A 57,671-nucleotide genomic window follows, 5' to 3' on the forward strand; every position below is an offset into this window, starting at 1 on the left:
ATTAAATACGGTAATGCTTGCACTGCGTACCATGCCGGATTAGAAGTGATTTCTAAAGTTAGCTTATGATGTTTTAATGTAGCAGACGAATTGGTCTTTAACTTATCGAGTGTAAAGGTTCGGGTTTCGTTACTTTTAATCCACATAGGAAGCGTTTCTGTAACTAACATACGATTACTTAAAACCGGTAGAGCGTTTTGCTCGCCATCGCTAAAGGTGTCGGATTTTGCGACAATTTTATATTGAACCGCATCGATAGTGTCTGGAATACTAAGTTGCCATGACACTTGCGTGTTGGCTTGAGGGTTAACCACGAAGGTTTCGACTGCGCTCAACCTGACAAGTTCTTTTGTAACATCTTCTCCAGAAATAGCATCCGTAAGGACTAAAAATGCGTTTCCTGATAATTGGTTGTTTGTTAGGTTTGCAATTTTTGTACTAATGGTAATGCTATCGCCATGGCGTAAAAAGCGTGGTGCGTTAGGTGTTACCATAAGTTCCTTTTGTGTAACTGTAGTAAGTGTTTTTGTTGCGCTTTCTAGGTTTTTGGTGTGTGCTAAAAGTTGCAGTTTCCATTGGGTTAAAGCTTCAGGTGTGGTGAAACTAAAACTTATATTTCCAGCTTCGTCGGTTTTTAGCTCAGGAAAAAAGAAAGCGGTTTCTTGTAAATTTTTTCGAATTTGTATGTTATCGAAATTTGGGGTTTCTGTAGCTAATTCTCCGGAAGTTTCTTCTACAATCTCTTTTTTCAAATCTGCATTTTCTGCCATAGGTGCTGCGGAAACTTGAGTAACTGCTCCTGTTAACGATTTTCTTTTTTGAGTACCGTAACCAACTACAACGACTTCATCTAAAAGGGCTTCGTCTTCAACAATCTGAACACCAGCTACACGGCCACCAAGCGCACTCGAAATATTATTCTTACCTCTTATGATTAAATTTTCATTACCAAACCTAAACCCAAACCAATTTAATTTATCATAATGTTGTTGAGGATAGCTTTTTCGTGGGTTATAGTTATAAACTTGAAAATTTGTATTACCAAAACTGTTATAAGCTTTATTGTTACTTCGTGAATAATATGTTGGGTTATTTACAGGATTGAAATACCAATTATGAGGTTTAAACTGGTCGAGTGAAGCGTCATACATGCTTGCTAAAAATTCGGCGCTTACTTTTTCGCCTTTCGGGCCTTTAATGTTAAAACTCCAAGTTTCGTTGGTTCCTGGTTGTAATTTATCGCGAAACGTATTGGTTTCAATGTTTAAATCGGTTTTAGGATAAGGCACAGCAATATAGGTTGTGCCAGATTTATAACTGTTATAGGCGGCAAAACTATAATGCACTACAAAACCGCCAATGTCGTTGGTTTCAACGGGAACTGAAATGCTTTTTTTATTGTTGTTAAGCTGAATTATTTCGGTTTTTATAATTTTTTTATCTTTTTCAATACGAATAGTAACCGATACATCTTCGGAAGCAGAAGCTACAGTAACAACTGCAGTTTCACCAATATTGTATTTTGATTTGTTGGTTGTGATACTAAACAATTGCTTATCGGCTAAAGTTTTATCGGTTTCACTAAATAAGGTGGTTTTAACTTCGTCTTTAACTAATTGTCCGAATTTGTCTTTACTCTCTAAAGTGATGAGGTATTGGCCAGATTCCCATTTTTTAAGTTTTCCTAAATCTATTTGTTTAGCGTTTTTGGTATTAAAATCACTACTAAAAACAAGCGTGCCTTTTTCCCAATTAGCCGAATTGTCTTCGTTTTTATAAGCTTCATTAGGGAATAAGTTTTTGTATGCCTCTTTAGAGAATTCTTGATAATCTGGCGTTTCCCAAGGGCGAGGCCTTACAACGGTTTCAGGAGCTTTAAGTTTGTATATTTTAATATTACCTTGAGCCGGAACAAATTCACCATTTAGATTTTTTGTATCAATATAAATACTATGGTTTTTCTTGTTTTTATCAATTAAAGCATCTACGGTTAATTGAGCGGTTAAGGCATGATAACCTACGTTAACAACGGTTGTTGCACTTCTGGTTTCTCCGTTTAAATCGGTTACATTGGCAGTGATTTCGTAGTTAAAAATGGGTAAACTGTTTTTATCTACACTTTGGTCTGGAAGCGCTTTAAAAGTAATTTCGAAGTTTCCAGAAGCATCTGTTACGGTTTCGCCGTGTGTAATTTCTTGAGCTTCGCTGCTAAAATATGGTCTGTGCCAAAAATACCAACGCGGATATTGTACTTTGCGGTGTACACGGTAAACCACTTTAGCATCGGTAATATTGCTGCCGGCATAAGCTTGCGCATTTCCTGTTATGGTAACCGAATCGTTAATTCTATAAGTGTCTGTAACGGGTATAAATTCGGTTTTAAATTTAGGACGTTTGTACTCTTCTACAGAAAAATAGTGTTTTGTGAGAAAGTCTTTATTGTCGCCGTCAAATTCTATATAATATTCGCCATTTAAACCGTTATTTGGTAAAATGAATTCACCGGAAACCGACCCAAATTCGTTGGTTTTAAACTCTAATTCGCTAACTTCCTCATCGTTTACGTTATAAAGTGTCGCGTAAACAGGTTCGTTATCAACAACTTCAGATTTGTTGTTTTTAGTTTTAATGGCAATGGCCTTAAAAAACACGGTTTGCCCAGGGCGATAAATACTTCTATCGGTAAAAATAAAAGCTTTGTATTGTGTTTTTTCTCGAGGTTCTTGGTATTTAGTATAGACATTATAATTACCAAAATAAGCCGTTTCGTTAGCGTTGCTTACTTTTAAAGTTATGTTTCTGTACCAATCGTTGGTTTTTTCAATACGTATTTCTCCGTAGTTGTTTGTGGTGTATTCTTCACGATTAATGGCGCGTGAATTTCTTTCGTAATAACTCATTTCAACTTTAGCGTTGCTAACAGGAGCGCCGTTAGTTCTGTTAATTACTTGAAATATTTTTTGCGTATTCGTTTCGGTTTCAACCAAAGCCAAATCGGTAACTTGCACTGTTGTGTAAGCAAAATTTTCTGTGTTGTTTTTTATTTCGGCATAAATTAAATAATCGCCGCCAACTAATTTTGGTATTAAAATTTCGGTGCTATGTTGTTGGTAATCGTTTTCGTTTTTTAAAACACTTTCCCAAGATTGACTCTCGTTTAAGGCTTTTATAAAATCTAGTTTTTCTTCTTTACGGTAAATGTTTTCAAACTTCTCAAGCTCTTTTCTTTTTAGCTTAAATAGTTTAAAATTTAAAGCTTCAATATTTTTATAATCAACTAAAATTTTAGCATGTTTTTGTATAGGTAAAAAGCGTTCTGCTGTTAATTTTAATGAGTTAGTTTTAATGGTTTGTTTTAAAAATTGGCATTTATAGGCTGCATGACTTTCTGGGTAATTTGAAATAACACTATTACAAATTTCTAGAGCTTCTTTTGCTTTCCAACGACAGTCTTTCTGGGATTGTGTATTGTATTTTGTGCTTTGTAGTTGGTAAATATTGGCAATTTCAAAATTGTATAAACCAGAAACATCATGGTTTTTAACTTTGTTTTTTCCTGTTTCAAGTGCTTTTAAAAAGAAGGCTTCTTTATTACTAAATGTGGCATACTTGTTTACAAATTTTAAGCGTTCAATATCGTTATACGCCTTAGCGTAAAGAGTATTGTCTTTTAAATGAAATTGAATTAAATCTTGATAAATTTTTAGAGCATTTAATTGTAACGAAGTAGAATCTTTTGATGTTATTTTTAATTCCGAAAAGGTTTTGGAATCGGCTAAAAAATCTGGATTATCAATTTCGAATTTGTAAGAAGGTCTGGTAATATGCGTTTCACTGGTTTTATAAAATTCTAGAGCTTCATGGTTTAAAAAATCGAATAAGGTAGGGCGGTATTTTTTAGAGTCCTTTTGAAGAATTAAAATATCATTAAACTGGCCTAAATCTTCTTGCTGAAGCATTAATCCGCTCGCTAAGGCATTTTGGTAGTGTACATGAATTTCGTTAAAAAGTGTTTGTAAATCCCAAGTTCTAAAATCGGTTTTATCTACCTTTTCACTTGTTTTCGTGCGGTTGTAAAACAGCCAACGGTTTTGCTGAAAATATTGCCAATACATTTTGGCAAGCATACTTTCTAATAGATTTTTAGTAGGGAACTGGCTTGTTTCAATTTGCGTTTTAAAATCGTTTATTATGTTAAGTTGGGCATCTTCTTCTAAAATAAGGGCAAATTTGCCTTTAAAAACCATTGTTTTTATAAGTTGAGGCGTGTTATTGTCTTGTTTAGCTTTTATTACAATGTCTTCTACCACTTTTAAAGCCGATTTAGGTAGGCCATCTAACTCATACTGTTTAACTTTATTCCATAGATTTTGGTAATTTTCGGTTTGTGCAGTAGTAAAATTTGCAAAAAGTATAATCATTAAAAAAGTAAAAGTCTGTTTCATGCTGTTTGTTTTGTACCCAAAATACCTTCAAAAGCTATTCCAAAAAACAATAAATTGGTAAAAGCGACTGTTGGTTGAGTGAAGTTACCTTTTTTTAAAGAGAATAAACACTCGCAATATTTAATTTATAGTTAAATTCGTAAGAAAAGTTTAACTCAAAATAGTTAATTAAGGTTTAAAACCTTGAAAGATTAATAGTAGTTTGTCGACCTAAATGTTATGAAAAAGTTTATACTTCTTTTACTATTTCCGTTAAGTATATTTGCCCAAATAAATAAGGCCGAAATAGACTTATTATTTAAAAATAAGCAATATCAAAAGGCCGAAAATATACTTAAATTCTATGTAAAAAACAACCCTAAAAATCTCGAAGCAATAGAGCTTTTAGGAGATGCTTACGGCTACCAAGAGCAATGGGATAATGCCATAAATACATACAAAACTTTAGTTAATGTAAAGCCCAACATTGCAAATTATCAATACAAATATGGTGGCGCTATGGGCATGAAAGCTCTAGAAAACAAGTTTAAAGCCATTAGTTTTGTTGGTGATATAAAAAGCGCATTTATAAAAGCAGCCGAACTCGATAAAAACCACATAAATGCACGTTGGGCATTGGTAGAATTATATGTTCAATTGCCCGGAATTATTGGCGGAAGTATAACTAAAGCCTTAAAGTATGCCCAAGAGCTGGAAAAGCTATCAAAAGTAGATGGCTACTTAGCAAAAGGTTATATTTATGAATACGACGACGAGCCCGAATTAGCCGAAAAATTTTATAAACAAGCCATAAAGCAAGGCGGTTCTTTAGTGTGTTTCGATAAGTTAACCAAGTTTTACGAAAAAACAAACAAACCAGAACAGGCTATAAAAAACATAGAAAGCGCACACCAAAAACACCAGCGTAACGCTTTACATTATCAAATAGGTAAAGTGGCTGCCGAGTATAATGTTGAGTTACAAAAAGGCGAAAAATGCTTAAAAGTTTATATTAAAAATTATTCTGCCGAAGATGGCGTTCCAAAAGCTTGGGCAAACTACCGTTTGGCGCAAATTTATTACCATAAGCAAAATAAAACCGAAGCTTTAAAACACATCGATTTAGCCCTAAAAGAGTTGCCAAAAATTCAAGTTTTTAAAAATAAAAAACAAAAAATTTTAAATCTTTAAAATTGGGCGTTTCCCTACAGGTCACGCTTTTATTCATGGTTTTTTGTTCTATATTTTTGAATTCATTAACATAGATGTTTCGCTATATCTTTTTTTGGCTTCTCGATACATTTTACTCATACTTCGTAAAACACTCGAAGCGACAAAAAAAAGGATGCCGCTGCAATCCCTAACGCGCTTATCAAATGGCAAATTTTTATAACCTAAGGTAAGTTTTATTCAGTCTCGCTTGTTTTTAGTTGAAAATTAAAACAACATATTTTGTCCGGTTGAGCGGAGTCGAAACCTAATTAATGTAAGATTATTTTGAGACCTTTCTACTCCGCTAAAGGTGACAAGTGCTAGTTTTTATAGGATTTTTGGCTATTCTTTTAGGAGTTTCATATAAGGCTCACATTAAACTAAAACATAGAAAAAAACAGATGCTTTTAAAAAATAAAAGTATAAACTTTGAGATTTAAGCTTATAAACAGATATTTGCTTTATGAATGTACATTTTATAGCCATAGGCGGTGCGGCAATGCACAATTTAGCCATTGCATTACATAACAAAGGTTACCAAGTTACAGGTAGCGACGATGTTATTTTTAATCCATCAAAATCAAGACTACAAGCCAAGGGTTTATTACCCGAGCAATTTGGTTGGTTTCCAGAAAAAATCACTCAAAACTTAGATGCTATTGTTTTAGGAATGCATGCCAAAGCCGATAATCCAGAGCTGTTAAAAGCACAAGAATTAGGGCTTAAAATTTACAGTTATCCAGAATTTTTATACGAGCAATCTAAAAATAAAACACGTGTAGTAATTGGTGGTAGTCATGGTAAAACAACCATAACATCTATGATTTTGCACGTTATGCATTATCACGATCGCGATGTCGATTATATGGTAGGCGCGCAATTAGAAGGTTTCGATGTTATGGTAAAACTTACTGAAGAAAACGACTTTATAGTACTTGAAGGCGACGAATATTTAAGTTCGCCAATAGATCGCCGACCAAAATTTCATTTATACAAACCCAACATTGCCTTATTAAGCGGTATAGCTTGGGATCATATAAACGTGTTTCCAACCTACGAGAATTACGTAGAACAGTTTAAAATATTTGTCGACTCTATTGTGTTAGGAGGCAGTATAAACTACAACGAAGAAGACGAAGAAGTAAAGCGTGTTGTAGAAGCCAGCGAAAACCCAATACGCAAAATAGCTTACCAAACACCAGAATATACCGTTGAAGCCGGTGAAACTTTATTAGAAACTCCCGAAGGTCCAATGCCGATAGAAGTTTTTGGTAAGCACAACCTTAATAATTTAGCTGGTGCCAAATGGATTTGCCAACATATGGGTATTGATGAAGACGATTTTTATGAAGCCATTTCAACTTTTAAAGGTGCAAGCAAACGTTTAGAAAAAATAGCCGAAAGTAGTACTAGTGTGGCTTATAAAGATTTTGCACATTCGCCAAGTAAAGTAGCTGCAACCACAAAAGCTGTAAAAGAGCAATATGCTAATCGTACTTTGGTTGCTTGTTTAGAGTTGCATACATACAGCAGTTTAAATGCTGAGTTTTTAAAAGAATATAATGGCGCGCTTAATGCCGCCGATGTTGCTGTTGTATTTTACAGCCCACATGCCGTTGAAATTAAAAAACTTGATGCGGTTAGCGAACAACAAATAGCCAATGCTTTTAAACGCGACGATTTAATAATTTACACAAACCCAGACGATTTTAAAAACTATTTATTCTCACAAGATTTCGATAACAAATCACTTCTTTTAATGAGTTCGGGTAATTATGGCGGACTGGATTTTGATGCCGTTACCAAATTAATTAACTGATGTTGTCACCCTGAACTTGATTGAGGATCTTACCAAGGTGAGGTTTTGCTTTTATAGATTCCTCATCTAGTGTGTCATCACAAAACGATTGGATTTTGATAAAGTTAATGGGGTGATAGGTAGTTTCGTTTAACGTGCTTGTCTTTATTTTTTTTGCGTGATTTAACACATGATTTAGCAAATAAAACGGAATAGAATATTTACAAGTATTTTCGTGATTATTCTAAAACAAGTAATAAATTATATTTGGTGTTTTATAATTTTTTGACGTATTCCTTGGCTATTTCTAAAAGTTCCTGATTATATTTGGCTCGTTTTAAAACATCTTTACTCGGAAAGGGTAAAAGGTCAATAACTTTGTAACAATGTTTGAAAATTTGCTCGTAATCTCTATTTTTAGAATTAAGTTTCTTGATAATTGAGTCACAATAGCTATTTGCTTTTTTTGAATTAGGTTTAATTTCTTCAAATTTCTTATGTGCAATAATTTTAAATAATTCTAAAATGTGCCATCTCAAAAGTACATATTTATGAGAATTATGCTTTTTAATATTTACTAAATTATTAAACCTATACAAGGTTAGAGCTGATGTATAGTAAAGAGCTTCTTGATCATTTTCTTTAAATAAATTATCCTTTTGTATTTTGAAAATCTGTGATACATATCTAGCAGAGTTAAAAGGTTGATTTAGAAACATTGCATTATATGCGCGACAAATTAGTTTTATGTCAAATATTCTTGATTGTTGATAGTCTTTATTTTTATATTCATTCTCTCTTCTTTCAAAGTATAAATGATAATCTCTGGTTAATTCAGAGTTCTTAATTTCAAAATATTTTTGAACTAATTTTGTTTTTTCTTTTAATGAATAAAAGGCTTCATTCGATATAATCGTTTGACTATTTGTTGCCGAAATTATATCTGTAATGTTATGTTCATTTGAAGATTCTATACACTTAACTACAACATTTGTATTATCATCTAAATGTGTATAATTTTCGAATAAAGTATTACTTGTTTGACATCCATTAATAATTTGATAATTTATTAAATCAATTTCTTTTGAATTTGGTGTCAAAGTTAATTCTGGTGTAACTATTGTTATACCATTATTTAAAACAGAGAATAGTTTTCTTTTGTTTTGATTATAAAGTGTTTCGCTAATTTTTTTATTAACTGGTGTTGATCCTAAAAAAGCTCTTATATTTTCTTCAAAAACTTCATTTTTAATGTTTCCGCTTTCGTCTCTTAATACTTTATCTACAAATTCTTTAGCATTTACTAAAGCTACATATGATTGAGGTATATTTGGCATAGGTGGCATACCAAAAAATTCTATCAATTTTAATTTTGCTTCATTAGTTTCAGTAATAGAATTCCATAGTTTAGTTAATTCACTTCTTCCAATGGGTACAACTATTACATTACTAAATAGTTCAGTTATTTCAATCTCGCGTTCAATTATTTCAAATGAAGCTTTTATTTCTCTTTCATTGTTGTAAGTTCCACTAGTACAGTAATAAACCTCGATTGAAGGTAATTTATTTTTAACCTTTTTTAAGTTATTTAATACAACATTAAAGACCTCAAGCATTTCTTTATTAAGTTCACCGTTTGGTAATTTTGGCTCAAGAGAAAGAAAGTCTTTAACTCCTATATTAAAGTTTGCAATATCATCCTTTGCAAACTTTTCTCCACTTTTTATTTGTGTAAGGATTAATTTGGCTTCAAGATTTGATTTATGAGTGTCAAATAATTGTTCTGCATCTTCTTTAGTAGTTATTAGTTCTCCATCTATGATGAAACAAAGTCCATCAATTGAGGCGTCATCTTCATTAGTAGTAACAATATCAGGATTAAATCTCCCCAAATAAGATTTAGAGACAATACAAAAATTACAAAATAACTCGAATAGTTTTGAATCGGATTTATCAAAGTCAAATTCTTTTTGTATTGCCTCAATATTCTTCTTTAATATTATATGCATTTTTTTTAAAATTTTATAGAACTTAGAGCATAGTTTATTTTGTTCCTGATATTCATATTAAGGTTTAATTAAGACAGTGTTTTTCTTAAAAGGGAATAATTAAATATACAAATTATTCAACAGTAAAGAAGAGGTTAATTGAAAATCAAAGAGTTGTTAAATTATAAGTGTTTTAGGTGAATGTTTAATTAAGGTTTTATTTTTTTGATAGGTTGTCTGCTAAATGTTGGGCAAATGCAACCATTGGCATTGTTGGGTTCCATGAGGCTCCAGTTGGCCATAATGAGGCTCCTGTTATATAAACGTTTTTAACACCTTTAGGTCTGTAATCAAGGTTTACCGGGCTTTCGGGGTCATTTCCAATCCACATTGTTGAAGCTTCATGAACAAGACCAGGAATCCTAAGAAGTTGTCTGCTTTTTTTCCATTTATTCTTGTTGTAATCCCAGTATTCTACACCTGTTTTTCCTTTGGGCGAAATTATTTTTTCTAAGGTTTCAAATGTGCCTTTATCCATGGAATCCCAAACTTTATTGTCATTTTTATTTGCTTCAACATTTAAAAAAGAATTGGTAGTTAAATCGTTAGAGTTGTGTTTTAAAAACGAATTATTTGGGTTGTTATAGTCAATTTCACCTAAGCAAGCACAAACAAATACTATGTGGTTTTTAGAGCTGGTTAATTGCTCGAGTGTAGCAGTTGCTACAACATCGGGCATGTTTCTTAACGCAACAGGAGCATTTTCTTCTGGATTTTTATCAGATAAGGCAGTTAATTGAATATGAAATTGACCTTTGTTTTTAAGTTCGGGATTAACACCAGCAACGTAAAATGCGCCTAATTCGAGCTCGGAAAGTTTGCTAGAGAATTTGAAATCTTTTTTAGGTATTCGTGCTACAATGGCAGTAACAAAGTGAGATGTAAACCTTTTGCCTATATTTTTAATTTCAGGGAACGAGTTAGCAATTAGTGTTGTAGGTGGTAATGTTCCCATGGCTAAAATTAATTTAGCATTTCCAATATTAACAATACCTCTAGTTGTTTCTAATGCCGTAGCTTTCATGTCCTGCTGCAAAATTTTTGAAACCGTACAGTTTGTCGCAATTTTTAATTCAGCGCCTTTATTTTTAGCAAATAGTAATTTTTGCTTTTCTATAAGTTCAAGTAATTTACTAGGTGTAGAGAATTTAGAGAAATCTACATCATTTTCTTCGGTAGTTTTAACAGCTAGTGGGGCAGGAAAAGCTCTTGTTAGTTCGTTTACATTATTTAAATTTCTGTTTAGTAAGTTTTGAATTTCTTTTTGTAACGTAGCATAAATGGGTCTGTTATTACTAGTTGATTTAATTTGGTTTGCAGGAATAACATTTAGTAATGTTTCGGCATCTTTAAAATAAGTTTGTAAAACATTAATAACTTCTTTTGGCCAGTTAATCATTTCTTCTTCTGTTGGTCTAGGGCACCAACCACTCCAAAGTGTAGAGCGACCTCCAAAAAAAGGAACCATACCGTGTTGCCATTTTATATGTTTTCCGTTTGTGGTTTTTTCCGATAACGTCCACGGATAAGTTTCACTTAATCCACCAAGTGTGCTTTTGTATGGACCTGTTAAATCTTGAAAATGCTCAGGAAGAAAAAAATCACCTCTTTCAAGTATTAAAATTTTTGCAAAAGGATTGTTTTGTAATATTCTTTCGGTAAAAGCAAGAGCGCAAAAACCAGTACCTATTACAATATAGTCGAAATGTTTTTTTTCACGAATTTCTTTCCATTCTGTTTTTGAAACGAAAAATACATGATCCATAACATCTCTACCTGTGGGAGATTGTGGTCCAGGAGTAGGAAATCCGTAATTAAAATTTGGTGATGATGAATACTGTCCCATACTTACTAATGTTAAAAACTAGTAAGACGAATTTAGGCGATTTTTTTTACAAAACAAAAGACTTATAAGTTTGTGGTTAAGAAATGTTTTAGTGAGAAATTACTTTTTTAATACGTTTAAGGAGGTATGATGAGTTATCTTTTAGTGGTTATCAATTAATTATTAAAAATATGTAATTTTTTAATTTCTTATTTTTAATAATTGATCATCTAACTTTTGTTTTATGTTGTTTTCAGAATTATTTAATTCAAAGTTTAATAAGTTGTTTTTCTCGTATGGGTCCATTTTTAAATTATACATTTCTTCATTTCCATTTGCAAAAACTATAAGTTTATAGGTTCCATTACTTATTGTCCAAGCGTTATTTTTATCATTTTTCATTTCAGAGTATTGAAATTCTCTAATTGTATTTTTTTTATTTAAAAGCGATTTAAAACTTTTACTGTCATTTATTTCTTTAATATTTACCCCAGCAATTTCGGCTATAGTTGCAAATAGATCTGTGCTGGTTATTAGGTTATTATCAATTCCGTTTCTATTAACACCTTTTCCTGAAATAAACAAAGGCATATTAATGCCACCTTGATAAAGGCTTCGTTTAACTTGGTTTTTGTTGTAAGGATTTTGCGTTACTTCGGGTTCTGTACCATTATCGCCAATAAAAATAATAATAGTGTTCTCTTTGTCTTCAATTGAAATTGAGTTTAAAAGTTTGCCTATTTGATAATCCATAGCTTCAATTGAAGCCATAAAGTATGGAGTTGGGTTTGCTTCTTTAGTATAAGGTTTTAAATTCCCTTGATTATGCATTTCTGCCGGAGGAATATGAAAAGGTGTGTGAGGTGCATTGTAAGCTAACCACATGAACCATGGTTTTTCTTGCTTTTTAATCCAATTAGAAGCTAAATCTGTGAATTTTTTGGTGGTGTATTCTGTACAAGTTGTTTGTTTTCCGTTTTCAGATAATGGCCAATTATAATAATTTTTTACAGACCCATTAAATATGCCTGAATAATAATCTATACCAAAGTTTTCTGGGTTTATAGTAGTGTCGAATCCAGACAAATGCCATTTTCCAATTACAGCAGTTGCATAACTATTTGTTGTGTTTTTATTAATATATTTTTGTAGTAAAATCTCGTTATTATCTAGCTTTTGGTTTGCCCATCTTACATTGGTTCTATAACCATATTTTCCAGTAATAATTGAGGCTCTAGTGGGAGAACAAGTTGGATATGTCCAGAAGTTGGTAAAACTTAGTCCAGAAGTTCTAATAGAGTCAATGTTTGGAGTGTTAGGTTTTATTTTTCCTTCAGTAAAACCAGCTAAGGCTTCTTTACCCATATCATCAGCGATTATAAATAATATGTTTGGAGCCTTTTTGCTAGTTATTATTTGAGGCGCTGTTTTGCTTTTACAGTTAAATATTAAAAATGTAAATAGAACAAATAAAATGTTTTTCATTTATTTTTTTCTTTGAATATATATAAAACGGTCTAGTGTTTATAGAATTAGGTTCTTTTTTAACCTTTTATTTGATTTTCATAAAACCGTATTGAGTCGAGTTAATAAAAAAAAACAATAGGATGTAAAATACTGAATAACTATAATGTATAAGTGTAAGTCAATGTTTTTTTAGTTGATTTCTTATAAGATGTATATTTAGTTAATTTACTAATTGTTCTATTTTTGGTAATTTTACCAATAGTTATATTTAAATTTAAATATTTGAAATTTTAAGATTATTAAAAACTTAAATTGTTAATTTTCAATGGTATTTAAAATTTGTGCAAAATTAGCTTTAGTGCTTAAAACTTTGTTAATTACATCAATACGTTTAAGTTCGGTTTCAATAAGTTTGGCCTCTCGGTAGTTTATTAAAAAGAGTGAGCCTTCTCCAAGTTCAAATTTTCTTTCTTCGGCATTTACCAAACGCTTATAATCGTTTACTAAATTTTCTACAATATCACTTTGGGTTTGATAGGAGTTTATTTCTTGTTGTACGGCGTTTATTTTGTTTAGTAAACTTACACGTGTAGCCGATAAATCGAAATTTACATCTTGAAGTTTAATTTTTGCTAATTTTAAATCACCACGTTCTTTTCGTAAAAATAAGGGTATGCTAACGTTTACACTTGCTTTGTAATTAGCAGTGTTCAAGGAGTTTATTTGCTCGTAATCGCTAGTTAAAAAGTTATATTGTACGTCTATTTTAGGTAGCAAATTGCTGGTTTTTAGGCGTTTTTCAAGAACAAGCTGTTTTTGCTTAAATTCTAGGGCTTTAATTTTTGGATGATTTTCCAAAATACTGTCGGTTACTTGCAAAATGCTACTGTTTAAAACGGTATCTACCACTAAAGGGGAATTAATATCGGGTTTTAAGCTGTAATCTAGTTCTACGGGTACGTTGTTTTCTAGCCACAAATAATTAGAAAGTTCTAATTGGGACTTTAAATATTTAATACGCGATTTTTCTACATCAAGAGCTCTGTTCTTGTAATTAATACTAGCCTCAAGAGTATCTACCGCAGGTTTGTCGCCTGCTTCAAAACTCGATATAACATTGTTTAAGCGTTCGTTGGCATTTACTAAATAATCGTTATAAACTTGAAATTCTTGATACGATTTTAACCAATTAAAGTAGGTTGAAATGGCATTGTAAAGCACTTCATTTACAACAGTACGTTGTTTGTTAATGGCTATGTTTCTGTAAAGTTTGGCTTGCTTTAAGGTTGTCATGCGCTTATTGGCAAGAAAACCTTTTGCAAGCGACATTGAAACACCAACACTATACAGTCCGTCTTCTGGAACGGTGGCTTCTGGGTTTAGGTAGTAGCCTTCATTATCTTCATAATTAGCTTTAAGTTCAATGCCGTACCAAGTTGGTATTTTAAAGGCAGCGTTTAATTTGTTGTAATATTCGGTGCCTTTAAATTCTTTGTTATTAAAATCGACTTCAACTTTAGGATCAAAAGCACCTCTAGCTTTTAATAATTTGGCTTCACCTTCGCTGGATATAAGGCGTGCTTGTTTTGCAATAGGATGAAATTGTTTAACAATACCTAAATATTCTTCTAAGGTAAAAATACTATCGTTAGTAGTTTGGGCTTCAATATTAATTGTAAAACCTAAAACTAATAAAAAGCTTAGTTTTTTTAACAGATTAATGTGAGTGTTTTTAAAAATCATTCGCATAATTTTAAACGATTATTTAGATTTTTTAGCATCACTATTTTGGGATGCTTCATGACCAAAAGGTGTATAGAAATTTGGAGGAAAACCATTTATTTGTCGCCAAATTTCATACCAAATTGGTACATCTTCTAAAAGAGCAATTGTTTGTGCACCAGAACCAACGCGTAACGCTTGAGGCCAGGGCTCGTAATCTGGATCTCTGGTAATTAATACACGATATAAACCTTGATCGTTAGCAAAATTTTCTATGGCAACAATAACAGCGCCGTAAGTTCCGTAAGACACGTTGGGCCACCCGCTAAAAACAATAGCAGGCCACCCATCGAATTGTACTTGTACATGTTCGCCTAAATGCAATAGCGGTAAATCCATTGGTTTTACATACATTTCTACTGCCAAATCATAATTAGCAGGCATAATACCAACAAGTGGTTCGCCTTCTTTAAAAGTTTCGCCAATACCAGATTTTATAGCTTTATTTATATAACCATCTTGTGGAGCTGTTATGTAAAGTAAGCTATTACGTTTGGTGTAATTTGCGAGACTGTTTTCTAGTTTAGATACTTGTGCTTCGGTGTCAAGAGCACTCGATTGTGCGGTATATAAATCACTTTGTGCTTTAGCTAATTTATCGTTGTAAGATGTAACAATGGTAGATATGCTTAACTTTGCATTAATAACTTCGTTTTTTGATGTTAATAATTTATTTTGTTGTGAAATTAATTTGGCATTGGCTTCTTGTAGTTTGTTTCTAAATTCTTCTACATCTTTTACGGCTTTTAGACCTTCTTCTTGTAGATTAACTGTTCGTTCAAATTGTGTTTGCGCAATGTTGGCTTTAATTTTCGCAGCTTCTAAATCAATGCTATCTGTTGTTACTTTAAGTTTAGATTGAAGTAGTTTGTTTTTAGCTTGTTCTAACTTTAATTTTTGTTCTTGTTTAAGTGCAGAATATTGATTTCTTAATGCACCAACTTTAGAATTATATGAATCAACTGAAGCAGATTTTGCTCGAATTTGATCGCTGGTACGTTGGGTTAGTTGTTCATCAAAATAATCACTTTTAATTTCAGATATTTTAATAATAGTATCACCTTTTTTTACATAATCGCCTTCTTGTACAAGCCATTCATCAATACGACCTGGAATTGGTGATTGCAACGTTTGCGGACGCTGATTTGGCTTTAGTGTGGTAACATAGCCTTTGCTGGTTATATTTTGTGTCCATGGCAATAGTAAAATTATAAGCACCAAAACAGAGCTTACAATAAGTAAGCGCCTGAATAGCTTATGCTGGTTTGTGTGTTGCGTAGCTTTTCCAGATTTATAACTGTTTAAATCGAGATATTTTGAGACTTTATTTGTAGATATATTTAGCATGGCATTTACGATTTTATTATATGACCTTCTTCTAGTGTTATATGTTTGTTACACATGCGTTTCCAGAAGTTAAGATTACTAACAACAATAACGCTCCAAGGGTTTGATGGTTCGCAAATAAAACTGAATATTTTTTCAGATTCTTCTATGTTAAATTGCTTTAATGGCTCTTCAAGTATTAAAACTTTTGGTTTTTTTAAAATGGCTCTTGCCAGTAGTATTTTAGCCGATATAAAGTAGGGTATTTGTTTTCCTTCAGGGTTTAAAAGGGTGTTAAGCCCCTTTGGTTGTTGTTTTAAAAAGTTAGTTAAACCAACGCGTTCTAAAACTTTAAAAATGTCGTCGTCTGATATTTCTTTATTACCAAATGTTAAGTTTTCTCTAATGGTGCCCTCGAAAGGTGTTTCTTCAGACATAACCATACCTAAATGCGAACGGTACTTGTTTATATGCAAACTTTCTAAGGACAAATTATTTATAAAAATATGCCCGTCTGTTGGTGTTAAAACACCAGAAATTAACTGTAGCAATGTGGATTTTCCAGAACCACTTTCGCCTTGGATTAAAATACGGTCTTTAGGCTCTATGGTAAACGAAATATTTTCTAGTATGGGTTTTTTACGGTTTTCAACACGGTAATCAGCATTATTTAACTCTATAGTCATTGGTTTTGTTTCAGCAACTTCTTCGCCAGATTGTTTTTCTATAGATTTATCAACCACTTGTCCAAGCTTTTCAATAGCTGTTAAAACATCGTAAAACGATTCTAATCCTAAAATAAGTTTTTCAACCGAAGCTATAATCAATAATATAATGATTTCAGCAGCAACAAACTGCCCAATGTTCATTTGTTGTTCTAATACTAGATAACCACCAACAAGTAATAATCCTGCAGTAACAACTACTTTAAAACCAATCATTTGTTTAAATTGCAGTACTAATATTTTAAAGTGGTTTTCGCGCGAATCTACATAATCGTAAACTAAATCGTCTGTTTTAGTTAAAGCTAATTTAGTTTTGCCAGAAAGTTTAAAGCTAATTACTGTTCTTGCAATTTCTTCTAGCCAATGTGCTACTTTGTATTTGTATTTTGATTCTTGTAAACTGGTGTCTAAACCTTTTTGTGCGGTATATTTAAAAACTACAAATATTAATCCAAGCAGTAGTAAACCAAAAAGAATAAAAAACGGGTGATAAAAAGCTAATAGAATTAGCGCAAAAATAATTTGAATAAACGCCGAAGGAATATCTATTAAAATTTTAGAAAGTCCTTTTTGTATGCTTAATGTATCGAAAAAACGGTTTGCTAATTCTGGCAAATAGTAATTTCGCATTTCATTCATTTTTATTTTTGGAAACCTATAGGCTAAATCAAAAGACGCTCTTGTAAAAATGCGTTGTTGAATGTTTTCAATAATTCGTATTTGAATAAGTTTTAAGGTTCCCGTAAAAGCAACACCAACGGTTACTAATATTACCAAAACAACCCATGATGTAGAAACTTGCCCACCTTGTAAAAGTGTTATTATTGCTTGAATTCCTAGGGGTAAGGTTAAGGCTAAAATACCTTCAAAAATAGCAAAGTTAGCAACTTTAAAAATGTCTTTCTTTTCTAGTTGTATAAGGCCCAAAAAGCGTTTCCATGGCGATAGGGTACTATTATTTTTCATGCTTTAACGTGTTAAAGATTAAGTTTGTATAAAACTCAGTTACAGATGTCTTTTCGTTACAGTTGGTAATATTTTTAAAATGATTTTTAAAGAAGTGCTGTTGTAAAGCACCTTCTATAATGGTGTTTGCTAAACTTAACGGATACTTGTAAGTGGTGTTAAAATCTGAGATTATCGAAGCAAAACGTTTAACAACACGTTTGTATGGCATAAAAAAGCCTTCTTCATTTTCATTATCAACATCGTGTGTTAAATAAACTTTGGCGTTTTCGTTAATTACAATTTTATTAAGTAAAATCTCATTAATATGCTCAAAATTACTATCTTCTTTAGTAGTACGAGTTAAAACAGCAACCCCTTTTTTTAATTTTTTTTCGGCATTTTTTAAAGCAAAAGTTTCTAAAACTAATTGATATTCTATCCAAACCCAATACCAAGAAGTTAAATACATAAGCAAATGGTGTTTGCTTTCAAAATACCTGTAAATAGAACTTTCGTTTGAGTTAATAGCACAGCCTAGTTTTTTAAACGTGAACTGCTCGAACCCTAACTTGTCTATTAGTAATATGCTGTGCTTAACTATGCGCTTTCCTAAATTTGATGTTTCAGGGTCTTTTATAAATATCCCTTCAGGAACCTCAATTTTAAACCCTTCCAATAAATCTACCATATATAATAAATGTATGTATCACAAATTTAATAGTAATACTTTTAATAATGCGTTATTTAATATTAAAAAATGTTAAACTTTTTAAATACACTTAAAGTATGTTGTTGGTTAATTAAATCATATTATAATTATCATTTAATATGTGGCATATTAATAGAACAAAACAATTTTACGTATTTATTTTCTGTCTAAATATGTATTTAATCGGTTAAAGTGTATTTTTTTACGACAAAATAACTATATTGCAGCGATTGTGATATTTTTATTATGAAAGTTCAACAAATATTGTTAAAAGAAGATAACTGGAAAGTTCAATTAGAAACCATTGGATTTTCTGCTAGTTTATTTTTATGTTTTGTTTCAACTTCATTTAAATATAAAGAAAACGTATTAAAATATTTAAAAAATAAGTTTCCACAATCTGTTTTAGTAGGATGCTCTTCTGGAGGTGAAATTAGTGAGATTGCAGTAAGCGATAAAAGCTTATCATTAACGGCTATTTCGTTTCAAAATGCAACATTTAAAAAGGTAGCGATTAATGTAAATGATGTTAATTCTAGTGAAAAAGCTGGGTATACTATTGGTAGACAGTTAAATAGTGAAAAATTAAAGCATGTAATTGTATTTGGAGATAGTGAAAATGTAAACGGATCAGATTTAGTTACAGGTTTAAAAAGTAACCTTCAAAATGTTAGTGTATCAGGAGGCTTAGCTTCAAATGCCTTAGGATTAAGTGATACATTCGTGTTAAATAATTATAATATAGTAAATAAAACAGTGGTAGCTGTTGGGTTTTATGGAGATAATTTAATTATTGGAAACGCCTCGAGAGGAGGTTGGGGTAGTTTTGGTATAGAGCGTTTAGTTACAAAAGCAGAAAAAAATATTTTGTACGAGATAGATGGTGTGCCGGCTTTAACATTTTATAAAAAATTTCTAGGAGATAAGTTATATAGAGGCTTTAAAAGTCCAGACTTAACATTTTCTTTAAGTATGCGAACAAGCGATAACTTAAGTCGTGTTGTACGATCTATTAAAGGTGTAAATGAAGCAGACCAAAGCTTAATTTTAGGAGGGAATATTTATGAAAATGCCCTTTTAAGGTTAATGAAGTTTAATGCAGATAGATTAATAAATGGCGCAGAGGCATCAGCGAAAGCAGCTAATAAACACAGCGAAACAGGTCTAGCTATTTTAATAAGTTGTATTGGAAGAAAAAATTTTTTAAAACAACTTGTAGAGGAAGAAGTAGAAGTAGTTAGAGAAACTCTTGGAGAAAGGGTGAGCTTAACAGGGTTTTATGCGCTTGGTGAAATAGGACCTTATGATGATTTATCACCATGTGAATTGCATAACCAAACCATGACCATTACAACTCTATCAGAATGTTAAACAAAAACTATCACAGACTCTTAAAACGGCAGCTTAAAAAAGCAGGGTTAGATAACTTTGAAGATCAGAAATTTTCAGCTTTTTTAAAATTAGTTAATGATGCTTATGAAAATTACGATGAGGATTTAAATTACGTTGAGCACGTTTTAGATGAAAGCTCTGATGAGTTATTTAAAGCAAACCAAGAATTAAAAAGGGAAAGGGATCGAACCAAAACGCAATTAGAGAATATTGTAGCCAATGTAGGCGGTATAATTTTTGAAACAGATTTAAAAGGTAATTTTACTTTTTTAAATGATGCTTGGTTAAAATATACAGGATTTACAGCAAAAGAGTCCATAGGTAAAAGTTTTAGAGGATTTTTAGATAAAGACAATATTATTTCAAATAAAAATACTTACGATCTTTTTTCAGGAGATAATAAGCAGCTTGAATTTATCTTTAAATTTTATAAAGGTGATCAATTATTTTGGTTTGAAACAAAATCTAAATTAGTTAGTAATTCTAATGGTGAAGGTATAGGTTATATAGGAACAATAATTGATATTACAACTTTAAAAGAGACCGAAATAGAATTGCATAACGCAAGTCGTGCTAAAGACAATTTCTTATCTACAATGTCTCACGAAATAAGAACACCACTTAATGCTGTTACAGGTTTAACCAACATTATGCTCATGGAAGATTATAAACCAGAGCAAGAAGAAAATTTAAAGGCATTAAAATATTCTGGAGAACATTTACTGGGTTTAATAAACGATTTATTAGATTTCAATAAAATAAAGTCAGGGAAGGTAGATGTTGTAGAAAAAACTTTTAATATTAAATATTTCTTAGAAAATATTCAATCTCATTTCGCACTTAGGGCAGAAAAAAAAGGCGTAGTATTTAATGTGGTAAAAGAAAATAGTATTCCAGATTATGTAATAGGAGACGAATTAAAATTAACACAAATTGTAAAAAATTTACTTAGTAATTCGCTGAAGTTTACTGAGAAAGGCAGTATAGTTCTGTGTGTTAATAATTTAGGTAAAAAAGAAAACAAAGTAAATTTAGAGTTTAAGGTAAAGGATACAGGTATAGGAGTATCCAAAAGTAAACAAGAAACCATTTTTGAAAGTTTTATGCAAGCCGATGCAGATACCTCTTTAAAATATGGCGGTACCGGTTTAGGTTTGGCTATTTGTAAAAAATTATTAAAATTACAAGAAAGTGATTTAATATTAGAAAGCGAAGAAGGTAAAGGTTCTATTTTTTCTTTTACAATAACCTACAAAACTACCAACAGGTTTAGTGATTATAAACCCGAGATGGTTGAACAGCAGCCTGATTATAAATTTTTGAATTTAAATGTTTTAATAGCTGAAGATAATAAAATGAATGTGCTTATTTTAAGGCGCTTTTTAGAAAAATGGAATGTTAAATACCAAGTAGCCAATAATGGTAAAGAAGCTTTATCTTATTTTAAGAGAGAAGATTTTAATTTCGATATAGTTTTAATGGATTTACAAATGCCAATTCTTGATGGATATGAAACAACAAAAGCTATAAGGAATTTGCCAGATTTAGAAAAGGCAAGTATTCCAATTGTAGCCTTAACAGCTTTTGCTCAAAAAGATATTAAAGAAAAAACAAAAGTATATAAGATGGATGACTTTATAGGTAAACCATTCGCTCCAGAAAGGCTATATAAAGTGCTATCTAAATACTGTAGAAACAACTTAAAAAAACAAAGTATTTAATTTAGTCAATACCAAATTGTTTTAAGTGGTGGTCTAAATGCTTGTATTGCATTTGTCCCCATTGTGCAGGTGTAAAATAACCAAAAGCAGGGTGCGGATGCCAGCTTTCCTTATTACGTTGGTTATAAACCTCATCAATTAATTTTAGTAAAATTATTTTTTCACTATTTACATCTTTATTCTCGTTAGTTTTTAAAAATTTAGATGTTGGCAAGTTTTTACGCCATGGTTTATCATTATAAAGTGATTTTTTAAATAGTAATTTAGCTATCCAGCTCGATTTCATTCCAAAACTTTTATTTTGTAACATAATGTCTAATGGACCCTGGCAATGCCATACCATTTGGCCTGCATTCATTTTGCCCCATTTGGCTTCATTTTTGTCTGTTAGTTTATTCAAACGATTAATTAGTTCATCTTTAGCCTCTGTTTCAAAAATAGATTTCATCTTAAAAAATTTTTATTCCTAAATTTACAATATATATCTTTAAAGAATGCAAGAAAAAAACACTTCATTTTCAATAAAAAATTGGAGTCAAGACGATCAACCCAGAGAAAAACTACTTCACAAAGGTAAGGCAGCTCTAAGCGATGCAGAGTTGGTTGCTATTTTAATTGGGAGTGGCAATAGAGATGAAAGTGCTGTTGCATTATGTAAACGAATTTTAGCTAGTGTAGATAATAATTTAAGCGCTTTAGGCAAGTTAAGTATTAAACAACTAACAACATTTAAGGGAATAGGCGAAGCTAAAGCTATTACTATTGCTGCTGCACTAGAGTTAGGAAGGCGAAGACGAAGTGAGGAAGCTATAGTGGTTAATAAAATAACATCTAGTAAATCTGTTTTCGAGATAATGCAACCAGTAATAGGCGAATTAGAGCATGAAGAATTTTGGATTATTTATTTAAATAACTCCAATAAAGTTATTCAAAAAAATCAAATAAGTAAAGGCGGAATAACTGGTACTTTGGTAGATGTACGTTTGGTTTTAAAACAGGCTTTAGAGGTTGGTGCAGTAGGTTTAATTTTAGCCCACAATCATCCTTCAGGAACATTAAAACCTAGTGAAGCCGATAAACAAATTACACAAAAGTTAAAAAATGCTTCACAAAGTTTAGATATACGTGTTTTAGATCATCTTATTGTAACAGAAAAAGCATATTTTAGTTTTGCCGATGAAGCAATTTTGTAAAATTTAAATACCAAAACGTTAAATGCTTTTAGTTTATAGCCATAAAATAACACCACGCTTAAAATATGTTTTTAAACATATTTGTAAACGCATTTTAGGGGTTGAGGTTAGTTTTACAACCAAAGTAGAAGATTTTATTGCACACGACAGTTTAAAAATGTCGTATACCAAACAGCCTCTTAGTAGTGAGTTTTTTATTAAAAGTAACGATATTTTATATCAACAAGGTTTAGATGATATAGATATTGTTGTACAAGATTGGGAGGATACTAAATGCTTTTTTTTTAATGGAGAAAAAAGCGCCTTACCTTTCGATATTTTTGCGGCATCATTTTATTTATTGTCACGTTACGAAGAGTATTTACCACATGTAAAAGATGCTTATGGCCGTTTTCCAGCAACCGAAAGTTTGGGTTATAACTCTGGTTTTTTAACTCAACCAGTTGTAGATATTTGGGCATATAAATTCAAAAAAGCCTTAAAAAATCAGTTTCCCGAGTATAGCTTTCCTCAAAAAAAATATAGCTTTAAACCAATAATAGATGTACCAAATGCATACAATTATAAAGCAAAAGGTATTATAAGAACTATAGGTGGTGCCATACGTGATTTATTGCATTTTAAGTTTAAAAGCCTGTATATTAGATTTACAGTTTTAATTGGTTTTAAGCATGACCCATTCGATACCTTTAAATATATTATTAATAGGCAGCGTTACTCAAAATATAAGTTTCATTTCTTTTTTTTATTAAGCGATTACTCCACTTTTGATAAAAATATAAGTGTAAATAATAAAAGGTTTGTTTCGCTAATAAAGCATGTTGCAGATTACTGTTTGGTTGGTATAAAAGTTTCATATTTTGCTTTAACCGATTTGCAATTATTGAAAAAAGAAAAGTTAAGGATGGAAGACATTTTAAACACAGCGTTGCGAGCATCACGACAATCGTATTCCAAACTTAATCTACCAGAATCGTATAGGAATTTAATTGATTTAGAAATTCATGAGGATTATACTATGGGTTATGTTGATTTTATTGGTTTTAGGGCAGGTACTTGTTCGCCATTTTTCTTTTATGATTTAAATAATGAAGTACAAACACCATTACTAATTAATTCGTACCATGTTATGGATTATGCACTTTTAAAACATAAGTCTCTTTTAGATAAAAAACAGGTTTTAAAACAAGTAATAAAACAAGTGAAACAAGTTAATGGGCAATTTGTACCTGTATTTCATAACTATACATTTACCGACGAAAGTAATTGGAGTGGTTTTAAAGAATTGTTTAATTTAATTCTAGATTCGGCAGATGAAACTTAAAGGTATTACAGATGTATTTTTCGATTTAGATCATACATTGTGGGATTTCGATAGAAACTCAGCACTAACTTTTCAAAAAATATTTAAGATTAACAATTTGAATGTTGATTACAATAAGTTTTTAAGGGAATATGTGCCAATAAACCAGAATTATTGGAAACTTTTTCGTGAAGGCAAAGTAGAAAAAGAAGCCTTAAGGTTTGGTAGGTTAAACGATGCTTTTAATGCCATTCATTTTTCGGTTAATCCAGATGTAATTCAAAAACTATCTAACGATTATATTGAGCATTTATCAAGTTTCAATTATTTATTTGACAATACAATAGCTATTTTAGATTACTTAAACCCTAATTTTAATCTTCATATAATAACAAATGGTTTTGATAAGGTTCAACAGAAAAAAATAGAAAATTCAAAAATCAGTACATATTTTAAAACAGTAACCAATTCCGAAATGGTGGGTGTAAAAAAGCCAGATCCTAAAATATTTTATCACGCCATTCAATTAGCTGGAACCACTGTAGAACAAAGTGTAATGATTGGAGATAATTTTGAAGCCGATATATTAGGAGCCCATAATATTGGTATGGAAGCCATTTATATTAATGCAACAGATAAAACCAAAAGAGAAAACCATAAAAGAATAAACGATTTAATTGATTTAAAACAATTTTTATAATTCACAATAATACTTTTGTTAGCTAGTTAATATATAAAACCAACTAAATTATGCGAAAAATCACATTATTGGTTATAGCGATGCTCATATTTGTGTCTTGTACAAAAGATGTTGATTTTAATCAGGCCAATGATATTCAAATCTCTCCAGCAGTAGAGCTAAGCCTTATTTATACCCAAGCTTATGCAAGCAATTTTCTAGTTAATGGAGTAGAAGTGGCAACCACTGAAACAGATTTTATAGAGGTAGATATTTTTAATGATCAATTTATTAATGATAATGTTACCAAGGTAGATTTGCACTTTGAAACAGAAAATACCCTACCCAGAGAATTTTTATTTAACGTAAATTTTTATTCAGAAACAGGTGCTTATTTACACACTTACAGTTTTACAACCCAAGAAGAATCTCCGCATATAGCAACATTTGAAGATAATAATTTAAACATTATTAAAAATACAAATATCTTAGAGTTCACTATAACTTTACTTTCAGGTGAGCCCTTAACAGAAGATACGCCTGGAAGTATATCTCTGCAGTCAAAAGCAATTTTTTATTTTAATATAGAAAGCTAAAATGAAAAATGCCTTACTGTTAATTATGTTGTTTAGTGCTTTTTGTTTTGCCCAAAACAAACAGATATTATACGGTTTTTCAGATATACCACAAACCTTACTATTAAACCCAGGAGCTAATGTAAACCAAAGCTGGCATGTAGGTATGCCTTTATTATCACATTTACATATAAATGCTGGCACATCAAAATTAACCGTATACGACTTGTTTGCAGATGATAACGTAGATTTTAATGCAAAACTAGAAAACGCCATTTATAGTTTAAATAATAAAGATTTTTTTACTGCCACTCAGCAATTAGAAATTTTATCTGGCGGATTTGCATTTGGTCCAACTTATCAAAAAGATAAGTACTTAAGTTTTGGTTGGTATCAAGAAACCGATTTTATAGCATATTTCCCAGAAGATTATGCCATTTTAGCTTACGAAGGCAATGTAAATAACACAAATAGAGTTTTTAACATAGAAGATTTAAGTTTTAAATCAGAATTACTTTCAGTCTTTCATATAGGATTTAATAAAAAAGTTAACAATAAACTTACTTATGGCATTCGTGGTAAAATATATTCAAGTTTAGCAAATATTACATCAACTAGTAACAAAGGAGAAGTTATAACGCGTACAGGTACAAATAACCTATTATCGCACACATTTAATTTAAATATGGCGGTTAAAACTTCAGGAGTTAGTAGTTTATTAAACGACGATAACTCTAATGTAAGTGAAGATATTTCTACTTTATCAGAAAGATTGCTTTTCGGAGGTAATTTAGGTTTGGGTGTAGATTTTGGTTTTACCTACCAAATAGATAAGCAATGGTATGCAGATGCTTCTATAACAGATATCGGATTTATTAATCATAAAAAAGATGTTGAAAATTACGAGTTAAAAGGTACTTATGTATACGAAGGAGTAGATCCTTTGTTTCCAGATCCAGCAGGTGGTACAGCCGATAATTATTGGAGTGAAGTTGAAGAAGATTTTGAAGAATTGTTTAAAGTAGATACGACTACAACAAGTTACACCACGTTAAGGCCAGTAAAGTTTAATGCTTCGTTAAATTATGCGTTTGGAAAAAGACGACTAAAAAGTTGTGACTGTTTACAAGAAAATAATGGGTATATAAATAAGGTAGGCGCACAATTATATGCTATAAAACGTCCTGAAGCACCACAATTAGCATTAACTACTTATTATTACAGACGCTTATTTAATGGTTTTGATGCTAAAGCAACTTATACCATAGATAGTTATTCGTTTAACAATTTAGGTTTAGGGGTTTCAGCAAATGTTTATGGGCTTAATATATACGCAATGGCCGATAATTTGCTTAATTTTAAGAATATTTATGATGCACGAAGTGTATCTTTACAATTTGGTATTAATTATATATTTAGTAAAAATGAAAATTAAATTATTGATTTTAGGAGTTAGTCTTCTTTTATGTTCTTCTGTATTTGCGCAAAATAACTTAAGTAACTATAAATACGTTATTGTCTCAAAAAAATACGATTTTTTACGTGAAGCAGATCAATATCAGTTAAACTCATTAACTAAATTTTTATTTGAAAAATATGGTTTCGAAACTGTTTTTGAGGCAGAAGGTTACCCTGAAGATTTAACTTTTAATCGTTGTTTAGCTTTAAATTCTGATGTTTTAAAAGATTCCGGTGTATTTAAAACCAAGTTAACCGTGCAATTAAAAGATTGTAATGGAGCTGTAGTGTTTACATCCAAACAAGGTGAGAGTAGAGAGAAAGAATATAAAATATCTTATCATGAAGCTTTAAGAGATGCTTTTAAATCTATTGAGTTGTTAAACCATAAATACCAGCCTAAAAGCGGGGTTGGTTTCCCAAGCCAAAAAGTTATAACAGAAAATGCTGTAGCTGCTAATGACGATAAAGAAAAAGAAGTAGAGCGTTTAAAGCAAGAGATTGAAACATTAAAAAAAGAAAAGCAAGAACAAACTCTTAAAGTTGTAGAGGTAACCCAAGAGGTTGCTAAACCAGCAAAAATTCAAAAAAGTACTGTTGTGTCTGGAATTTTATATGCTCAAGAAACACCAACAGGTTTTCAATTAGTAGACAGTACACCAAAAGTAGTATTCAAAATAAAAAAAACAGGTCGTAAAGATTTGTTTTTAGTAGAAGGAGAAGATTCTGTTATTTACAAACAAGATAACAAATGGATTTACGAGTACAATACCGACGCTGGCGTACAGCAAAAAGAGCTAAATATTAAGTTTTAGGTTTTTAAGAATCAATAACCAAACTAATAACCATATTTATCCTTCCATCGTTCCTTTAAAAAACTACGGTGTGCATTTTCGCGGGTATTATTTCCGGGGTCGTAAAGTTTGGTGTTTTTAATTTCATCAGGCAAAAACTCTTGTTTTGCAAAATTGTTTTCGTAGTTATGTGCGTATTTGTAATTATCGCCATAGCCCAAATCTTTCATAAGTTTAGTTGGGGCATTTCTTATTTCTAAAGGCACACTTAAATCACCTGTTTGTTTTACCAATTGTTGGGCTTTACCAATAGCAGCATAAGCGGCATTACTTTTAGGTGAGCATGCCAAATAAGTAGCACACTGGCTTAAAATAATACGGGATTCTGGGTAGCCAATAGTGGTTACCGCTTGAAACGTGTTGTTTGCAATAACCAAAGCTGTAGGGTTGGCATTACCAATATCTTCACTAGCAGCAATAAGCATACGGCGAGCAATAAACTTAACATCTTCGCCTCCTTCAATCATTCGAGCAAGCCAATAAACTGCCCCATTTGGGTCGCTACCGCGAATCGATTTAATAAAAGCCGAAATAATATCGTAATGCTGTTCGCCAGTTTTATCATAACGCACCGTATTGTTTTGTACTTTTTGCAAAACTACGTCATCGGTAATAACCACATCGTCCGTATCAAACGAATTCACAATAAGTTCGAAAATATTAAGCAGTTTTCTGGCATCGCCACCAGAAAGTCGCAATAACGCTTTAGTTTCTTTTAGCGTAATGTTTTTTTTCGATATGTATTCATCTTCAGAAATAGCCCGCTTTAAAAGCGTTTCTAAATCATCTTTATCAAAAGCATTTAAAATATACACTTGGCAGCGCGAAAGTAATGCCGAAATAACCTCAAAACTCGGGTTTTCGGTAGTGGCACCAATAAGTGTTACCCAGCCTTTTTCTACGGCTTGTAATAACGAATCCTGTTGCGATTTACTAAACCTATGTATTTCATCAATAAATAAAATAGGGTTTTTGGTAGTAAACAAGCCACCGCTGTTTTTGGCCTTATCAATAACCTCACGAACATCTTTAACACCAGAACTAATGGCGCTTAACGTATAAAATGGCCTACCAGATTGGTTTGCAATAATATTAGCCAAAGTAGTTTTACCAATACCAGGAGGTCCCCAAAAAATCATCGACGGAATTAAACCCTGTTTAATATGCTGTGTAAGCGTACCATTTTTACCAACCAAATGCTCTTGGCTCACATAATCTTCCAAGGTTTTTGGTCGTAATCGTTCCGCTAAAGGCTCGTTTGCATTCATAAATGTAAAATTACAGAAATTTTTAGGTTTTGGGCGTGCCCCTTCATATAATTACGGGTCGCGCTTTCCGTTGCAAGTCCTCGCTGCGCTGTGGGCTTTTCACTGCAATCGCTCACGCGGGCTAATCTGCCAATTTAGCACATAAACCAAAGTTGGATGCTTTTTTGCTATTTTAACAGCAATGAATAAATCGCAACAATTTAAATTCTCAACAGGCGTAATTGCTTACCCTGTATTTTTTGTTCTCACCATCTGGATTGTTTTTTGGGCCGAGGTTAGGTTTGGGTATAATTTTAGCAAATATGGCGTGTATCCACAAACATTAAAAGGGTTGCGAGGCGTGTTGTTTAGTCCATTTATTCATGGTAGTATCGAGCATATTTATCACAACACTATACCGTTGTTTGTGTTGTCTACTGCGTTGTTTTATTTCTATAGGAAAATAGCTTGGAAAGTACTTTTTTACGGCATTTTATTATCTGGTTTCTTAACGTGGTGTATTGGCAGACCATCTTATCATATTGGCGCAAGCGGATTAATTTATGTGTTAGTTAGTTTTACTTTTTTTAAAGGCATTTTTGCTAAATATTACAGATTAATAGCTTTGTCGCTTTTGGTTGTTTTTCTATACGGAAGCATGATTTGGTATACTATGCCGGTTGATAATAACATTTCCTGGGAAGGCCATTTGGCCGGATTAATTACCGGATTACTTTTTGCTTTATTATTTAAAAAAGAAATAGCAAAACCTAAAAAGTTCGCTTGGGAGGAAGAACATTATAATGAAGATGATGACCCGTTTTTAAAACACTTCGATGAAAACGGAAATTTTATAGAAAGTTTACCTGAAGATGAGGTCGAGGAAGAATCAGAACAACTTCAAATTCGATATATTTTTAAGAAAAAAGAAGAAGAGTAGTATTTTTGTCATCAGTCATCAGTCATCAGTCATCAGTTTTTAGTAGAACTATCGTCTCTGTCTAACAGCTTCGTACAAAAATGCACCACATGCTACAGAAACATTTAACGATTCAATGTCGCCCAATAAGGGTAATTTAGCTTTATCGTCGGCCACTTTTAATACCGATGGATTAATACCTCTGCCTTCCGATCCCATAATTATGGCGCAAGGTTCTGTAAATGTAACATCGTAAATTGTATTGTTAGTTTTTTCGGTAGCAGCAATTACTTTTATACCCGATGCTTGCATGTAAAATACGGCATCTTTAATATGGTCTACTCTACAAATAGGCACTTTAAAAACGGCACCTGCACTAGTTTTTATAGTATCACCATTAATAGGGGCAGCGCCTTTTTTTTGTATAATTATACCGCTAACACCAGTACATTCGGCAGTTCTAATAATGGCTCCAAAATTTCTAACATCACTAAGTTGATCGAGTAGGAGGAAAAGTGGCGTTTTACCAGACTCCATTACGTTAACCACTAAATGTTCGATATCATAAAATTCAACAGGAGATATTTGTGCCACAGCACCTTGATGATTTTTTTTAGTTAATCGGTTTAGTTTTTCTACAGGTACATAAGATTTTGTAATGCCTGTTTTATTAACCAACGATTCTAATTCGTTAAATAAATCGCCGTGTAAACCTTTTTGTAAAAAAACTTTATCAATAGTTTTTTCAGAATTTATCGCTTCAATTATTGCGCGAATACCAAAAATTTGTGTGCTATTTTCCATTGGTGTAAAGGTATAAAAAAACCACCTCAAAAAGAGGTGGTTTAAAATAACAATTATTTTGTTTTACATGGTATCAAAATCAGTTGACTCACTATCTCCATAATCACCGCCACCATTAGCTTTTATTTCGCCTCCAATAGTTAGTGTGTATGTTCCATTTGATGGGTAACTAAGCCCGTCACCATAAGAATCTGTTATAGTAAAAGTGTAATCGCGACCAGCACAAAGAACAATAGTTTCAGAAGCTGTTGCATCTCCGTCACTATAGCCAGATCCAGAAACTACTACACCTCCTAATGAATCTGTTATTTCCCATGCTACTTCGCTGGCATACCCGTCGAAAACAAAGTCTAAAGATCCACTAACTTCATTACAATTTTGAATATATTCAATAGTTGTTGAACTGCCGTTTGAGTAACCAGTAACAACATCAATAAAACTAATTTGTAGAGCATTTACTCCTATACCTAAATCAATATCAGATAAAGTTACTGTTAAAGTTCCAGAATTGGAACCCGCTGGAATAGTTACACTTGTTGGAACAGAGTAAGACCCATCAGCAGCATCTTCACCATTAGCTTCTACATTAAAAGAAGTATCTGATGATACTATAGAAGTAGTATAAACAGTTACATCTACCGTAGTTGTTCCGTCTACATCTACAGCAGCAGAGTAAGTGTCGTCCCCAAAAGACACATAATTCAATGAAGATTCGAATTGATCTTCCTCACAGTTTTGAAACAAAACAAATGAGAAAACAATTAAAAAAATATTTAGTGTTTTTTTCATAATCATAATTTTAATTAATGTTATTACTAGTTTTGTTCTGCTTCAGTTATATATGGGTTGGCATCAATTTCTTGTTGAGGAATTTTGAAAATCCAATCATCATTTATTGATGGTCTATCTTGCATAAACCCATCTTGATATAGGTTAAATGATGCTCCAGAATTGGTATGGTCAATTGCTTCATCCCATCTAATAGCATCATGATAGCTAAATCCTTCACCCCATAATTCAACTTTTCTTTGCCATTTAATTTGTTCCATTAAAGCATTTTGAGTAGCGTATGCTGTTTTGTCGAATGCAGTATCTCTAGCAGAGCCTAATATATCTAATGCGTCTTGCGCTCCAGAAATATCATTCATCATGGCTTTTGCTTCAGCTTCTATTAATACCATTTCTGAAGATCTCATGTAAATGACGTCGTCTGGGTCTATAGAACCAGGGTTTTCTTGTTTGAATTTAACATTCATGTAAGGGTGTGTGTTGTGTGCTGTAGTAGCTCCGTATGTTTCAATAATCTCACTCCACGCGTCCCAAAAATCATCTTCATTATCATAATTTGGGTCTGTTAAATAACTACCTCCTTGGTCGTTTGAAGCAGATGGGTTTGTGTTAGGAGCTAAAGGTAACCAAGCTTGGTTTCTATAATCGGTATCTGGAATAGCATCATAAAGCTCTTTACTAATAAGTTTAGGATTACTTCTGTTTTGACTACCGTTAAATGCAAAAGCTACGTAGTAGAAATATGAAGCAAAATAATTTGTTTCGGTGTCTATTACTTGACCGCCCCAAATAACTTCAGATAAATCATAAGTATTAAAGCCAGAAAGCCATTCGCTTTCTCCCATTATAGGGTATCCGTTTCTTGCTAATTCTGCACTTTCTGCGGCAGTACTCCAATCCCCTTTTGAAAGTGCTATTCTAGCTTTAATACCATAAGCAGCGTTAATTGAGATTTGTGATTTATTATCAGGAGCACTTGCATTTTGAAAGTATGTCACAGATTTGTTTATGTCGCTTTCTATTTGGTCGTAAACATCTTGAACTGTACCACGAGGAGCACTTTCATAGGGAGCACCTTTTTCTAAAAGTAAAGGAACTCCTAAATCTGTGCTAGGATCTCCTATAATGTAACCTTTTGAAAATGTTGTTACTAATCTCCAGTAAGCCCAAGCTCTGTATGCATATGATTGAGCTAAAATATTATTTATTTGCTCAGTGTATGTATAGTTGTTATTTTCAATCTCATTTATTATACTATTTGCTGAAGCCACAAAATGATATCTTTGAAACCAAAAGTTGTATAATGTTGTTGAATTTGAATTTGTATGCATATTCCAAGCCAAATCAGCGCTCATCCAACCATTACCAGGAGAAGAATGTATAATGCTTCCGCCTATAGCATCTAATGATGGAATAAAGTGACTTTCGCCAGTTCTACTCCATGTAGCGCCTTCTAAAGGGGTTTGAGCATACATCATTCTGTGTAACCCTTCCAGTATAAGCTCCATATTTTCAGGACTTGATAATGCTGCTGCCTCTGAGATGGAATCAGTGGGAACATTTTCAAGGTATTCTTCTGAACAACTTACCAATGTAAAAACTAACATGGTAAGTGCTAAATATATTTGTTTTCTCATAATTTTAAATGTTTTGATAATTTTTCTTTTTTTAAAAAGCAACATTAACACCTATAGATATTACTCTATTTGGGTTATAATCATTACCAGAAGGGGTTCCAGCTAAATTATATTGTGGGTTTAATCCATTTCTTTTTGCGAATAAAGCAACATTTTCAGCAGAAATAAATAATTTTAATTTGTCAACACCTATGGTTTGTAAAGTATTTGGTGTTAAGTTATAAGCTAAATTTATGTTCTTAAAAGCAAGGTAAGAAGCATCAGTTAAGAATCTAGAAGATAATGTAGGAACTAAATCTGCATTACCATTTTCTAGTCTTGGAACATCTGTTACATCTCCTGGATTTTGCCATGCATTTAAAATATCTGGATGAAGTGAAGCTCCATATGTGCCTTCATGCATCATGTTTGCATACCCGTAGTCAAGAATATAGCCACCTATTTGGTAAGTAAATAAGAAACTTAAATCTAAGTTTTTGTATTTAAATGAGTTAGAGATAGATCCTATTAAATCAGGAACAGAAGATTTATTTACATATCCTTTACCTGCTTCTTGATAATCGTTGGTTACAGCATGGGTTCCATTATCAGTTAGTACAGGAATACCAACAGTATCGCCATCTTCTTCATACATGTAAAATAACGCATCACCATTACTAGGGTCTACACCAGCATAATCGTATACATAAAAATCATATCTAGAGCGTCCTGCTTCCCACCTTTTAGATCCAGTTACAAAAGGAGATGGTAAATAGGTGATTTCATTTTTAAGTGTTGAGGCTTGAAGTCCTAGGTTCCAAGAGAAGTCTTTCGATTTAATGATTCCTGCATTTAAACCAATTTCTATACCAGAGTTGAACATGTCTCCAATATTATCAACTGCAGTTTCTTGACCTTCTGAGCTAGGTATTGGCTGTTCGTATAATAAATCTGAAGATATTCTTTTATAGTATTCTACAGATCCCGTTAAACGGTTATTAAATAAACCAAATTCAAGAGCTACGTCATAGCTTTCAATAGTTTCCCATTGTAAATCTTCATTCCCTGTTGTATCCCAGTATATTCCAGGTTCACCTGCATTAGGTAAAATAGCATATAGTGCTTGAGATACATAAAAGCCACCTATTTGATCGTTTCCAACCTCACCATATGACGATCTTAATTTTAAATCGTTAACAAATCCTACATTACTCATGAAGTTTTCTTGAGATATTCTCCAAGATCCAGAAACTGAATAGAAATTACCCCATTTGTTATTTGTAAATACAGAAGAACCATCTCTTCTAAAAGAACCACTTAAGTAGTATTTATTATCGTAATTATAATTTAATCGAGATAAGTAGCCTTCTAAGTTATAATCTGTACTACTACCGTCTGCTGAAAGAACAACTGAAAAATTGTCTAATTCATAAATGCCTGTAGCTGTTTCTGTGCTTTTAAACGCTGAATTCTCTGTGTAGTTTCTGTCAAAACTTTCATGACCTATAAGTAAATCGAAATTGTGATTGTTAAATGATTTCTTGTAGGTTAATAATTGATTGAAGTTTTCAGTAGTTCTTGTAAACCTTGTATCTGAAAAACGTGCAGTAGGTGCACCATCACCAACTTCAGGGTTTTCATAACTTTTATTAATGCTAGATTGAATATCTTGGCCATAAACGAGGCTAAATTTTAAACCTTCAATTATAGTTAAATCGGCGTTAAATCTATACCCGTAGTTATTTCTTGTTGTTAATTCTTCATTTAAAATCGCTTCTTCAATAGAATTTCTTCCAACGTATGTTGGTCTTGCAGAAACACCATAATCTAGGTAGCTTTCTCCTCTATCCCAAATTAAATCACCAGCTTCATCTCTAATATAATCACCTGTGTCTGGATCTAATAAATAAGGAGAATAAATAGATCCCATGTTTTTTGCTATACCAAATACGTTAGCTACAGAGGTCCCTCTTGATGGAGAACCTTTAACTTTTTCTTTAGCAAAGCTTACATTACCTCCAAGTGCTAACCAGCTTTTTGGATTATATGTACTTCCTAAACGTCCTGTAGTTCGGTCATAGCTACTTTCAATAACGTAACCTTGTTCTTGTAAATTAGAAGCAGAAAAGAAAACAGAATGTTTATCGCCACCGCCTGAAATATTAATGGAATGGTTTTGTCTAGAACCTGTTCTTTCTAAAGCATCATACCAGTCTAAGTCTTTTGCTATTAATTCTGCATCTGGGTTTAATGTACCGTCTGTACCAACTATTTGGTCGTTTGCAACATTAAAAGGGTTTCTACCTAGTCTATTGTAAATTGATGCGGAAGCTTCAATTGCAGCGGCATCATCTCCACCTAAAGAGTTTTTGTAAGCTTGCCACATGGCTTCATAGTATTGTCCTGGAGACAAAGCATCATATTCGTCAATACCTTTAGTTATTACACCAAACTGACTTGAAACATTAATTTTGATTCCCGATTCTTTTTTGCCTTTTTTGGTGGTTATTATTACTACCCCGTTAGCGGCTCTAGAACCATATAATGATGTAGAAGCAGCATCTTTTAAAACAGTCAGTGATTCTATATCATCTTGGTTTAGAGTGTTTAAACCACCTTCGAATTGAACGCCATCTACAATAAATAAAGGATCAGTACTTCCATTAAGTGTGCCTACACCTCTAATTACTAAACTTGGAGACGAACCAGGTTGCCCTGAAGCCGCTAAGAATTGTACACCAGTTGCATTACCTTCAATGGCCGCAATAGGAGACGTTAAGGGTCTTAATTCCAATTGTTCTGGGTTAATAACACTAGCTGAACCAGTGAAGTCTTCTTTCGTTGTAGATCCAAACGCAACAACAATAACTTCGTCAAGAGCGGCAGCATCTTCAGATAGAGTTACATTGATGGTGCTAGATGAACCTACTATCACTTCTTTTGTAGTGTATCCAACAAAGCTAAACACTATTGTAGAACCTTCATTAGTTGAAATGGAGTATTTACCATCAAAATCAGTTGAAGCCCCTTTATTGGTGCCTTTAATCACTATTGTAGTACCTGGTAATGGAAGGCCAGTAGCATCTGTTACCATACCTGATACTGTTTTTTCTTGTGCAAACGCAGTTTGAACAACAAACACTAATAGTAGTGTTAAAATTCTGAGGAATTTTGTTTTCATTATTTATAATTTTGAATTAGTCAAAGCAAAAATCTTAATAAATAGTTAATAAAACAATAAATACTCGTTAAAAAATGTAGTGTTTTATTAAGGAATGTGAAAATTATGTAATAAAAAACCACCCAATAGGGTGGTTTTTTATTACATAATTTATTTTGTTAAACTATTTACGAATAATTTTCGTGGTAATAGTTTTATTATTATTTGTTGCTTTTACTAAATATATACCAGTTCTTAGACTGTTTAGGTCGAGTTTAGAGGCTGTGTTATCTAAATTTAATTGAGTTGAGAATACATTTTTGCCAGAAATATCATATATATTAAGTTTAGTTTCCCCGATGTTACTTGCTGATTTAATTGAAATTTCTCCTGTAGTTACTGTTGGGTATAATCTAAATTCTGATTGTGTTAAAGTTTCTTGAATAGATAATGATTCGCCAGTGAATTGACCTGAGAAAATTCCTCTACCGTAAGTAGCTGCAAAAACCATATTGTCATCTCTTAAATCTAGGTCTAACACCTTTACATTGCTCATACCGTTGTATGATGTCTCCCATGTTGGACTAGAACTTGAAAAGTTATTAGTGTACCAAACACCTAATTCAGTTCCAATAATTACTTCTTCTAGATTTAATGGATTTTGTAAAATTGTTTTTACAGGGATGTCAGGAAGATTACCATCTTTTTCTTGCCATGTAGATCCACCATCATTTGAATACCATATGTTATTAACGCCATAGTTGTGCATAGTAACAAAAATATCGTCTTCAGATTGCCCTAATTCAATATCAGAAACACTTCCTACTAATTCATTACCATCCAAGTTTGTCCATGTTGGAGTTGCTGTGTTTGCATTTTCTACTAAAATTACATCACCTAAAAAAGTTCCTACAAATAGTGTAGTAGATGTTGTTGTATATGGTGAAACTTTAAAAGCAGTAGGAGAGGCAGTTAATTCATCATCAGTTAAAATATCCTGTGTTAGTGTAGCGCTGCTTTTTATTCCAGAATATCGCATTATTGAAACTTCTGTACCTGTGTAATTAGAGTACAAAATATCTAAATTTGAATCAAGGTCTTGTGGGTTTATAAATGCACCATTACTAGCGTCTTCATTATTAATGGTTACATTATCGCCATCAAAATTATAAAGATTTATACCAGAATTATAGACATAATTTCTTATTAAATATCTATCTGTACCATCTTGGTCAAAGAAAGTATAAGCACCATCGCCTCCATATATTTCTGTTGCTGCAGATGTTCCCGTAGGGTTTCCATTTTCAACAAGCTGAGTTCCATTATCTTGAAGTCCGCCCGCAAAATAATCTCCAGTATAAGCTGTAGTTGGTCCTACGCCAACCGTATAAAATTGAGATGTGTTAAATCCATTATTTCTTTCTTCGGTTGTTGTTCCCCCATCTGCAGAATAGTATACACCTCCATCATTACCAAAAATGACTTTATTCGAATCATTATTACCAAAGGCAGCAATGTGCTGATCTGCATGTACATATTGGTGTCCCCAACCACCGTACCAGTGTGAGAATTGCGACCATGTATCTGCACCATCAGTAGATTTAAATAAGTCTATACCTCCAGTATATAACACATCATCATTATCTGGACTAACTTCAAGTAACAAATCGTAAAAGGCTTGTCCTCTAGTAAAGTCTGTTGCACTTATGTCGGTATCGTCATCGTTTGGTAGTGTTTTTGTTCGTACTCCAAATGAAGGAACGAAAGCGCTTGTTGTACTTAAAATTGTAACGCCACTAGTAGTTTCAGCTAAGACATATATTACTCCTGCGTTAGTATTGGAAACGGCAATTTGAGTTCTAGCAGCATTACCAACTTCATATACTAAATTAAATGTGTCACCATCATTAGAAGAGAATATAGAGCCTCCACCATCTCCATAAAGTTTGCTGTTTGTTGTAGACATCCAAATTGTACCATCTGCACTAACTTCAATGTCATTAGGGCAATATTTATTGCCATTAGCAGTAAGTGGTAAGCTAGATTCTGTCCATGTTGTTCCTTCATCAACAGATTTGTAAACACCATAGGATAAACCTCCAATTGTTGTTGCTGCATTAGAGGAACCATATGATGCATCAGAAGCAGCTACATAGATCTCTGAAGTACCATTATTATTTTTAATTTTTATATCGTTTATATGTTGTATTCCTGGAACCACTAAAGCTGTAAAGTTTCCTGTACTTGGGTTAAGAGACCCTGTAACTGTACCAGAGTTTAATGCTGCCTCTATAAGATCTCCATCCTCCATTGATATCATTACAGATGGAATAGTAATTGTAGTGTCATCTCCTCCCATTGGTACAGGTTCTCCAGATACATTATTCATCATAATTACTCCAATAGCACCTGCATCTTCAGCATATCTTACTTTATCATCGAAGTTGCAATTACCTCTTCTTATTACAGCAATTTTTCCTGTAGCATCGGCTCCGAAAGTATTACATCCTTCTGTTGGTTCTCCACCAGAAGTGTCGTTTGCTAATATAAATTCTGCTGTTATGGTTGTTGTTATTTCTGAACCAAAAGCAGTTGTTGGATATGATTGGTAGTCTGCAGCTATGGAAGATGGTGAGTTTACAGTAATTGTTGATGCAGATACGAAATAACTCTCTCCTGTTGAGCCACCAAAAATTTGGGTCCATGAATTTCCTCCATCTGATGATTTCCATAACCCATCACCATTAACCGCACCATCAGAATGGCCTACGTATGATTCTCCAGTTCCAACGTAAAAAATTTGGGTATTGTTTGGGTCGAATGCAATAGAGGATACAGCTAAATTTTCTGGAATATCAAGTAATGTCCATTCTGAATTTGGATTCGAAATGTTTGTGTTTTTCCATAAACCACCACTAACACCTCCAGCAAAAACTGTTTCGTCTGTAGTATCATTTGGATCAAACATTAAAGCTCTTGTTCTACCCCCAACATTATTTGGGCCTCTTTCAATCCATAAATTATCTTCTTTATCTCCGGGAGTTCTTGAATATATGCTATTGTTATTTAGTAATTCTTTTTGAAGTTCAGCAACCTTTAAAGGTGTAGGCCTACCTAGTTCTGGATTCATTGTTAAAATCCATTGTTCTTCTAAGTATTTATTTGGCGGTAAACCAGCTGCTTTTCTGTCCTTTTTTGATAGTTTTAAAACCTCTTTAAAAGGATTGTTTTCAACATAGTTTTTATGTTTTAGTTTTATAGATGCAATTTCATTTTGCTTTTCAGTTTCATTTGAATTACTGAGTAAATTAAACAAAAATACTCCCAATACAAAGATTAGGACAAAAGGTAAAAGTTTTTTCATTTTAGTTTTTTTAGTTTTAAAGTAAAACACCTCTGTATAGTTAATACAGAGGTGTTTAAGTTACTTAAAATATTTTGTAATAAATGTTAAAATTCAGATAATGTATACTCATATCCATTACTAACTTCTAATACTACAATTAATCCTCCAAGACCGTTAGCACCTGTATCTGAGCCTTCAGATGAAAGATTATACGCTGTTGTTGATATAGAACCCGCAGTATCATCAAAATATTCTTGACTCCAAGTTAAAGTTAAAGGAATAGTATCTGTAAAACCATAGCTTGAGTAAGGGTTAGACCATAAATCAGACACTAAATAATATGTGCCGTCAGGTAAACCGCTTAAAATGTCATTTTCAGGACAATTTGATGTTCCTAAAACGTATCCTAAATAGTTAAAGGCTTCATCATAAAGTATGATATCGAAATCTAATTCACAAAACGAATTGATTGCAACATTGCCGTCTTCATCTTCTGCTGAACCATCCCAAGACAATGTTAGTTCTAAACCATCGTTGATATAATCATCTTCGATAGAAATTGTATATGTGAAAGGGCTTACTATAAAATTAGCTCTTGAAGAACCAGAGATTTCTAAAGTTTCAGTACCTTCAATATCACCAGTTTGTAAAATTTCAACTGTTGCAGATCCAGTTAGTGACCCAGCAGGGATTGTAATTGTACCAGCTGAAAAATCACTTGAATCAGCTGTTCCTCCTGTTTGTACTAAATCTATAACAGCTGTAGCTGGTTGCGCTGATGGCAAAGTTGCTGTAATCTCAACAGTGTAAGTAGATGCATCATCTTCATCAATGGCACTTTCAGAAAAAGTAGTTGGTGATGATGATGATAGTGTAACTGTGGCTGGAGAATAATCTACCAAAGATTCACCCGTGTTATCATCTTCATTACAAGATGTTATAAGTGTAAAAGTCAACAAAGTTAACCCTATGTTTTTAAAAATGTTTTTCATAATTTGAATTTATTGTTTTTTCAAAATTTACTGGCGATACATAATCCATGAACTTCCATCGTATACATTTTCTACACCAGAAGTTTCCCATACTATATTTCCGTCGTTATCTACATAGCCTTCACCATATATTACGTTTGAAAATTGCCAATCGTTTATAATGCTTAAAATACCACAAGTATCAGTAAATGTAATGGTATAACCAGATCCAGGCCAACCCATCATAGAATCCATTTCATATAACCCAGGACTAAGTTCAGTCACTACGTGAGTACCTGGACCTGATGTGTAGTCAATTACATAAGAGGCAGCTAAATCTGATGAACAATTAACTACCATATCGTAATTACCTAATGATGTACTATAATAGTAAACATCACCGTCTGTTTGGTAAACTTTTGTTCTAAATGTTAAAACATCACCAATTCTTAAATCAGATTCTGAAACGTCTAAACCTTCAAATAGAGATTCTAGATCTGAAATTTCAATATTAAGCGGTAATGTAGTACTTTCAGCAACTACAGCTTCAGTTCCACTATTAAATGACTTTACAATTTCAATTTTTTCAATATCATCTAGAGAACCAGCTGTTAAACTTACAGTTAGGTTTAAATAAGCATTGGTTATAGTAACCATGGCTTCGTCTAAATCAACACCAGCTTCAGGCGAACCTAGTATTGAACTATTTAATGTCGTGTTAACATCAATAATCAATCCTGCTTCATCACTTATCTCTGCAACAGTATCTGCATCAGTTTCACAAGAATATATTGCTAAAACAGATGCTATTAATAACAATACGTTTTTAATTTTTTTCATAGTTTTTTAGTTTTGCCACCAAAGCGGTGTAGTTAATTCATCAGCTCCTTGGTCTGCAACTGCTGCAGTATAATTCACATTGTTTAATGATTGTTGTGTTGATGGATAAGTAAACCTAGACGGTATACTAGACTCAACAGCATCAATGGCTAATGGAAGTTCTGGTATTCCAGTTCTTCTGTATTCGGCCCAAGCTTCAAAACCTTGCATGTACAAAGATACCCATAATTGTTCAGCAATTAATTCTAAACCAGTATCTCCTGATATATAACTAACTGAAGGAGCTCCTGATACTAAGTTATCTGTTACTGAAGAAGCAATACCAGTATTGAAGTATTCAGCTGCATCTCCTGAAATATATCCTTTTTCAGCAGCTTCTGCCATTAGAAAACTTAAATGAGCATAAGTCATGAAATAATACGGAGCCTCAGCTTCTAAATACAGTGTTCCTATTAAAGAAACGTTGTTAGAGTCACCATAAAAAGAGCTACCTATATCGAAAATTCCAGCAGGTTTTCCTACATAACCATTTCCTGATCCATCACCACCAACTTCTTGAGCATAAGCTGCAAGTCGTGGGTCATTAGTATCTAACATATAATTTACCAATTCTTCTCCTAAACACCATTCAGTGGTTCTACCTCCATTTACTAGAGCTTCATAAAAAGGATTTGCATTTGGTTCTGCACTTAAATATACTAAAGCAGCTTGATCTTCATTACTTGTAAATAAATTACCAGAATCAACCAATGCTTGTAATTGGCTAGAAACATCATTACCACCTTCTGCATAGCGCATAAGTGCTTTGAATTTTAATGAACCCGCTAATTTTTTCCATAAAGAATAATCACCACCGTAAAGAATGTCTTGGCTAGAATCAATTTCACCAGTTCCATCAAGTAATGTTATAGCTTGATCCAGCATATCTAATATTCCAGGATAAATTTCAGTTTCGCTGTCGTCATATATTGGTGTTATGATTCCTTCATCACCTTTTAAAGATTCACTAAATGGGATATCACCATATAAATCTGTCATGATATGAAATGCGTTGGCTTGTAATATTAAAGCAACACCTTGAAGGTTATTGTTACCTTCTTCAATTGCTAATTCAGCCATAATACTAGCGTCTTTAGCTACAACATTATATAAATTAGACCATACACCGTCTATGGTGCTTTGTCTAGGTATGTACAATTCATTTGAGTTATAAATAGGCTTCCCTAAATGTTGTGCCCAACAAGAACCAGTTTCACCGCTATTGAATGAACTTTGAATTGTGTTACCAGTACCTCTGATAATTCCAGCAAGAAGTAAATTAGCAGGAACAGTACTAGGGTCGTTGGGGTTTGAATTTACTTCTTCAAAATCCTTGTCACAGCTAGTAAGCACAAACATATTACTTATAAGCATAAGTAATAATATATATTTGATTTTTTTCATTTTTTTCATTTTAGAATTTTAGATTAAGACTTAGACCAAGACTTCTTGTTGGAGGTATTTGAGCATATTCAAGTCCTTGAGATCCTGTTGAGTTACTAAATGCACTTTCTGGATCGATATGAGGAACTTTTTTATAAAGAATAGCTAAATTTCTTGCAGTTAAGGCTAATGATAATTGGTCTACACCAGCTTTAGATATTAATTTTTGTGGGAAAGTGTATGTTAATGATAATTCTCTCCATTTAACAAAAGAAGCATCGTATACAGAAGATTCTGAGATGTTTTGAGAATAAGCTGATTTGTAGTAGTTCTGTGCTGATACAACTACGTTATTATCAACATAACCACCATTACCATCAGACATTACGCCATCACCTACTATTCCTGTTTCACGACCAACAAGTGTTTCTTCTAATACACCTGCATATTTACCCCAAACATTTGTTTGTGAATAAATATCACCACCTTTTTTAACATCAAATAAAGTTGTTAACCTTACGTTTTTATAACTCATATTTATTCCTAAACCACCTGTCCAGTCTGGATTAATGTTACCTAGAACTTTATTAGTTGCAGAAATTTGAGGTAAACCGTTTTCATATATAATAGCACCATCTTCTGATCTTTCAAAAGCTGAACCATAAATAGCACCAACAGCTTCACCTTCTTGAGCTAGTATATCAACATACCATAGACCACCTAGCACAACTTGACCGTTGTTAGTAGTAGGATCATCATCTATATTTTGAGCTTCGTTTACGTTTTTCGCAAAATTAACATTAAACCCTAAGTTGAAACCATCTGGATTATTAATTACATTTGCAGATAAAGCAACTTCAATACCTTTATTAGTAATGTCAGCTACATTATCCCAGTATGCTGTATTTCCAGAAGAAGGATCGATATCTTTGGCCATAATTACATCTGTAGTTTCTTTGTTGTAATATGTTACATCTAAAGATAAATTATTTTTGAATAAACGAGCTTCAAAACCAATTTCTTTTTCTACCGTGTCCTCGTTACGAATATTAGGGTTCCACAGCGTACTAGGATAGAAAGCTACAGGAGTACTATCCCAGGGTTCTGTAGAGTATTCGAAACTTGGTTCAATACTGTAAGGTGATAGAGGACCTGCACTACCAGTTTTAGACCATCCACCTCTAACTTTTAAGTAAGATAATAACTCACTTGAAATATCGAAAGCATCAGTAATTATCGCACTACCTGTTATGCTAGGGTAAAAGAAACTATTGTTTTGAACTGGTAATACAGAAGCCCAGTCATTTCTCCCAGTCACAGATAAGAATAAATAATTTTTATAAGACACATCTGCAAAACCAAAAATACTATTTATTTTTTGTTTAGATTGAAATTGTGTTACTACAGAAGATACACCATCTCTAGTATTAGCAATATTATAAAGGTCTGGAATTTGTAATTCTGGAGCTTCCATATATAGCCTATGATAATCATTAACCATACTACTTCCTCCAATGTTAGCACCAAAATTAAAGTCTCCTGCATTAGCAACATAGCTTAAAATTGCTTGAGAGTTTATTTCATAACGTGTGCGTTGAGTTTCTTCATAAGAACCACGAACAGACTGGTAAGTACCAAAGGCTCTTTTCTTAGTATCTAAAGAAGAGAAGTAATCTATACCTGTTTGAGCACTAACAGAAAAGTTATCATTAATTTGGTAATTAATGTTTATATTACCTAATAATCTGTTTCTATCGAATGTGTTAGTATTAGTATCTAAAGTCCAATAAGGGTTATTGTTATAAGCTAAGTTCCAGTTTATTGGTGTTGCATCATCTGCACCAGAAGCAAAAGCGGTAGGAAGATTTTTCCAATCTCTTAATGCATTCCAGTCTACGTTTCTAGCAGACCAAACTAATTGACCAATTTGGTTATTTGCATCTCCGTACCCAACAGATGGTAAATTGTCACTTTCTGTTTTTATGTAGTTAGCAGATAAACCAACTGTCCATTTATCTGATAAATTCATGTTGATTTTACCACCTAAATTATATTTACGTAAATCAGTATTATATAAAATACCTTTTTGATCTGTCATACCAATTGACACACGGCTACTATAGTTTTCATCAGACTTTGAAAAAGAAATATTGTTATTTGTAGTTAAACCTGTTTCAAAGAAATCTTTAACATTATCAGGGTATGACACCCATGGTTTTGCTTCTCCATCGAATGAATCCCATTGAATAAATTCTAATCCAGTGTCTAATGGCGCTCCCCAGCTTTCATCTACACCACCATCACCAGTAACACCATCAACAAATTCAAAGTAGTTAGTGTCGAAACCTTGACCATAAGAGTTTTGATAATCTGGTAAAACATATGCGTTATCTAGAGTAACACTAGAAGATATATTTATACCTAATTTACCTTTATTACCAGATCCTGATTTAGTTGTAATTACAATTACACCATTAGACCCGCGCATACCATAAAGAGATGTAGCGGCACCACCTTTTAAAACATTTAATGTTTCAATATCATCTTGATTGATGTCGGCTAATCCATTTGGAGTACTATTACCTCCACTTGATCCTGAGTCACCATAAGATGAATTATCTAATACTACGCCATCAACTACTATTAGTGGTTGGGTGTTACCACTAATTGTAGAGATACCACGTATAACAATTCTACTTTCTGCACCAACTGCTCCAGAAGCACTTGTTACGTTAACCCCAGCAATTTTACCGCTTAAAGAATTAACTATGTTAGCGTCTCTTACTGTGGTTAAATCTTCAGTTGAAACACTTTGGGTAGAGTACCCAAGAGCTTTTTCTTCTCTTTTAATACCCAGTGCAGTTACTACTACTTCATCTAAAGCCTCTGCATCTTCGGTTAAAGTAACATTAATTGTGTTAGAGGCTCCAACTAGTACCTCTTTTGTGGTATAACCAACAAAACTAAACACAAGAGCAGATCCTTGAGTAGCTGTTATTGAGTATTTACCATCAAAATCTGTAGAAGTACCATTTGATGTTCCTTTAACTAAGACAGTAGCCCCAGGCAGTGGTAGTCCAGAGCCATCTGAAACCATACCTGAAATTGTCTTTTCTTGTGCAAAAGATAGATGCACAACAAACGCTAGTAATAGCGTTAAAATTCCACTAAACTTTGTTTTCATTTTATAATTATTTGAATTAGTCATTGCCAAAAATCAAAATAATAAGTTAATAAAACAACAAAAATTAGTTAAATTTTATAAAAACAGCTATAACGTTAAGATAAATTTAGTAGAATTAATTAAAACTGTAAGTTAATATGTTGATAAGTTAATAATTTGTTTTGTAGTATTATTGATGATAACTTTTTGATAATTTATTTATAAAAAAGAGAGTCGTAAAAATAGTGACTCTCTTTTTTTAGATATATTATAAGTAAATGATTTTTATTGATTTACTTCTGTAACGTCATACAATCCAGGTAATGGTGAAGGTACGTTTGGATTTGTGTCGATTTCATTTTGAGGATATAAAAAGCGTTGTGGAATTTCTGTTCCCGTTTTTGCTGGTACTCCTAATAAATTGTTTGTTCTTCTAATATCATGATAAGGTTGTAATTCTCCAATAAGAGTAATATACTTTTCTTCTAATATTTCTTGTAACAGTGTGTCTCCTGTAGAAGTTGTTTGTGGAAACATAGCGTCATACTCTAGGGCTAACTCATCCCTAACGGAGTTAAGAGCATCTTGAGCAATGGTAGTTTGACCTTCTCTTATAGCGGCTTCGGCTTCAATTAATTTTGTCTCGTAATATGAAATTAAATTAAATGAGGATGTTTCCGCAAATACACCATCTGTTGTGTTTAAAACATCTGTGCCTCCAGATTCAGAAAAATAATAAGCAGCTCTTTCTGTGTCACCTGGGGTTTCTAAAAGTCTATCAACATTGTCTGTGCTATCTAGCAATTGAAATAAATAGGAATTATCTGCAGTTAAGTAACCGTCTCTTTGGTCAACAATAAATTGATAATAAAGGTTTTCACTCAGGGTTGAAGATGTGTGTAGTGAAACTAACGAACCATCTAGGGTGCTTATTCCATTTTGTGCTTCAGTAAGAGCTAAATCATATTCTTTTGTAATTAAGTAATAACGTGCTTTAAGTGAATGCGCAATTTCAGCCCAAGTTGCTGTGCTAGATAGTCTGTTACCAGCATATAAGCTAGCAGGTTCGTCTTCAACATAATCTATTGCTGTATCTAAAAGATCTTGTACTCCTGCAAAAACAGCAGATTGGCTGTCGTAGGCAGGTGTGTAAAATTGATCCGCATCGTTAGCTTCTGTAAAAGGAACATCGCCCCATAATGCAGCAACCTCTGCTAATAGTACAGCTTTAGTAATAAGGGCTACTCCAGCTAATTTTAAATTTTCGTTTTCTAATGCTGCATCAACTGTTATGTCTGCTTGAGCAATACCGTCTACATAGGCATCGTCCCACATATCGTCAAATTCACTTGCGGTAACAGAATAACTGTTTACAGTTATATATTGCCTGTCGCTTCCGGTGAATTGATTCATAAAAATACCAGCGTATCTTGCTGAATTTGAGCTTGAAAGTAGTATCCATGCTAGTTGAGCTTGTCCTATTACTAATTCAGGAGCCGCATTGCCAAATGCGTTTGGATCTTGATTATAATTGTCTGTGTAATTCTCGCAAGCAAGAGTTACCGATAGCAGAATTGCTAAAATTGTATGTTTTTTAAATATTTTTCTCATCGTCTTCTTTTGATTTAAAATGATAATCTTACGGTTCCTATGTATGATTTTGTACCTGGATTGCTAAAGTATTCAAGTCCTCTACCTTTTGATGCACCTGTTAAGTTGTTATCTGGATCAAATCCTTCTACGTCTGTCCATAAAAATAGGTTTCTTCCGGTTACTGAAAATTGTACATCGCTTAACCCAAGAGGGCTAATAAATTTTTTAGGAAGAGAATAGCTTAATGATAACTCTCTTAATCTAGCCCATGAAGCATCTTCAATAAAAATTTCAGATACAGAGCCAAATCCGCCGCCGTTTGTTAACCACCATTCATGATCTACAGCTACTGGACCTCCGCCAAAATCATGTTCAAAACCTCTAAAGGTTGAGCCTGCTGATATAACGTCTCCAAATGCATTCACTAAGTCTTGACTTGCAACGCTTTCAACGGCTGTGTCGGGATGTACACCAAAATAATTTAATACACCTCTAGTACCATTCCAAACATCATTGCCTTGAGAGACTTCTAATAGAGCTGATAGGCTGAAATTTTTGTATGTAATACTAGTTCCTATTCCTCCTCTCCAGTCTGGGTTTGGGTCGCCAATAAAATCTGCTTCAGCGGCAGCTGTTGGAAAGCCATATTCGTTTAGTATATAGTCTCCATTATCATCACGGTCATAAACACCACCTCTTAAGACAGCAAAAGGTTGCCCCTCAGCAACTCCAGAGGAAGTGCTTGTGAAGCCATTTAGTGAAAAATAACCACTTCCAGCCATATCGACTACTTCACTAACATTTTTTGTAAAACTAACATTCATATTCCAGCTAAAATCTTGTCCACTTATTATTTTTCCAGAAAGATCTATTTCTACACCTTTATTAGTTATTTCTGCAGCATTTCTATATTCAGAAGAGTATCCATTTGCAGCAGAAGTTGGTAGTGCAAGAATAACATCTTCAGAGGTTCTGGAATAATATGTTCCTGAAAGGCTAACTCTGTTGTTAAAAAATCTAGTGTCTAAGCCAATTTCATATTCTTTAATTCTTTCTTCTTTTAAATTTGGGTTTCCTCTCAGTGATGATCTACCTATTGGATTACCATATAAAGAGCCGTCTAGACCATCTCCCCATGACGAAGTAATTGTTGCTGGAGAAAACGTTGTACTAGTTGCATAGGCTGTTGGTTCGATACCAACTTCTCCATAAGAAGCTCTTATTTTACCAAAGCTCAAGATGTCTGATCCTTCAAGGCGTTTAGAAAAGTCCCACCCGGCAGATACACTAGGGTAAAATATTAAGCCAGCATTTGGTAGTGTTGAAACATATTCTCCGCGGGCTGTTGCTTCTAGTAATAACTCGTCCCATAAAGTAAAGTTAACAACAGCGTAAGCTCCAGAGGTTCTTGTGTTTGTGTCAGATTGAGCATTTGTTGAGTTTTCTGATGTAGAATTCCCAACAGACAAAAATACTTCATCAGGATTTGTAAAGTTCGTTTCTTGAACACTTAATCTCGAATATTTGTTGTCAAAAACCTGATAACCGGCTATCCATGTCATAGATATAGCATCTGATAATTCGTGGCTTGCGTTTATAAAGAAGTTATAATTTTCATTACTTTCTGTTATTCTATCTTCGCTGTAAAGGCCATTAGTTCCGTCACTTGCAGAGCCACCAGGCCAATAATTTGTTCTAACGTCTTGGTAGTAGTCTATACTATATCTACCAGTCAAGGAGATGTTGTCGCTTAATTTGTAATTAAATTCTGGAGAAATTATAAATCTATCTACGGTATTAAGGTTTAATTGCTGGTTTGTGGTCCATAAGGGGTTATTGTATGTTGGTGAATCGTAAGCAAATGTTCCAGATTCTGCGTCAAAAGTTCTATAAGATCCTAAATATTGACGATAACCGCGATGAGAGTTTGGTGTTGTTATGCCATCTCTAAAATTGGTTCCTTTGTAGTCTCTAAAATCAAAATCTGCAGGGTTTCTTAAATAGCCTAAATATAAGCCGTTTAAGTTGGATCCAGTTTGTACTCTGTTGGATTTAATACTGCTGTACTGTGTAGACATTCTCATTTTCAATTTATCTGAGAATTGTGTGTCATTGTTTAATTTTATTGTAGATCTGATGTAATCGGAAGTGCCTTTGTAAATACCTTCTTGATCCCATCTTGAAATACTAACATAAGTTGAAGATTTTTCACTTGAAAAGCCAATACTTAAAGCATTTTCTAAGGCTAATCCGTTTTGAAATATAGCATCTCTGTTGATTTGGTTGTATACAGTATCGTCGTTTTTAGATAGTATTGGGTAGTAAGTAGTCCCGTTGTCTGCTACAAAAAATTCTGAAGAATTGGTGTTTACTGTGTCTGGTCCACCACTTCGGTTTGCTATTTTGTCACCATAAGAAAGTGCATAGTTTCCTAGCCAGATACCATCTTCAAAATTATCGATACCATCCCAGATTTTTGGGTAACCTTGCCCGTAGGTACTTTGCTTATCCCATTCTCTATTAATAACATCGATTGATACAGAGCTTTTGTAATTAACTGTCATTTTTCCTTTTTTGCCTCTTTTAGTTTGTATTACTAATACACCGTTGGCTGCTCCTGTTCCATAAATAGCTGCGGCAGAAGCTCCTTTTAATACAGATATTGATTCGATATCTTCAGGGTTTAAATCATTTAATCGAGATTGTTCAGATACCCCGCTGGTTGTTGAAAGGTTTACACTGTTGTTGGAAATTATAGCTCCGTCTAAAACTATTAGAGGGCTACTACTACCTAAAATAGTGTTTTGTCCTCTAATCTGGATATAGGCTCCAGAGCCTGGATCACCCGAATTTCTTGTTATATTTAAACCGGAAGTTTTTCCTGATAATCCTTGTAGTAGTCCGGATTCTCCAGATTTTTGTAGTTGATTAACTTTAACAATACTTGTTGAACTAAGGTCTTCATCCTTCTTTTTTTCAAGGCCCAAGGCTGTTAATACAACTTCGTCTAATGATTCTGCATCTTCTTCTAAGGTTACGTTAATTGTTGAAGATGTTGCAATTATTACTTCTTTGGTAGTGTAACCAACGAAGCTGAATACTATGGTTTCACCAACATTGGCTGTTAAGGAGTATTTACCGTCAAAATCTGTTGAAGTGCCAGTTGACGTTCCTTTAACAAGTACAGTAGCTCCTGGCAGTGGTAAGCCATATGAGTCTATTACTGTTCCTGAAATTGTTTTTTCTTGCGCATAAGATATGTGCACGATAAACGCTAAGAGTAGCGTTAAAATTCTACTAAACTTTTTTTTCATTTTACAAATTATTTGAGTTAGTCAGTTGTAAAAATCTTAATAAAAAGTTAATAAAACAATAAAATTGACGAATTATAGTTAAAATTTGCAAAAACCTTACATTAAAATGTATAATAATGTTAATTTTTTAAAAAAATAACATTAAAAAGACTTAATTATGGTTTTTTAACAGTGTTTTGTTTACTTTAATGTTGTATTTATGTAAGATTTTATTAATAAAAATATGAGTTATGTAAGTTTTTAAAACGAAGATGTTAAACTTATGTGCATTTTTGAATTTGATAATGAAAAATTAGAATATTTTGATTTGCCGTTAGCAAAATTTAATCGAAAAACGCCAGAATTTGTTAAAATCCCAAGCCCGATACCATACCCGAAGAGATTTTCTTTTGTTTGAGTTAGGTTGTTTTCGAAATATGCAGAGTCAAAAATGGTATGAATGTATAGGTTTTGTGCTACTTGGTAGCGATACTCTGTATTTAATAAGGTGTATAAATTGGCATAAATACTGTTTTCTTCGAAGCCTCTTATTGAAGTGATTCCTCCAAACAGGTATAGTTCATTTTCATAATAATTATCAGAAACTAATATATTGGAGATGTTTCGGAGATAGAAACTGTTTTTTGTGTTTAGCTGAAATATTTTATATGTATTTAAACCTAGGTGAATTTGTTTTTGTTTTGTGGAATTGGTCAGTCTATTACCAAATTTTGCTTCAATATTAAATATTGATTTCATTGGAAATAGTAAGTTGTTATTTTTTGTAGGGTTTGCAAATTCGTAAGATGTTAAGAATTGAGTGGAATTATAGTCTTGAATACTGGTGTTTTCTGTGTTGTTTAATAAATTGTTAGATGTGGTTTTGGATATTCCAGTGTATATTTTGTTTCGTGAATTAAGTTGATAGTGTATTCTTGCAGTTTGTTCGCTAGTTAAAAATGTTGAGTCTTTTTTAAATATTTTAAGTGATAAATTTAAACCTATGGGCGACTTAAATAAATAAGGAAGGGTTGTGTTTATTTCAAAAGTTTGTTGTTCGTTTTCATCGCTTTTGTAATATAACTTAAAAGATTCTCCGTAATTTAAATTATTAATTAAGTTTAGGTTTAAGTATCCGTCAAATTGAATTTGTTTATTTTCCTCGTTAGTTCCAAAACCAAGAAAGCCATCAAAGCTGTTACTTTTAAGTTTATTCATGTAAAGGTATAGTGTAGTAGAATCTTTGGTGAATAAAACTTCTGGAGATTTTAAAGAGTTTGCGAAATTTAAATTAGATAGTTGTTTTATTTTGGAATTTATTTCACTTAAATTTAATATTTCATTTTGTTTTAATTTTAAATAATGCCTTAAAAATGATTTTGGGAATTTTTCATAGCCTTTAATAAGTATTTTGTCAATTTTTCTTTTTTCAGAATTTCTTTCTAATATTAAAAAGGCATGCAATAAAGAGTCTTTTAATGTTATGTTCGTTAATGTTGTTTTTGAGAAAGGGTAGCCGTTTTCAGAAATTTTTAAATTTAGATATTTCATTTTTTTTTCTAAACTACCAATAGGTAATTCAAAATAGTTATGCGATGCATTTGAAGCAAAAGATTTTATTAGTTTTTTATTAATTTGAGAAGAATCAAAAAAAACACGAATAAACTTAAATCGTTTTCCCAAATAAATATTAGTTGTAAATGATGAATCGTTTAATTTAAATGTTTTTTGTCTTTTATTTTCAATAAACCCTTTTTTTAGTAACAGCTTATACACAGAATCGACTTCCTTATTAATTGAATTTAAATTTTTGTGGAGTTTTATGTAATTCGTCGAATCAATAATTTCAGTTTCGTAGTTATTTTTGCCTTTTATATTTAATTGAAGGTTTTGACAAAATGCGGTGTCAAAAAAAAGTAAGCATAAAATGAATAGTGAAAAACGCAATTAATTAAATGTGATTAGTTTTATTATTGTAAAACTAACGTAAAATTAAAGACTTTTAATATGTATTGGTGTATATATTTTATTGAAGGTATATTTGGTTTTATGTCTTTAGATATTCAATTCAATGTATGTTATCAAGTAAAATATGAGAGTAATTTTATGGTTTAAAATGCAATCATAGAATAAAAAACGCCTATCATATGAAAATTAATGAATTAGGATTTGAATTTTACATTTTAATTACTACCTTTGCAGCCCTTTTAACAAGGGATTATAAAAAATTAGTATAAAATATATGCCAACAATTTCACAATTAGTACGAAAAGGAAGAGCCAAAATAACCAAGAAGAGTAAATCGGCTGCTTTAAATTCGTGTCCACAAAGACGTGGTGTATGTACTCGTGTTTATACAACAACACCTAAAAAACCTAACTCAGCAATGCGTAAGGTGGCAAGGGTTCGTTTAACAAACGGTAACGAGGTTAACGCATACATCGGTGGTGAAGGTCACAATTTACAAGAGCACTCGATAGTATTGGTTAGAGGTGGAAGGGTAAAAGATTTACCAGGAGTTAGATATCACATTGTTCGTGGAGCATTGGATACCGCAGGTGTTCAAGGTAGAACGCAACGTAGATCTAAGTATGGTGCAAAACGCCCTAAAAAGTAATTTAAAACTTTAAGAAGAAGACATGAGAAAAAGAGCAGCGAAAAAAAGACCGCTTTTACCAGATCCGCGTTTTAACGATCAGTTAGTAACTCGTTTTGTTAACATGATGATGTGGGATGGGAAGAAGTCTGTCGCTTTTAAAGTGTTTTACGATGCAATTGATATTGTAGAACAAAAGAAAACAGATGAAGAAAAAACAGCTTTAGAGTTATGGAAAGATGCTTTATCAAATGTGATGCCTCACGTAGAAGTGCGTAGTCGTCGTGTTGGTGGTGCAACATTTCAAATTCCAATGCAAATTCGTCCAGATAGAAAAGTTTCAACAGCAATGAAATGGTTAATTGGTTATGCTAGAAAGCGTAACGAAAAATCTATGGCCTTGCGTTTAGCTTCAGAAATTTTAGCGGCAGCTAAAGAAGAAGGAGCAGCGGTTAAGAAAAGAGTTGATACTCATAAAATGGCAGAAGCTAACAAAGCATTCTCACACTTTAGATTCTAAAATAACATGGCAAGAGATTTAAAATTTACAAGAAACATTGGTATTGCAGCTCATATTGATGCTGGTAAAACAACAACTACAGAGCGTATCCTTTATTACACTGGGGTTTCTCATAAAATTGGTGAAGTACATGATGGTGCTGCAACAATGGACTGGATGGAACAAGAGCAAGAAAGAGGTATTACAATTACTTCTGCTGCTACAACTTGTACTTGGAAGTTTCCATTAGAAAATGCAAAACCAACACCTCAAACAAAAGATTATCATTTTAATATTATTGATACTCCGGGTCACGTTGATTTTACAGTAGAGGTAAACCGTTCTTTACGTGTTTTAGATGGCTTAGTATTCTTATTTAGTGCAGTTGATGGTGTTGAGCCACAGTCTGAAACTAACTGGAGACTTGCAGATAACTATAAAGTACCTCGTATTGGTTTCGTTAATAAAATGGACCGTCAAGGATCTAATTTCTTAGCAGTTTGCCAACAGGTGAAAGATATGTTAAAATCCAACGCAGTGCCAATTGTATTAAATATTGGTGATGAAGCAGATTTTAAAGGTATTATAGATTTAGTGAAAAACCGTGCTATTGTTTGGCACGATGAAACTCAGGGAGCTACTTTCGACGTGATTGAGATTCCTGAAGATATGAAAGAAGAAGCTCGTAAGTACCGTGCACTTTTAATTGAAGAAGTTGCAACTTACGATGAGAACCTTTTAGAGAAATTCATGGAAGATGAAGACTCTATTACTGAAGAAGAAGTGCACGCTGCACTTAGAGCTGCAGTAATGGATATGGCTATCATTCCAATGATTTGTGGTTCTGCATTTAAAAATAAAGGTGTTCAGTTCTTATTAGATGCTGTATGTCGTTATTTGCCTTCTCCAACAGACAGAGATAATATTGTAGGAACAAATCCTATCACAGGTGAAGATGCAGTGCGTAAGCCAGATGCAAAAGATCCTTTCTCAGCATTAGCATTTAAAATTGCTACAGATCCTTTCGTGGGTCGTCTAGCTTTCTTCCGTGCTTATTCTGGTCGTTTAGATGCAGGTTCTTACATCTTAAATAACCGTTCAGGTAAAAAAGAACGTATTTCTCGTATCTACCAAATGCACTCTAATAAGCAAAATGCTATTGATTTTATTGAAGCAGGAGATATAGGTGCAGCAGTAGGTTTTAAAGATATTAAAACAGGAGATACTTTGTCAGACGAAAAGAACCCAATTGTTCTTGAATCTATGGATTTTCCAGATCCAGTAATTGGTATCGCTGTAGAGCCTAAAACAAAGGCCGATGTAGATAAGTTAGGTATGGCTTTAGCTAAATTAGCTGAAGAAGATCCAACATTTACAGCAAGAACCGATGAGGCTTCTGGTCAAACAATTATATCTGGTATGGGTGAGCTTCACTTAGATATTATTGTAGATCGTCTTAAGCGTGAGTTTAAGGTTGAAGTAAATCAAGGTCAGCCACAGGTAGAGTACAAAGAAGCTATTACGCAACGTGCAGAACACAGAGAGGTTTACAAAAAGCAATCTGGTGGACGTGGTAAATTCGCAGATATTGTATTTACATTAGAGCCTGCCGAAGAAGGAACCGAAGGGTTAGTATTCGAATCTCAAATTAAAGGTGGTAACGTTCCTAAGGAATTTGTTCCATCAATCGAGAAAGGTTTCCAAATGGCAATGGTAAATGGTCCATTAGCAGGTTACGAAGTAGATGCTATGAAAGTAACTTTAACTGATGGTTCTTACCACGATGTGGATTCTGATCAATTATCATTCGAATTGGCTGCAAAATTAGGTTTTAAAGCTGCTGCAAAAGCTGCAAAAGCTGTAATTATGGAGCCTATGATGAAATTAGAAGTTATTACCCCAGAAGAAAACATGGGTGATATCGTTGGAGATTTAAACCGTCGTAGAGGTCAAGTAAGTGACATGGGAGATCGTAACGGTGCAAAAACAGTTAAAGCTATTGTGCCTTTATCAGAAATGTTTGGTTATGTAACAACATTAAGAACATTATCTTCTGGTCGTGCTACTTCTACAATGGAATTTTCGCACTATGCTGAAACTCCATCAAACATTTCAGAAGAGGTAATTAAAGCAGCTAAAGGGATTGAAGCCTAAAATCTAAGAAAATGAGTCAAAAAATTAGAATAAAATTAAAGTCTTACGATCATAATTTAGTAGATAAGTCTGCTGATAAAATCGTAAAAACAGTAAAAAGTACTGGTGCTGTTGTAACTGGACCAATTCCATTACCAACTCACAAAAAATTATTTACAGTACTTCGTTCTCCACACGTTAACAAAAAGTCTAGAGAGCAGTTTCAATTATCTTCTTATAAAAGATTATTAGATATCTACTCATCGTCGTCAAAAACAATTGATGCGTTAATGAAACTTGAGTTACCTAGTGGTGTAGAAGTAGAAATTAAGGTTTAAGTATAAACTTTAATTTTTTAACTCGAACTAGATTCTAGTTCTCGTTATGAGAAAGTAAAATGTCCCACCGATGCGGTCGCGGGAAAAACGGCAAAAATACAATTCAAGGACGAAGCGTATTTTGTCCTTGAATTTTTTTTAAATAAGTAATAAATAAATTAATAATTAAATTATGTCTGGGTTAATTGGAAAAAAAATCGGTATGACCAGCATTTTCGATGAAAACGGGAAAAACATCCCATGTACAGTAATCGAAGCTGGGCCATGTATCGTTACCCAAGTCAGAACTGAAGAGGTTGATGGCTATGAAGCTGTTCAATTAGGTTTCGATGACGCGACAGAAAAAAGCGCTACAAAAGCTGACTTAGGTCATGCAAAAAAAGCTGGTACTTCTGTTAAACGCAAAGTTGTTGAATTTAAAGGTTTTGATGCGGAGTACAAATTAGGTGATGCTATAACAGTAGATCATTTTGCTGAAGGTGAATTTGTTGATATCTCAGGTACATCAAAAGGTAAAGGATTTCAAGGTGTTGTAAAACGTCATGGTTTTGGTGGTGTAGGTCAAGCTACTCACGGTCAGCATAACCGTTTAAGAGCGCCAGGTTCTATTGGTGCTGCTTCTTACCCTGCTAGAGTATTCAAAGGAATGCGTATGGCCGGAAGAATGGGTGGAGAAAAAGTGAAAGTTCAAAATTTAAGAGTTTTAAAAGTAGTTCCTGAAAAGAATTTACTTGTTGTTAAAGGTTGTGTACCTGGACACAAAAACGCTTATGTAATTGTTAGAAAATAATGAAAGTAGCAGTTTTAGATATAAACGGAAAAGACACAGGTAGAAAAGCAGAGCTTTCTAACGATGTGTTTGCTATTGAACCTAATAATCATGCGGTATATTTAGATGTTAAACAGTATTTAGCAAATCAACGTCAAGGAACTCACAAATCGAAAGAAAGAGGTGAGATTTCTGGTAGTACTCGCAAGATTAAGAAACAAAAAGGAACCGGTACTGCAAGAGCAGGTAGTATTAAGTCTGGTGTATTTAAAGGTGGTGGTCGTATGTTCGGTCCAAGACCTAGAAATTATAACTTCAAACTTAATAAAAACCTTAAGCGTTTAGCACGTAAATCGGCTTTAAGTATCAAGGCAGGTGAGCAGTCAATTACTGTTCTAGAAGACTTTAATTTTGATACAGCAAAAACTAAAAACTTTACAGCTGTGTTAAAAGCCTTAGAACTAGATAATAAAAAATCTTTATTTGTGTTGGGCACGTCAAATAATAATGTATATTTGTCATCGCGTAATTTAAAAGGATCTGAAGTCGTAACTTATTCAGAATTAAGCACTTATAAAATTTTAAATGCAAATCAAGTGGTTCTTTTAGAAGGCGCTTTAGAAGGAATTGAATCAAACTTAAGTAAATAAGAAACAGATGAGTATCTTAATTAAACCTATAATCACAGAAAAAGCGACTGCTGATAGCGAGTTAAGAAACTGCTACACATTCGA

40 protein-coding genes (2 of these 40 running past the window's edge) are annotated in these 57,671 nt (G+C 32.9%); 18 read left to right on the forward strand and 22 right to left on the reverse strand.

Annotated elements, in window-relative coordinates:
* A protein-coding gene (locus tag LG649_RS10155) for an alpha-2-macroglobulin family protein (RefSeq protein ID WP_226543722.1) crosses the window boundary here: on the reverse strand, positions 1-4,445 show its 5' portion. It extends 1,699 nt beyond the left edge of the window; 4,445 of the gene's 6,144 nt are visible here — the first part of the coding sequence; the start codon lies at positions 4,443-4,445; the stop codon falls past the left edge of the window.
* A 219-nt stretch (positions 4,446-4,664) separates the two neighbouring features.
* On the opposite strand from LG649_RS10155, the gene LG649_RS10160 reads away from it, so the two are divergent.
* Positions 4,665-5,615, forward strand: coding sequence for a tetratricopeptide repeat protein (locus LG649_RS10160; protein ID WP_226543723.1), 951 nt, complete (start codon positions 4,665-4,667; stop codon positions 5,613-5,615).
* A gap of 484 nt (positions 5,616-6,099) precedes the next feature.
* Positions 6,100-7,455, forward strand: coding sequence for a UDP-N-acetylmuramate--L-alanine ligase (locus tag LG649_RS10165; RefSeq protein ID WP_226543724.1), 1,356 nt, complete (start codon positions 6,100-6,102; stop codon positions 7,453-7,455).
* Positions 7,456-7,709: 254 nt separating this feature from the next.
* Here LG649_RS10165 and LG649_RS10170 read toward each other — a convergent pair whose 3' ends face one another.
* The 7 genes from LG649_RS10170 to LG649_RS10200 form a co-directional block, all read right to left on the reverse strand.
* Complete coding sequence (locus tag LG649_RS10170) at positions 7,710-9,443, reverse strand: AIPR family protein (RefSeq protein WP_226543725.1); 1,734 nt, start codon at positions 9,441-9,443, stop codon at positions 7,710-7,712.
* Between the two features lie 196 nt (positions 9,444-9,639).
* Positions 9,640-11,328 (reverse strand): GMC oxidoreductase, encoded by a 1,689-nt coding sequence (locus tag LG649_RS10175; protein WP_226543726.1) that lies wholly within the window; start codon positions 11,326-11,328, stop codon positions 9,640-9,642.
* A 180-nt stretch (positions 11,329-11,508) separates the two neighbouring features.
* The gene (locus LG649_RS10180; protein ID WP_226543727.1) at positions 11,509-12,792 is read right to left on the reverse strand and encodes a sulfatase-like hydrolase/transferase; all 1,284 of its coding nucleotides are present in this window, start codon (positions 12,790-12,792) and stop codon (positions 11,509-11,511) included.
* A gap of 297 nt (positions 12,793-13,089) precedes the next feature.
* Entirely contained in the window at positions 13,090-14,517 is a 1,428-nt protein-coding gene (locus LG649_RS10185; RefSeq protein WP_226543728.1) for a TolC family protein, read from the reverse strand.
* Positions 14,518-14,535: 18 nt separating this feature from the next.
* Positions 14,536-15,903 carry an HlyD family secretion protein gene (locus LG649_RS10190; RefSeq protein ID WP_226543729.1) on the reverse strand — a complete coding sequence of 456 codons (1,368 nt, stop codon included), beginning with the start codon at positions 15,901-15,903 and terminating at the stop codon, positions 14,536-14,538.
* Positions 15,904-15,908: 5 nt separating this feature from the next.
* Entirely contained in the window at positions 15,909-17,573 is a 1,665-nt protein-coding gene (locus tag LG649_RS10195) for a peptidase domain-containing ABC transporter (protein ID WP_226543730.1), read from the reverse strand.
* The gene (locus LG649_RS10200; RefSeq protein ID WP_226543731.1) at positions 17,563-18,243 is read right to left on the reverse strand and encodes a TetR/AcrR family transcriptional regulator; all 681 of its coding nucleotides are present in this window, start codon (positions 18,241-18,243) and stop codon (positions 17,563-17,565) included. Before LG649_RS10200 ends, LG649_RS10195 begins: the two co-directional genes overlap by 11 nt.
* A 267-nt stretch (positions 18,244-18,510) precedes the next feature.
* On the opposite strand from LG649_RS10200, the gene LG649_RS10205 reads away from it, so the two are divergent.
* On the forward strand, positions 18,511-19,635 hold the full coding sequence (locus LG649_RS10205; RefSeq protein ID WP_226543732.1) for an FIST signal transduction protein: 1,125 nt from the start codon (positions 18,511-18,513) through the stop codon (positions 19,633-19,635).
* The gene (locus LG649_RS10210; RefSeq protein ID WP_226543733.1) at positions 19,629-21,377 is read left to right on the forward strand and encodes an ATP-binding protein; all 1,749 of its coding nucleotides are present in this window, start codon (positions 19,629-19,631) and stop codon (positions 21,375-21,377) included. The genes LG649_RS10205 and LG649_RS10210 overlap by 7 nt, the downstream gene beginning before the upstream one ends.
* A 1-nt stretch (position 21,378) precedes the next feature.
* Here LG649_RS10210 and LG649_RS10215 read toward each other — a convergent pair whose 3' ends face one another.
* Entirely contained in the window at positions 21,379-21,825 is a 447-nt protein-coding gene (locus LG649_RS10215) for a DUF1569 domain-containing protein (RefSeq protein ID WP_226543734.1), read from the reverse strand.
* A gap of 46 nt (positions 21,826-21,871) precedes the next feature.
* Here LG649_RS10215 and radC point away from each other — a divergent pair, with 46 nt between their 5' ends.
* The 6 genes from radC to LG649_RS10245 are packed head-to-tail and all read left to right on the forward strand — an operon-like array spanning position 21,872 to position 27,400.
* The gene (gene radC, locus LG649_RS10220) at positions 21,872-22,570 is read left to right on the forward strand and encodes a RadC family protein (RefSeq protein WP_226543735.1); all 699 of its coding nucleotides are present in this window, start codon (positions 21,872-21,874) and stop codon (positions 22,568-22,570) included.
* Between the two features lie 22 nt (positions 22,571-22,592).
* Positions 22,593-23,894, forward strand: a complete 1,302-nt coding sequence (locus tag LG649_RS10225) for a polysaccharide deacetylase family protein (protein WP_226543736.1) — start codon at positions 22,593-22,595, stop codon at positions 23,892-23,894.
* Positions 23,884-24,573 (forward strand): YjjG family noncanonical pyrimidine nucleotidase, encoded by a 690-nt coding sequence (locus tag LG649_RS10230; protein ID WP_226543737.1) that lies wholly within the window; start codon positions 23,884-23,886, stop codon positions 24,571-24,573. Before LG649_RS10225 ends, LG649_RS10230 begins: the two co-directional genes overlap by 11 nt.
* 50 nt (positions 24,574-24,623) lie before the next feature.
* On the forward strand, positions 24,624-25,148 hold the full coding sequence (locus LG649_RS10235; protein WP_226543738.1) for a hypothetical protein: 525 nt from the start codon (positions 24,624-24,626) through the stop codon (positions 25,146-25,148).
* A gap of 1 nt (position 25,149) precedes the next feature.
* A complete protein-coding gene (locus LG649_RS10240) occupies positions 25,150-26,562 on the forward strand; it encodes a DUF5723 family protein (protein ID WP_226543739.1) in 1,413 nt (470 codons plus the stop codon).
* Complete coding sequence (locus LG649_RS10245) at positions 26,552-27,400, forward strand: hypothetical protein (protein WP_226543740.1); 849 nt, start codon at positions 26,552-26,554, stop codon at positions 27,398-27,400. Before LG649_RS10240 ends, LG649_RS10245 begins: the two co-directional genes overlap by 11 nt.
* Before the next feature lie 23 nt (positions 27,401-27,423).
* Here LG649_RS10245 and LG649_RS10250 read toward each other — a convergent pair whose 3' ends face one another.
* Positions 27,424-28,707: a replication-associated recombination protein A gene (locus LG649_RS10250; RefSeq protein ID WP_226543741.1), complete on the reverse strand. Its 1,284-nt coding sequence runs from the start codon at positions 28,705-28,707 to the stop codon at positions 27,424-27,426.
* 181 nt (positions 28,708-28,888) lie between these two features.
* Here LG649_RS10250 and LG649_RS10255 point away from each other — a divergent pair, with 181 nt between their 5' ends.
* Positions 28,889-29,626: a rhomboid family intramembrane serine protease gene (locus tag LG649_RS10255; protein ID WP_226543742.1), complete on the forward strand. Its 738-nt coding sequence runs from the start codon at positions 28,889-28,891 to the stop codon at positions 29,624-29,626.
* Between the two features lie 48 nt (positions 29,627-29,674).
* Here LG649_RS10255 and rlmB read toward each other — a convergent pair whose 3' ends face one another.
* The 12 genes from rlmB to LG649_RS10315 form a co-directional block, all read right to left on the reverse strand.
* The gene (rlmB, locus tag LG649_RS10260; RefSeq protein ID WP_226544033.1) at positions 29,675-30,409 is read right to left on the reverse strand and encodes a 23S rRNA (guanosine(2251)-2'-O)-methyltransferase RlmB; all 735 of its coding nucleotides are present in this window, start codon (positions 30,407-30,409) and stop codon (positions 29,675-29,677) included.
* Between the two features lie 63 nt (positions 30,410-30,472).
* Positions 30,473-31,198 (reverse strand): hypothetical protein, encoded by a 726-nt coding sequence (locus tag LG649_RS10265; protein ID WP_226543743.1) that lies wholly within the window; start codon positions 31,196-31,198, stop codon positions 30,473-30,475.
* Positions 31,199-31,224: 26 nt separating this feature from the next.
* On the reverse strand, positions 31,225-32,835 hold the full coding sequence (locus LG649_RS10270; protein ID WP_226543744.1) for a RagB/SusD family nutrient uptake outer membrane protein: 1,611 nt from the start codon (positions 32,833-32,835) through the stop codon (positions 31,225-31,227).
* A 31-nt stretch (positions 32,836-32,866) separates the two neighbouring features.
* Positions 32,867-35,995, reverse strand: coding sequence for a SusC/RagA family TonB-linked outer membrane protein (locus LG649_RS10275; protein WP_226543745.1), 3,129 nt, complete (start codon positions 35,993-35,995; stop codon positions 32,867-32,869).
* 163 nt (positions 35,996-36,158) lie between these two features.
* A complete protein-coding gene (locus LG649_RS10280; protein ID WP_226543746.1) occupies positions 36,159-39,338 on the reverse strand; it encodes a PA domain-containing protein in 3,180 nt (1,059 codons plus the stop codon).
* A gap of 86 nt (positions 39,339-39,424) precedes the next feature.
* Positions 39,425-40,312, reverse strand: a complete 888-nt coding sequence (locus tag LG649_RS10285) for a hypothetical protein (RefSeq protein WP_226543747.1) — start codon at positions 40,310-40,312, stop codon at positions 39,425-39,427.
* 27 nt (positions 40,313-40,339) lie between these two features.
* A complete protein-coding gene (locus LG649_RS10290) occupies positions 40,340-41,131 on the reverse strand; it encodes a hypothetical protein (protein WP_226543748.1) in 792 nt (263 codons plus the stop codon).
* A 6-nt stretch (positions 41,132-41,137) separates the two neighbouring features.
* Positions 41,138-42,574, reverse strand: coding sequence for a SusD/RagB family nutrient-binding outer membrane lipoprotein (locus LG649_RS10295; RefSeq protein WP_226543749.1), 1,437 nt, complete (start codon positions 42,572-42,574; stop codon positions 41,138-41,140).
* Between the two features lie 10 nt (positions 42,575-42,584).
* Positions 42,585-45,737 carry a SusC/RagA family TonB-linked outer membrane protein gene (locus LG649_RS10300; protein WP_226543750.1) on the reverse strand — a complete coding sequence of 1,051 codons (3,153 nt, stop codon included), beginning with the start codon at positions 45,735-45,737 and terminating at the stop codon, positions 42,585-42,587.
* A 264-nt stretch (positions 45,738-46,001) separates the two neighbouring features.
* A complete protein-coding gene (locus LG649_RS10305; RefSeq protein ID WP_226543751.1) occupies positions 46,002-47,327 on the reverse strand; it encodes a SusD/RagB family nutrient-binding outer membrane lipoprotein in 1,326 nt (441 codons plus the stop codon).
* Positions 47,328-47,341: 14 nt separating this feature from the next.
* The gene (locus tag LG649_RS10310; RefSeq protein ID WP_226543752.1) at positions 47,342-50,623 is read right to left on the reverse strand and encodes a SusC/RagA family TonB-linked outer membrane protein; all 3,282 of its coding nucleotides are present in this window, start codon (positions 50,621-50,623) and stop codon (positions 47,342-47,344) included.
* 240 nt (positions 50,624-50,863) lie between these two features.
* Positions 50,864-52,285 (reverse strand): POTRA domain-containing protein, encoded by a 1,422-nt coding sequence (locus LG649_RS10315; protein WP_226543753.1) that lies wholly within the window; start codon positions 52,283-52,285, stop codon positions 50,864-50,866.
* Positions 52,286-52,844: 559 nt separating this feature from the next.
* Here LG649_RS10315 and rpsL point away from each other — a divergent pair.
* The 7 genes from rpsL to rplW all read left to right on the forward strand — a co-directional run.
* Positions 52,845-53,219 carry a 30S ribosomal protein S12 gene (gene rpsL / locus LG649_RS10320; protein WP_044626943.1) on the forward strand — a complete coding sequence of 125 codons (375 nt, stop codon included), beginning with the start codon at positions 52,845-52,847 and terminating at the stop codon, positions 53,217-53,219.
* A 22-nt stretch (positions 53,220-53,241) separates the two neighbouring features.
* The gene (gene rpsG, locus LG649_RS10325) at positions 53,242-53,718 is read left to right on the forward strand and encodes a 30S ribosomal protein S7 (RefSeq protein ID WP_226543754.1); all 477 of its coding nucleotides are present in this window, start codon (positions 53,242-53,244) and stop codon (positions 53,716-53,718) included.
* Positions 53,719-53,724: 6 nt separating this feature from the next.
* Entirely contained in the window at positions 53,725-55,851 is a 2,127-nt protein-coding gene (fusA, locus tag LG649_RS10330) for an elongation factor G (RefSeq protein ID WP_226543755.1), read from the forward strand.
* A gap of 11 nt (positions 55,852-55,862) precedes the next feature.
* A complete protein-coding gene (rpsJ, locus tag LG649_RS10335; protein WP_044626940.1) occupies positions 55,863-56,168 on the forward strand; it encodes a 30S ribosomal protein S10 in 306 nt (101 codons plus the stop codon).
* 172 nt (positions 56,169-56,340) lie between these two features.
* The gene (gene rplC / locus LG649_RS10340; RefSeq protein WP_044631095.1) at positions 56,341-56,958 is read left to right on the forward strand and encodes a 50S ribosomal protein L3; all 618 of its coding nucleotides are present in this window, start codon (positions 56,341-56,343) and stop codon (positions 56,956-56,958) included.
* Positions 56,958-57,587, forward strand: a complete 630-nt coding sequence (gene rplD / locus LG649_RS10345) for a 50S ribosomal protein L4 (RefSeq protein WP_226543756.1) — start codon at positions 56,958-56,960, stop codon at positions 57,585-57,587. Before rplC ends, rplD begins: the two co-directional genes overlap by 1 nt.
* 7 nt (positions 57,588-57,594) lie before the next feature.
* A protein-coding gene (gene rplW / locus LG649_RS10350) for a 50S ribosomal protein L23 (protein WP_044631097.1) crosses the window boundary here: on the forward strand, positions 57,595-57,671 show its 5' portion. 214 nt of this gene lie beyond the right edge of the window; the window shows 77 of its 291 coding nt (coding positions 1-77); its start codon is at positions 57,595-57,597; the stop codon falls past the right edge of the window.

The sequence above is a fragment of the Neotamlana laminarinivorans genome, from assembly GCF_020523925.1.
In the GTDB taxonomy this organism is placed as follows: Bacteria; Bacteroidota; Bacteroidia; order Flavobacteriales; family Flavobacteriaceae; genus Neotamlana; species Neotamlana laminarinivorans.

Coding starts and splice junctions, on each gene's coding strand:
- LG649_RS10165 (WP_226543724.1), top strand. CDS start 6,100: ATGAATGTACATTTTATAGCCATAGGCGGTGCGGCAATGCACAATTTA.
- LG649_RS10310 (WP_226543752.1), bottom strand. CDS start 50,623: ATGAAAAAAAAGTTTAGTAGAATTTTAACGCTACTCTTAGCGTTTATC.
- LG649_RS10270 (WP_226543744.1), bottom strand. CDS start 32,835: ATGAGAAAACAAATATATTTAGCACTTACCATGTTAGTTTTTACATTG.
- LG649_RS10235 (WP_226543738.1), top strand. CDS start 24,624: ATGCGAAAAATCACATTATTGGTTATAGCGATGCTCATATTTGTGTCT.
- LG649_RS10160 (WP_226543723.1), top strand. CDS start 4,665: ATGAAAAAGTTTATACTTCTTTTACTATTTCCGTTAAGTATATTTGCC.
- LG649_RS10255 (WP_226543742.1), top strand. CDS start 28,889: ATGAATAAATCGCAACAATTTAAATTCTCAACAGGCGTAATTGCTTAC.
- LG649_RS10290 (WP_226543748.1), bottom strand. CDS start 41,131: ATGAAAAAAATTAAAAACGTATTGTTATTAATAGCATCTGTTTTAGCA.
- LG649_RS10175 (WP_226543726.1), bottom strand. CDS start 11,328: ATGGGACAGTATTCATCATCACCAAATTTTAATTACGGATTTCCTACT.
- LG649_RS10275 (WP_226543745.1), bottom strand. CDS start 35,995: ATGAAAACAAAATTCCTCAGAATTTTAACACTACTATTAGTGTTTGTT.
- LG649_RS10295 (WP_226543749.1), bottom strand. CDS start 42,574: ATGAAAAAAATCAAATATATATTATTACTTATGCTTATAAGTAATATG.
- LG649_RS10185 (WP_226543728.1), bottom strand. CDS start 14,517: ATGATTTTTAAAAACACTCACATTAATCTGTTAAAAAAACTAAGCTTT.
- rpsJ (WP_044626940.1), top strand. CDS start 55,863: ATGAGTCAAAAAATTAGAATAAAATTAAAGTCTTACGATCATAATTTA.
- rplD (WP_226543756.1), top strand. CDS start 56,958: ATGAAAGTAGCAGTTTTAGATATAAACGGAAAAGACACAGGTAGAAAA.
- LG649_RS10190 (WP_226543729.1), bottom strand. CDS start 15,903: ATGCTAAATATATCTACAAATAAAGTCTCAAAATATCTCGATTTAAAC.
- LG649_RS10240 (WP_226543739.1), top strand. CDS start 25,150: ATGAAAAATGCCTTACTGTTAATTATGTTGTTTAGTGCTTTTTGTTTT.
- LG649_RS10245 (WP_226543740.1), top strand. CDS start 26,552: ATGAAAATTAAATTATTGATTTTAGGAGTTAGTCTTCTTTTATGTTCT.
- LG649_RS10230 (WP_226543737.1), top strand. CDS start 23,884: ATGAAACTTAAAGGTATTACAGATGTATTTTTCGATTTAGATCATACA.
- radC (WP_226543735.1), top strand. CDS start 21,872: ATGCAAGAAAAAAACACTTCATTTTCAATAAAAAATTGGAGTCAAGAC.
- LG649_RS10210 (WP_226543733.1), top strand. CDS start 19,629: ATGTTAAACAAAAACTATCACAGACTCTTAAAACGGCAGCTTAAAAAA.
- LG649_RS10225 (WP_226543736.1), top strand. CDS start 22,593: ATGCTTTTAGTTTATAGCCATAAAATAACACCACGCTTAAAATATGTT.
- rplC (WP_044631095.1), top strand. CDS start 56,341: ATGTCTGGGTTAATTGGAAAAAAAATCGGTATGACCAGCATTTTCGAT.
- LG649_RS10215 (WP_226543734.1), bottom strand. CDS start 21,825: ATGAAATCTATTTTTGAAACAGAGGCTAAAGATGAACTAATTAATCGT.
- rpsL (WP_044626943.1), top strand. CDS start 52,845: ATGCCAACAATTTCACAATTAGTACGAAAAGGAAGAGCCAAAATAACC.
- LG649_RS10180 (WP_226543727.1), bottom strand. CDS start 12,792: ATGAAAAACATTTTATTTGTTCTATTTACATTTTTAATATTTAACTGT.
- LG649_RS10195 (WP_226543730.1), bottom strand. CDS start 17,573: ATGAAAAATAATAGTACCCTATCGCCATGGAAACGCTTTTTGGGCCTT.
- LG649_RS10170 (WP_226543725.1), bottom strand. CDS start 9,443: ATGCATATAATATTAAAGAAGAATATTGAGGCAATACAAAAAGAATTT.
- LG649_RS10265 (WP_226543743.1), bottom strand. CDS start 31,198: ATGAAAAAAACACTAAATATTTTTTTAATTGTTTTCTCATTTGTTTTG.
- LG649_RS10300 (WP_226543750.1), bottom strand. CDS start 45,737: ATGAAAACAAAGTTTAGTGGAATTTTAACGCTATTACTAGCGTTTGTT.
- LG649_RS10305 (WP_226543751.1), bottom strand. CDS start 47,327: ATGAGAAAAATATTTAAAAAACATACAATTTTAGCAATTCTGCTATCG.
- LG649_RS10250 (WP_226543741.1), bottom strand. CDS start 28,707: ATGAATGCAAACGAGCCTTTAGCGGAACGATTACGACCAAAAACCTTG.
- LG649_RS10205 (WP_226543732.1), top strand. CDS start 18,511: ATGAAAGTTCAACAAATATTGTTAAAAGAAGATAACTGGAAAGTTCAA.
- LG649_RS10285 (WP_226543747.1), bottom strand. CDS start 40,312: ATGAAAAACATTTTTAAAAACATAGGGTTAACTTTGTTGACTTTTACA.
- fusA (WP_226543755.1), top strand. CDS start 53,725: ATGGCAAGAGATTTAAAATTTACAAGAAACATTGGTATTGCAGCTCAT.
- LG649_RS10280 (WP_226543746.1), bottom strand. CDS start 39,338: ATGAAAAAACTTTTACCTTTTGTCCTAATCTTTGTATTGGGAGTATTT.
- rlmB (WP_226544033.1), bottom strand. CDS start 30,409: ATGGAAAATAGCACACAAATTTTTGGTATTCGCGCAATAATTGAAGCG.
- rpsG (WP_226543754.1), top strand. CDS start 53,242: ATGAGAAAAAGAGCAGCGAAAAAAAGACCGCTTTTACCAGATCCGCGT.
- LG649_RS10200 (WP_226543731.1), bottom strand. CDS start 18,243: ATGGTAGATTTATTGGAAGGGTTTAAAATTGAGGTTCCTGAAGGGATA.